The 55,666-nt window shown below is 71.0% G+C and carries 56 protein-coding genes and 1 pseudogene (1 of these 57 cut by a window edge); 39 read left to right on the top strand and 18 right to left on the bottom strand.

From position 1 onward, the window contains the following. The 3 genes from ACIQK6_RS23510 to ACIQK6_RS23500 all read right to left on the bottom strand — a co-directional run. On the bottom strand, positions 1–1,276 hold the 5' portion of the coding sequence (locus ACIQK6_RS23510; protein ID WP_329099242.1) for a fumarate reductase/succinate dehydrogenase flavoprotein subunit. It extends 638 nt beyond the left edge of the window; 1,276 of the gene's 1,914 nt are visible here — the first part of the coding sequence; it begins with the start codon at positions 1,274–1,276; its stop codon lies beyond the left edge, outside the window. Between the two features lies 1 nt (position 1,277). After that, positions 1,278–2,102 carry a hypothetical protein gene (locus ACIQK6_RS23505; RefSeq protein WP_329099241.1) on the bottom strand — a complete coding sequence of 275 codons (825 nt, stop codon included), beginning with the start codon at positions 2,100–2,102 and terminating at the stop codon, positions 1,278–1,280. 102 nt (positions 2,103–2,204) lie between these two features. Then, entirely contained in the window at positions 2,205–2,429 is a 225-nt protein-coding gene (locus ACIQK6_RS23500) for a hypothetical protein (RefSeq protein ID WP_329099240.1), read from the bottom strand. A gap of 345 nt (positions 2,430–2,774) precedes the next feature. Between ACIQK6_RS23500 and ACIQK6_RS23495 the strand changes: the two genes are divergently transcribed. From ACIQK6_RS23495 to ACIQK6_RS23395, 21 genes are all read left to right on the top strand, one after another. Continuing rightward, a complete protein-coding gene (locus ACIQK6_RS23495; protein WP_329099239.1) occupies positions 2,775–5,096 on the top strand; it encodes an ABC transporter family substrate-binding protein in 2,322 nt (773 codons plus the stop codon). Positions 5,097–5,431: 335 nt separating this feature from the next. Beyond that, on the top strand, positions 5,432–7,336 hold the full coding sequence (gene typA, locus ACIQK6_RS23490) for a translational GTPase TypA (RefSeq protein ID WP_329099237.1): 1,905 nt from the start codon (positions 5,432–5,434) through the stop codon (positions 7,334–7,336). Between the two features lie 480 nt (positions 7,337–7,816). Continuing rightward, positions 7,817–9,466 (top strand): ABC transporter substrate-binding protein, encoded by a 1,650-nt coding sequence (locus ACIQK6_RS23485; RefSeq protein ID WP_329099235.1) that lies wholly within the window; start codon positions 7,817–7,819, stop codon positions 9,464–9,466. 197 nt (positions 9,467–9,663) lie between these two features. Then, positions 9,664–10,590 carry an ABC transporter permease gene (locus ACIQK6_RS23480; RefSeq protein ID WP_030016617.1) on the top strand — a complete coding sequence of 309 codons (927 nt, stop codon included), beginning with the start codon at positions 9,664–9,666 and terminating at the stop codon, positions 10,588–10,590. 23 nt (positions 10,591–10,613) lie between these two features. Beyond that, positions 10,614–11,537: an ABC transporter permease gene (locus ACIQK6_RS23475; protein ID WP_329099234.1), complete on the top strand. Its 924-nt coding sequence runs from the start codon at positions 10,614–10,616 to the stop codon at positions 11,535–11,537. A gap of 9 nt (positions 11,538–11,546) precedes the next feature. After that, a complete protein-coding gene (locus tag ACIQK6_RS23470) occupies positions 11,547–12,638 on the top strand; it encodes an ABC transporter ATP-binding protein (RefSeq protein WP_402695372.1) in 1,092 nt (363 codons plus the stop codon). Next, a complete protein-coding gene (locus ACIQK6_RS23465; RefSeq protein WP_329099232.1) occupies positions 12,631–13,683 on the top strand; it encodes a dipeptide ABC transporter ATP-binding protein in 1,053 nt (350 codons plus the stop codon). The genes ACIQK6_RS23470 and ACIQK6_RS23465 overlap by 8 nt, the downstream gene beginning before the upstream one ends. Positions 13,684–13,812: 129 nt before the next feature. Further along, positions 13,813–14,739, top strand: a complete 927-nt coding sequence (locus tag ACIQK6_RS23460; RefSeq protein WP_329099231.1) for a GNAT family N-acetyltransferase — start codon at positions 13,813–13,815, stop codon at positions 14,737–14,739. 107 nt (positions 14,740–14,846) lie between these two features. Continuing rightward, positions 14,847–16,475, top strand: coding sequence for an ABC transporter substrate-binding protein (locus ACIQK6_RS23455; protein WP_402695371.1), 1,629 nt, complete (start codon positions 14,847–14,849; stop codon positions 16,473–16,475). A 31-nt stretch (positions 16,476–16,506) separates the two neighbouring features. Continuing rightward, positions 16,507–17,430, top strand: coding sequence for an ABC transporter permease (locus tag ACIQK6_RS23450; RefSeq protein WP_329099227.1), 924 nt, complete (start codon positions 16,507–16,509; stop codon positions 17,428–17,430). Next, positions 17,423–18,472 carry an ABC transporter permease gene (locus tag ACIQK6_RS23445; RefSeq protein WP_329099226.1) on the top strand — a complete coding sequence of 350 codons (1,050 nt, stop codon included), beginning with the start codon at positions 17,423–17,425 and terminating at the stop codon, positions 18,470–18,472. Before ACIQK6_RS23450 ends, ACIQK6_RS23445 begins: the two co-directional genes overlap by 8 nt. Positions 18,473–18,484: 12 nt before the next feature. Continuing rightward, entirely contained in the window at positions 18,485–19,468 is a 984-nt protein-coding gene (locus tag ACIQK6_RS23440; protein WP_329099225.1) for an ABC transporter ATP-binding protein, read from the top strand. Next, positions 19,461–20,555: a dipeptide ABC transporter ATP-binding protein gene (locus ACIQK6_RS23435; protein ID WP_329099223.1), complete on the top strand. Its 1,095-nt coding sequence runs from the start codon at positions 19,461–19,463 to the stop codon at positions 20,553–20,555. The genes ACIQK6_RS23440 and ACIQK6_RS23435 overlap by 8 nt, the downstream gene beginning before the upstream one ends. Before the next feature lie 351 nt (positions 20,556–20,906). After that, positions 20,907–21,101: a hypothetical protein gene (locus ACIQK6_RS23430; RefSeq protein WP_030012369.1), complete on the top strand. Its 195-nt coding sequence runs from the start codon at positions 20,907–20,909 to the stop codon at positions 21,099–21,101. A 24-nt stretch (positions 21,102–21,125) separates the two neighbouring features. Further along, a complete protein-coding gene (gene mshB / locus ACIQK6_RS23425) occupies positions 21,126–22,022 on the top strand; it encodes an N-acetyl-1-D-myo-inositol-2-amino-2-deoxy-alpha-D-glucopyranoside deacetylase (protein WP_402695370.1) in 897 nt (298 codons plus the stop codon). Continuing rightward, positions 22,019–22,402, top strand: coding sequence for a DUF6113 family protein (locus ACIQK6_RS23420; RefSeq protein ID WP_329099220.1), 384 nt, complete (start codon positions 22,019–22,021; stop codon positions 22,400–22,402). Before mshB ends, ACIQK6_RS23420 begins: the two co-directional genes overlap by 4 nt. A gap of 342 nt (positions 22,403–22,744) precedes the next feature. Further along, positions 22,745–24,622: a hypothetical protein gene (locus ACIQK6_RS23415; RefSeq protein ID WP_402695369.1), complete on the top strand. Its 1,878-nt coding sequence runs from the start codon at positions 22,745–22,747 to the stop codon at positions 24,620–24,622. A 164-nt stretch (positions 24,623–24,786) separates the two neighbouring features. Continuing rightward, positions 24,787–25,731, top strand: coding sequence for an ABC transporter ATP-binding protein (locus tag ACIQK6_RS23410; protein ID WP_329099218.1), 945 nt, complete (start codon positions 24,787–24,789; stop codon positions 25,729–25,731). Next, on the top strand, positions 25,728–26,468 hold the full coding sequence (locus ACIQK6_RS23405) for an ABC transporter permease (RefSeq protein WP_329099217.1): 741 nt from the start codon (positions 25,728–25,730) through the stop codon (positions 26,466–26,468). Before ACIQK6_RS23410 ends, ACIQK6_RS23405 begins: the two co-directional genes overlap by 4 nt. Next, positions 26,465–27,643: a sensor histidine kinase gene (locus ACIQK6_RS23400; RefSeq protein ID WP_329099216.1), complete on the top strand. Its 1,179-nt coding sequence runs from the start codon at positions 26,465–26,467 to the stop codon at positions 27,641–27,643. The genes ACIQK6_RS23405 and ACIQK6_RS23400 overlap by 4 nt, the downstream gene beginning before the upstream one ends. Next, positions 27,640–28,257, top strand: coding sequence for a DNA-binding response regulator (locus ACIQK6_RS23395; protein ID WP_301366865.1), 618 nt, complete (start codon positions 27,640–27,642; stop codon positions 28,255–28,257). The genes ACIQK6_RS23400 and ACIQK6_RS23395 overlap by 4 nt, the downstream gene beginning before the upstream one ends. Before the next feature lie 117 nt (positions 28,258–28,374). Here ACIQK6_RS23395 and ACIQK6_RS23390 read toward each other — a convergent pair whose 3' ends face one another. Both ACIQK6_RS23390 and ACIQK6_RS23385 read right to left on the bottom strand, forming a co-directional pair. Further along, a complete protein-coding gene (locus ACIQK6_RS23390; protein ID WP_329099213.1) occupies positions 28,375–29,169 on the bottom strand; it encodes a transglutaminase-like domain-containing protein in 795 nt (264 codons plus the stop codon). After that, the gene (locus ACIQK6_RS23385; RefSeq protein WP_329099212.1) at positions 29,166–30,152 is read right to left on the bottom strand and encodes a GNAT family N-acetyltransferase; all 987 of its coding nucleotides are present in this window, start codon (positions 30,150–30,152) and stop codon (positions 29,166–29,168) included. The genes ACIQK6_RS23390 and ACIQK6_RS23385 overlap by 4 nt, the downstream gene beginning before the upstream one ends. 117 nt (positions 30,153–30,269) lie before the next feature. On the opposite strand from ACIQK6_RS23385, the gene fdxA reads away from it, so the two are divergent. Together fdxA and dapC are read left to right on the top strand one after the other, a co-directional pair. Continuing rightward, positions 30,270–30,599 (top strand): ferredoxin, encoded by a 330-nt coding sequence (fdxA, locus tag ACIQK6_RS23380; protein WP_030011906.1) that lies wholly within the window; start codon positions 30,270–30,272, stop codon positions 30,597–30,599. Positions 30,600–30,707: 108 nt separating this feature from the next. Next, positions 30,708–31,826: a succinyldiaminopimelate transaminase gene (gene dapC / locus ACIQK6_RS23375; RefSeq protein ID WP_329099210.1), complete on the top strand. Its 1,119-nt coding sequence runs from the start codon at positions 30,708–30,710 to the stop codon at positions 31,824–31,826. Positions 31,827–31,903: 77 nt separating this feature from the next. Here the strand turns inward: dapC and ACIQK6_RS23370 are convergent, their stop codons facing one another. Further along, positions 31,904–32,245, bottom strand: coding sequence for an ATP-binding protein (locus ACIQK6_RS23370; protein ID WP_329099209.1), 342 nt, complete (start codon positions 32,243–32,245; stop codon positions 31,904–31,906). A gap of 253 nt (positions 32,246–32,498) precedes the next feature. Next, on the bottom strand, positions 32,499–33,476 hold the full coding sequence (locus ACIQK6_RS23365) for a hypothetical protein (RefSeq protein WP_329099207.1): 978 nt from the start codon (positions 33,474–33,476) through the stop codon (positions 32,499–32,501). Positions 33,477–33,563: 87 nt separating this feature from the next. On the opposite strand from ACIQK6_RS23365, the gene dapE reads away from it, so the two are divergent. Then, on the top strand, positions 33,564–34,643 hold the full coding sequence (dapE, locus tag ACIQK6_RS23360; RefSeq protein WP_329099205.1) for a succinyl-diaminopimelate desuccinylase: 1,080 nt from the start codon (positions 33,564–33,566) through the stop codon (positions 34,641–34,643). A gap of 64 nt (positions 34,644–34,707) precedes the next feature. Then, on the top strand, positions 34,708–35,475 hold the full coding sequence (locus tag ACIQK6_RS23355; RefSeq protein ID WP_329099204.1) for a TIGR00730 family Rossman fold protein: 768 nt from the start codon (positions 34,708–34,710) through the stop codon (positions 35,473–35,475). Positions 35,476–35,518: 43 nt separating this feature from the next. Here the strand turns inward: ACIQK6_RS23355 and folP are convergent, their stop codons facing one another. Continuing rightward, positions 35,519–36,379, bottom strand: coding sequence for a dihydropteroate synthase (gene folP, locus ACIQK6_RS23350; RefSeq protein ID WP_329099203.1), 861 nt, complete (start codon positions 36,377–36,379; stop codon positions 35,519–35,521). A 76-nt stretch (positions 36,380–36,455) separates the two neighbouring features. Between folP and ACIQK6_RS23345 the strand changes: the two genes are divergently transcribed. After that, positions 36,456–36,809 carry a DivIVA domain-containing protein gene (locus ACIQK6_RS23345; protein ID WP_329099202.1) on the top strand — a complete coding sequence of 118 codons (354 nt, stop codon included), beginning with the start codon at positions 36,456–36,458 and terminating at the stop codon, positions 36,807–36,809. Further along, positions 36,806–37,384 (top strand): DNA-3-methyladenine glycosylase I, encoded by a 579-nt coding sequence (locus ACIQK6_RS23340; RefSeq protein ID WP_329099201.1) that lies wholly within the window; start codon positions 36,806–36,808, stop codon positions 37,382–37,384. The genes ACIQK6_RS23345 and ACIQK6_RS23340 overlap by 4 nt, the downstream gene beginning before the upstream one ends. A 35-nt stretch (positions 37,385–37,419) precedes the next feature. Here the strand turns inward: ACIQK6_RS23340 and ACIQK6_RS23335 are convergent, their stop codons facing one another. After that, positions 37,420–38,223 (bottom strand): enoyl-CoA hydratase-related protein, encoded by an 804-nt coding sequence (locus ACIQK6_RS23335; RefSeq protein ID WP_329099200.1) that lies wholly within the window; start codon positions 38,221–38,223, stop codon positions 37,420–37,422. A gap of 333 nt (positions 38,224–38,556) precedes the next feature. Between ACIQK6_RS23335 and ACIQK6_RS23330 the strand changes: the two genes are divergently transcribed. Both ACIQK6_RS23330 and ACIQK6_RS23325 read left to right on the top strand, forming a co-directional pair. Next, a complete protein-coding gene (locus ACIQK6_RS23330; RefSeq protein WP_003966491.1) occupies positions 38,557–38,724 on the top strand; it encodes a DUF3117 domain-containing protein in 168 nt (55 codons plus the stop codon). A 130-nt stretch (positions 38,725–38,854) separates the two neighbouring features. Then, complete coding sequence (locus ACIQK6_RS23325) at positions 38,855–39,472, top strand: phosphatase PAP2 family protein (protein WP_329099199.1); 618 nt, start codon at positions 38,855–38,857, stop codon at positions 39,470–39,472. A gap of 68 nt (positions 39,473–39,540) precedes the next feature. Here ACIQK6_RS23325 and ACIQK6_RS23320 read toward each other — a convergent pair whose 3' ends face one another. Beyond that, entirely contained in the window at positions 39,541–40,203 is a 663-nt protein-coding gene (locus ACIQK6_RS23320; protein WP_329099198.1) for a class I SAM-dependent methyltransferase, read from the bottom strand. Between the two features lie 178 nt (positions 40,204–40,381). Between ACIQK6_RS23320 and sigE the strand changes: the two genes are divergently transcribed. The 5 genes from sigE (at position 40,382) to ACIQK6_RS23295 (ending at position 44,729) form a co-directional block, all read left to right on the top strand. Beyond that, entirely contained in the window at positions 40,382–41,161 is a 780-nt protein-coding gene (gene sigE / locus ACIQK6_RS23315; RefSeq protein ID WP_199810289.1) for an RNA polymerase sigma factor SigE, read from the top strand. Further along, the gene (locus ACIQK6_RS23310; protein WP_329099197.1) at positions 41,158–41,841 is read left to right on the top strand and encodes a zf-HC2 domain-containing protein; all 684 of its coding nucleotides are present in this window, start codon (positions 41,158–41,160) and stop codon (positions 41,839–41,841) included. Before sigE ends, ACIQK6_RS23310 begins: the two co-directional genes overlap by 4 nt. Before the next feature lie 54 nt (positions 41,842–41,895). Further along, positions 41,896–43,284, top strand: coding sequence for a S1C family serine protease (locus tag ACIQK6_RS23305; protein ID WP_402695368.1), 1,389 nt, complete (start codon positions 41,896–41,898; stop codon positions 43,282–43,284). 118 nt (positions 43,285–43,402) lie between these two features. Beyond that, entirely contained in the window at positions 43,403–43,858 is a 456-nt protein-coding gene (locus tag ACIQK6_RS23300) for a sec-independent translocase (RefSeq protein WP_329099194.1), read from the top strand. 139 nt (positions 43,859–43,997) lie between these two features. Next, positions 43,998–44,729, top strand: coding sequence for a hypothetical protein (locus ACIQK6_RS23295; protein WP_329099192.1), 732 nt, complete (start codon positions 43,998–44,000; stop codon positions 44,727–44,729). A gap of 74 nt (positions 44,730–44,803) precedes the next feature. Here the strand turns inward: ACIQK6_RS23295 and ACIQK6_RS23290 are convergent, their stop codons facing one another. The 3 genes from ACIQK6_RS23290 to ACIQK6_RS23280 form a co-directional block, all read right to left on the bottom strand. Further along, positions 44,804–45,964, bottom strand: a complete 1,161-nt coding sequence (locus tag ACIQK6_RS23290) for an Mrp/NBP35 family ATP-binding protein (protein WP_402695367.1) — start codon at positions 45,962–45,964, stop codon at positions 44,804–44,806. A gap of 42 nt (positions 45,965–46,006) precedes the next feature. Continuing rightward, positions 46,007–46,582, bottom strand: a complete 576-nt coding sequence (locus tag ACIQK6_RS23285) for a DUF1003 domain-containing protein (protein ID WP_402695471.1) — start codon at positions 46,580–46,582, stop codon at positions 46,007–46,009. A gap of 106 nt (positions 46,583–46,688) precedes the next feature. Next, on the bottom strand, positions 46,689–47,960 hold the full coding sequence (locus ACIQK6_RS23280) for a magnesium transporter MgtE N-terminal domain-containing protein (RefSeq protein ID WP_030764689.1): 1,272 nt from the start codon (positions 47,958–47,960) through the stop codon (positions 46,689–46,691). A gap of 163 nt (positions 47,961–48,123) precedes the next feature. On the opposite strand from ACIQK6_RS23280, the gene ACIQK6_RS23275 reads away from it, so the two are divergent. Continuing rightward, positions 48,124–48,939: a hypothetical protein gene (locus tag ACIQK6_RS23275; RefSeq protein WP_329099190.1), complete on the top strand. Its 816-nt coding sequence runs from the start codon at positions 48,124–48,126 to the stop codon at positions 48,937–48,939. A 103-nt stretch (positions 48,940–49,042) separates the two neighbouring features. On the opposite strand, the gene ACIQK6_RS23270 is transcribed toward ACIQK6_RS23275, so the two are convergent. Both ACIQK6_RS23270 and ACIQK6_RS23265 read right to left on the bottom strand, forming a co-directional pair. After that, positions 49,043–49,558, bottom strand: coding sequence for a hypothetical protein (locus ACIQK6_RS23270; protein WP_329099189.1), 516 nt, complete (start codon positions 49,556–49,558; stop codon positions 49,043–49,045). 73 nt (positions 49,559–49,631) lie between these two features. Continuing rightward, positions 49,632–50,747 carry a magnesium and cobalt transport protein CorA gene (locus ACIQK6_RS23265; RefSeq protein ID WP_402695366.1) on the bottom strand — a complete coding sequence of 372 codons (1,116 nt, stop codon included), beginning with the start codon at positions 50,745–50,747 and terminating at the stop codon, positions 49,632–49,634. Positions 50,748–51,141: 394 nt separating this feature from the next. Here ACIQK6_RS23265 and ACIQK6_RS23260 point away from each other — a divergent pair, with 394 nt between their 5' ends. The 4 genes from ACIQK6_RS23260 (at position 51,142) to ACIQK6_RS23245 (ending at position 54,045) form a co-directional block, all read left to right on the top strand. Beyond that, positions 51,142–51,726, top strand: coding sequence for a suppressor of fused domain protein (locus ACIQK6_RS23260; protein WP_329099188.1), 585 nt, complete (start codon positions 51,142–51,144; stop codon positions 51,724–51,726). Between the two features lie 60 nt (positions 51,727–51,786). Beyond that, positions 51,787–52,431 carry a DUF6758 family protein gene (locus ACIQK6_RS23255; RefSeq protein WP_327383410.1) on the top strand — a complete coding sequence of 215 codons (645 nt, stop codon included), beginning with the start codon at positions 51,787–51,789 and terminating at the stop codon, positions 52,429–52,431. A 69-nt stretch (positions 52,432–52,500) separates the two neighbouring features. Continuing rightward, a complete protein-coding gene (locus ACIQK6_RS23250) occupies positions 52,501–53,364 on the top strand; it encodes a PHP domain-containing protein (RefSeq protein WP_329099186.1) in 864 nt (287 codons plus the stop codon). 75 nt (positions 53,365–53,439) lie between these two features. After that, positions 53,440–54,045, top strand: coding sequence for a MarC family protein (locus ACIQK6_RS23245; RefSeq protein WP_327383408.1), 606 nt, complete (start codon positions 53,440–53,442; stop codon positions 54,043–54,045). Between the two features lie 102 nt (positions 54,046–54,147). Here the strand turns inward: ACIQK6_RS23245 and ACIQK6_RS23240 are convergent, their stop codons facing one another. The 3 genes and pseudogenes from ACIQK6_RS23240 to ACIQK6_RS23230 all read right to left on the bottom strand — a co-directional run. After that, the gene (locus tag ACIQK6_RS23240) at positions 54,148–54,300 is read right to left on the bottom strand and encodes a hypothetical protein (protein WP_266604630.1); all 153 of its coding nucleotides are present in this window, start codon (positions 54,298–54,300) and stop codon (positions 54,148–54,150) included. A gap of 96 nt (positions 54,301–54,396) precedes the next feature. Beyond that, entirely contained in the window at positions 54,397–55,254 is an 858-nt protein-coding gene (locus ACIQK6_RS23235) for an alpha/beta hydrolase (protein WP_329099183.1), read from the bottom strand. 107 nt (positions 55,255–55,361) lie between these two features. Further along, positions 55,362–55,666, bottom strand: a pseudogene (locus ACIQK6_RS23230) (DEAD/DEAH box helicase); the annotation flags it as partial.

Genomic DNA, 55,666 nt, shown 5'->3' with positions numbered 1-55,666 from the left:
CGTGCATCCCGCCCGCGACCTCGCCCGCCGCGAACAGCCCCGGCACCCCGACGGTGGCGGCGGACTCCGAGTCGACCGCGATCCCGCCCATCACGTAGTGGCAGGTCGGACCCACCTCCATCGGCTCCGCCGTGATGTCCACGTCCGCCAGCTCCTTGAACTGGTGGTACATCGACGGCAGCCGCCGCTTGATCCGCTCGGCCGGCATCCGGGTGGACACGTCGAGGAAGACCCCGCCGTGCGGTGAGCCGCGGCCCGCCTTCACCTCGGAGTTGATGGCCCGCGCCACCTCGTCGCGCGGCAGCAGCTCGGGCGGGCGCCGGTTGTGGTCCGGGTCCTCGTACCAGCGGTCGCCCTCCGCCTCCGACTCGGCGTACTTCTCCTTGAAGACGTCGGGGACGTAGTCGAACATGAACCGCTTGCCCTCGGAGTTGCGCAGCACTCCGCCGTCACCGCGCACGGACTCGGTGACGAGGATGCCCTTGACCGACGGCGGCCAGACCATGCCGGTCGGGTGGAACTGCACGAACTCCATGTTGAGCAGGGGCGCGCCCGCGAGCAGGGCCAGCGCGTGGCCGTCGCCCGTGTACTCCCAGGAGTTGGAGGTGGTCTTGAAGGACTTGCCGATCCCGCCCGTGGCCAGGACGACCGCCGGGGCCTCCAACACGAAGAACCGGCCGGACTCGCGCTCGTAGCAGAAGGCCCCCGAGACCCTCTCCCCGTCCTTCGGACCGTGATCCTTCAGAACCCTGGTGACCGTGCACTCCTGGAAGACCTTGAGCCGGGCCTCGTAGTCCCCGCACTCCTTGAAGTCCTCCTGCTGGAGGGCGACGATCTTCTGCTGGAGGGTGCGGATCAGTTCCAGGCCGGTACGGTCGCCGACGTGCGCGAGGCGCGGGTACTCGTGCCCGCCGAAGTTGCGCTGGGAGATCTTCCCGTCGGGCGTCCGGTCGAAGAGCGCGCCCCAGGTCTCCAGCTCCCAGACCCGGTCGGGGGCCTCCTTCGCGTGGAGTTCCGCCATCCGCCACTGGTTGAGGAACTTGCCCCCGCGCATGGTGTCGCGGAAGTGCACCTGCCAGTTGTCGCCCTCGTTGACGTTGCCCATGGAGGCAGCGATCCCGCCCTCCGCCATCACCGTATGGGCCTTGCCGAACAGGGACTTGCAGATCACGGCCGTACGGGCGCCGCGCTCACGGGCCTCGATCGCGGCCCGCAGCCCGGCGCCCCCGGCGCCGACCACGACCACGTCCCACTGCTGCCGTTCCACTTGAGCCATCTCAAAAGATCCTCGGGTCGGTGAAGGCGCCGCTGGCCAGCAGGTACACGTAGAAGTCGCACAGGGCCACGCTGATCAGGGAGGCCCACGCCAGTTGCATGTGGCGGGCGTTGAGCCGGCTGATCCAGCCCCAGAGCCGGTAGCGCACCGGGTGCTTCGAGAAGTGCTTGAGCCGGCCGCCCATGATGTGCCGGCAGGAGTGGCAGGACAGGGTGTAGGCCCAGATCAGCGTGATGTTGACCAGGAACAGCAGGGTCCCGAGGCCCATGTGGCCCCAGTCGTAGTGCTCGTCGCGGAAGGTCAGCACCGTGTCGTACGTGAGGATGCCCGCGACCGGGACCGCCGCGTAGAAGAAGTACCGGTGCGCGTTCTGGAGGATCAGCGGGAAGCGGGTTTCGCCGGTGTACCTCGTGTGCGGTTCGGCGACCGCACAGGCGGGCGGCGAGGCCCAGAAGCCCCGGTAGTAGGCCTTGCGGTAGTAGTAGCAGGTCAGCCGGAAGCCGAGCGGGAAGATCAGGATCAGCAGGGCGGGGGAGAGGCCCCACCAGCTGCCGAAGACCTCCCAGTTGGGCCCGCCCTTCATCGGGACGCAGTTCTCCGCGAGACACGGGGAGTAGAAGGGGGAGACGTACGGGGCCGCGTAGTAGTCGGCGTTCGCGAAGGCCCGCCAGGTCGAATAGACGATGAAGGCGAACAGCCCGGCCGCGGTGCCGGCGGGGGCCAGCCACCACCGGTCGGTCCGCAGGTGCCGGGCCGCGATCGCGGCCCGTGAGGCGTCGTGGACGCCGCCGGGCCGCTGCTGGGGTCGTTCCGTGCCTGTGGCCAAAGAAGACTCCGGGAGGAGTGGTGAAGGGTGCCCCGTCCGGCCCGGACGCGAACGGCCGGACCGGACGGGGCGCGGGTGGATGCGGGTCCGGGACAGGCTGCCTCAGGGGGCGCGGCGGTCGCGGGCGCCCAGGCCCTCGTCGTCGGAGTCCGTCCACAGGGAGCTGTCGTACGGGGTGTCCGGGACCGTCACCATCCGGGACGGGTCCGGACCCGTCGCCGTCGTCGACGGCTTCTGCCGGGCGGCCTGCTGCTCCAGCCGCTCGACCTTGCGCGTCAGCTCGTCCAGGTTGCGCCGTACGGCACTCAGATCGTCTTGCAGGGACATGACTTGCCCTCACTTCCGCCAGGTGCGGTGGCAACGCTCATGTGCGCCTGCGAGTGTCGCGCTTCCCGTCCCCCGTTGTGAAGGGACGTGCAGCGATTGCGGGCGCGCAGGCGTGAACCGTGCGCCCCTCCCTGCCCCCATTCTCATCCCTCTCCCGGGGGAACGCCTCCTGCGGCGCAAGCGGGATTGGTCCGCACGGGTGGGGTTCGCGGCGTGGCGAGAGGCGGCTGCGAGGGGTGCGGCGGACCGTCTATTTCAGTGGGTTCCGGCAACCGGTGTGATCAGCTCCATATACCGCCGAACGTGATCATGCTTCCCCCACGCCCCGCCCCGGAGGTACCACCCATGTCCCAGAGAAGGCGCAGGTCCTTGGCGCTCCTGACCTCGGGAGTCCTCGCACTGCCGCTGCTCACGGGCTGCGGCGCGGGTGACGACGAGGGCGGCCAGGCCGCCGCGGAACAGGACATCGCCACGACCACCCGCGACAAGGTCGCGGACGGGGGCGTGTTGCGCTGGGCGGTCGACGCGCTGCCGGACACCTTCAACACCTTCCAGGCCGACGCGGACGCCACCACCAACAGGATCGCCGGCGCCGTGCTGCCGCAGCTGTTCGTGCTGGACGCCAAGGGGCGGCCGGTGGTCAACCCGGACTACCTGGAGAAGGCCGAGGTCATCGAGCGGGAGCCGAAGCAGGTCGTCCAGTACAAGCTGAACCAGAAGGCGGTGTGGAGCGACGGGCGCGAGATCGGCGCCGCCGACTTCGTGGCGCAGTGGCGGGCCCTGAACGGCAAGGACTCGGCGTACTGGACGGCGCGCAACGCCGGCTACGACCGGATCGAGAAGATCGAGAAGGGCAAGACCGACCTGGAGGTCAGGGTCACCTTCAACAAGCCGTACGCCGACTGGCGCTCCCTCTTCACCCCGCTCTACCCCAAGCAGGTCACCGGCACCCCGGAGGCCTTCAACGAGGGCGTCCGCGGCGCCCTGAAGATCACCGCCGGACCCTTCGGGCTGAGCACGATCGACAAGAAGGCCGGGACCGCCGCCCTGACCCGCAACGCGCGCTGGTGGGGCCGTCCGGCCAAGCTGGACACGCTGGTCCTGACGGCGGTCCCGCGGGCCGAGCGCCCGGCGGCGCTGGCCGCCGGGAAGCTCGATCTGGCGGAGATCGACCGGGCCGGGGCCGACCGGATCGCACTGGCCCGCCGGGACGCGGCCGCCAAGAACGGCCCGGGCACGGGCGGCGCCCCGGCCCACGGCCCGGAGGCCGCGCTGACGCCGGCGCAGGCCACGCTGTCCTGGGCGACCGCCTTCGGGGCGGACGAGGACAAGGCCGCGGCGGAGACGGAGAGCCGCCAGAAGCACCTCGCCTCGGTCAAGCAGTACGCGGCCGAGCAGACGGCGCTGAAGGCCTTCACCGTGCGGAAGTCCCTGGAGCCGGCCTACACGCAGCTCGCGATGAACGGGGCCTCCGGCCCGTTGGCGGACGAGCGGGTGCGCCGGGCGGTGGCCCGGGCCCTGGACCGCAAGGCGCTGGCCGAAGTCGTGCTGGCGCCGCTCGGCCTGCCCGCGAAGCCGGTCGGCAGCCACCTGGCCCTGGCGGGGCAACGGGCGTACGCCGACAACAGCGACGCGCTCGGCGGCCTGGACCCCCGGGCGGCCCAGGCCCTGTTCGCGGACGCGGGCTGGCGCAAGGGCGGCAAGATCACCGAGCCCGCGGGCGCCAAGGCCGGCCCGGAGAGCGCGCCGCAGGACGACTCGAAGACCCCGTCGGGCCCGGGCACCGGGAACGACGGGCTCTACATCGTGGGCCAGGACGACGGGGCGGGCGGCGAGCCGCGGCCGGCGACCGCCGACCGCCCGAAGAGCGACACCGGTCCGGCGCAGGCCCAGGACGGGCCGTCCCCGGTGCTCGCCCCCGCCCCCTTCGGGGCCCAGCAGCAGGCGTCCCTGCTCGCCCAGGCGGCCCGGGTCGCCCGCACCGCCCGGGCGGAGGACGCCGACGACGGCAAGGGGGCCCCGGCCCGCGACGGAGACGGGGCCGACCCCGCCAAGGCCTCCCCGGCCCCGGCCCCCGCCAAGCAGCCCGTCCGCACCTCCGGCAACATGCTCGCCAAGGACGGCAAGGCGCTCAGCCTGCGCTTCGTCCTCCCGGCGGGCCCCGGCTCGGAGTCCTTGCGCGCGGTCGGCGAGCGGATCGCCGGGATGCTCCGCAAGGTCGGCGTGAACACCGAGACGATCAAGGTGGCCGACGCCAGCTTCTTCAAGGACCACATCGCCTCCGGCCAGTACGACCTGGCCCTGTACTCCTGGCCCGCGACGGCCTACCCGGCCACCGACGCCCGGCCCATCTTCGCCAAGCCGGAGCCGGCCGCGGACGGCTCGCTCCTCGTCGAACAGAACTACACGCGGGTCGGCACCGACCACATCGACCAGCTCTTCGACCAGGCGGTCGGTGAACTGGACGAGGAGCAGTCCCGTGAGCTGATGCGCAAGGCGGACGCCCGGATCTGGGCCGCCGCCGGCTCCATCCCCCTCTTCCAGCGCCCGGAGCTGGTGGCGGTCAAGCCGAGCCTCGCCAACGCCGGCGCCTTCGGCCTCGGCGCCCCCCGCTACCAGGACATCGGCTGGAAGAAGGCCCTGACCGCGAAGGACAAGAAGAAGTAGCGCGGGAGAAGAAGTGGTGAAAAAGCGGTGCCTGTCTGGTTGACCGCGGGGTCACAAGCTCAGATGTGACTCAAGTCCCTTGCCCGCCGGATCCCCCGGCGGGCAAGGTCGTGCGTACCCGTTGACCCGTGTGTTCACCAGCAGGAACGGCGGTCGAGGCACCCCACGCAGCGCTCGGCCGCACTCATTCATCCGGCCTCTTGACAGACCCCCCGGCGGGCGGTTCCCGCCGCGCGACGTACCATGGGGTAAGGCCGTGGCAGGTTTTCGCCCGGCCGAGGCGCGCGTGCCGGACCGTACGCGACGCCATCCACGATCCCGGGAGAAGCGCCGAAGTGCCCACGCGCCACGACATCCGTAACGTCGCCATCGTCGCCCACGTCGACCATGGCAAGACGACCATCGTCGATGCCATGCTCAAGCAGGCCGGTGCCTTCGCCGCCCACCAGCAGCTCGACGACCGCATGATGGACTCGAACGACCTGGAGCGTGAGAAGGGCATCACGATCCTCGCCAAGAACACGGCGGTGAAGTATCACCCCAAGGACGGCGGGGCCCCGATCACGATCAACATCATCGACACCCCCGGCCACGCCGACTTCGGTGGTGAGGTCGAGCGCGGTCTGTCGATGGTGGACGCCGTCGTTCTGCTGGTGGACGCCTCCGAGGGTCCGCTGCCCCAGACCCGCTTCGTCCTGCGCAAGGCCCTGCAGGCGAACATGCCGGTCATCCTCTGCATCAACAAGACGGACCGCCCGGACTCCCGGATCGACGAGGTCGTCAACGACACCTACGACCTGTTCCTGGACCTGGACGCCACCGAGGACCAGATCGAGTTCCCGATCGTCTACGCCTGCGGCCGTGACGGCATCGCCTCGCTGACCAAGCCGGAGGACGGCACCGTCCCCGCGGACAGCGACAGCCTGGAGCCGTTCTTCTCCACGATCCTGGAGCACGTCCCGGCCCCGACGTTCGACGAAGAGGCCCCGCTGCAGGCCCACGTCACCAACCTCGACGCCGACAACTTCCTCGGCCGCATCGCGCTGCTCCGCGTCGAGCAGGGCGAGCTGCGCAAGGGCCAGACGGTCGCGTGGATCAAGCGCGACGGCTCGATCTCCAACGTGCGCATCACCGAGCTGATGATGACCGAGGCGCTCACCCGCAAGCCGGCCGAGGTGGCGGGCCCGGGTGACATCTGCGCGGTCGCCGGTATCCCCGACATCATGATCGGTGAGACCCTGGCCGACCCGGAGAACCCGATCGCGCTCCCGCTGATCTCGGTCGACGAGCCGGCGATCTCCATGACCATCGGTACGAACACCTCCCCGATGGTCGGCCGCGGCGGCACCGGCAAGGGCGCGGACGCCAAGTCCGCGGTCAAGGACCGCAAGGTCACCGCCCGCCAGGTCAAGGACCGCCTGGACCGCGAGCTGATCGGTAACGTCTCGCTCCGCGTCCTCGAGACCGAGCGTCCGGACGCCTGGGAGGTCCAGGGCCGCGGTGAGCTCGCGCTCGCCATTCTGGTCGAGCAGATGCGCCGCGAGGGCTTCGAGCTCACCATCGGCAAGCCGCAGGTCGTCACGCAGGAGATCGACGGCAAGGTGCACGAGCCGGTCGAGCGCATGACGGTCGACGTCCCCGAGGAGCACATGGGCGCGGTCACGCAGCTCATGGGCGTCCGCAAGGGCCGCATGGACAACATGTCGAACCACGGCTCCGGCTGGGTCCGCATGGAGTTCGTCGTCCCGTCGCGCGGCCTCATCGGCTTCCGTACGGAGTTCCTGACGAACACCCGCGGTACGGGCATCGCCCACTCGATCCACGAGGGCCACGAGCCGTGGTTCGGCCAGCTGGTGACCCGTAACAACGGCTCCCTGGTCGCCGACCGCTCCGGTGCGGTCACGCCGTTCGCCATGATCAACCTGCAGGAGCGCGGCGTCCTGTTCACCGAGCCCGGTACCGAGGTGTACGAGGGCATGATCGTCGGCGAGAACTCGCGCTCCGACGACATGGACGTGAACATCACCAAGGAGAAGAAGCTCACCAACATGCGTGCGGCTTCCGCGGACAACACGGAGAACGTGATCCCGCCGCGCAAGCTGTCGCTGGAGCAGTCCCTGGAGTTCTGCCGCGACGACGAGTGCGTCGAGGTGACCCCCGAGGCCGTCCGCATCCGCAAGGTCGTCCTGGACCAGAAGGAGCGCTCGCGCACCGCGTCGCGCGCCAAGTCCGCCAAGTAGGCCAAGTAGCAACAGCCGTACGGCCGTTCGCCCGGGTTTGCTCGGGCCGCGGCCACGGCGGGCACAGCCGGCCGCAGGGCCCTGGTCGTGCAACAGCCCCTCCCTTCACGGAGTCCGTGAAGGGAGGGGCTGTTCGCTTGTGTCAAGCGGATTTTTGCGTTCAGGTGTCCGCATACCGACCGTGACGCTCCGGAAGATGAGCCAACCGTCCGTTTCGCACGTGTCTGTCTCCTATCCGTTTGTCCGGATTTCGGGTTTCTGACGCGGATCGATGTTGTGAAAACGAGACCACTTAAGTGTGGTTTACGGCCTGACCGTCCCTGAGGATGGCTCCATTGAGCTCGGGTCAATGGGTCACGCGATGTGGGGATCGCGCCGACTCACGAGCACACTATGGGCACGGAAATGCTCGCCGTCAGGGGTGTCGGCGAGGTTTTTTTGCCCCTCAAGTCGATCAGTGGACTCATGAGGAGGAAACCCATGCGCGGTGCCAAGAGCGCCAAGTGGGTCGTGGGCGCGGTTGTCGTCGCCCTGGCCGCTACCGCCTGTGGCGGCGGTGACGGTGACAAGGACAAGGGCAGCGCCGACGGTGGCGTGTTCCGGCTCGGTAGCACGGAGCCGGACACCATCGACCCGGGGCGTGCCCACGAGTCCACCGGCGTCCTGCTGGCCAACGCCCTGTTCACCGGCCTGTACGGCAACACGCCGGACGGCCTGGCCGAGCCCGCGCTCGCCGAGTCGGCGACGTCGGACGAGGGTTGCCTGTCCTGGACCTTCAAGATCAAGCCGGACACCAAGTTCTCCAACGGCGAGGTCGTCGACGCCGAGTCGTTCGCCCGTGGTTGGGCCCGTGCCGCGCACAAGGCCGCCGCGTCCGACGTGGCGTACCACTTCGCCGGCATCAAGGGTTACGAGCAGCTGCAGGACGGCTCCGCCAAGACCTTCTCCGGTGTCACCACGCCGGACCCGACCACCATCAAGGTGGACCTGGCCAAGGCGGACTGCGAGTTCGTCCTGAAGACGGCGCACAACGCCTACAGCCCGGTCCCGAAGGTCGCCAAGGTCGGCGAAGAGGACAAGGCGTTCGGCGAGGCCCCCATCGGTAACGGTCCGTTCAAGATGGACGGCACGTGGGAGCACAACAAGGCGATCAACCTCGTCCGTAACGACACCTACGGGCTGGAGAAGGCGTCCCTGGGCAAGGTCCAGGTCACCCTCCTCAACGACAAGACCGCGCACCAGCTCGAGTACGACGGCTTCCAGGCCGGCACCTTCGACTACGCGCACATCCCGACGCCGATGCTGAAGACGGCCGAGGCGAAGTACAAGGCGCAGAACAAGTGGTTCGCCAAGGACACCAACGGCATGAACTTCGTTCTGCCGATCGGTGACAACGGGCCGACGAACAACAAGGACGCCCGTCTGGCGATCTCCTACGCGATCGACCGTCAGGCCATCGCCAAGGGTGTCTTCCAGGGCTTCCAGACCCCGTCGACCACCATCGTGCCGCCGTCGTTCCCGAAGGCGTACCAGAAGGACCTGTGCACCTCCTGCATCAAGCAGGACGTCGCCAAGGCCAAGGAGCACGCCGAAAAGGGCGGCCTGAAGCCGGGTACCGAGATCAAGTTCAGCTTCAACACCGGTGCGGGCCACGAAGAGTGGGTCCAGGCCATCGCGAAGCAGCTCGAGGACGTCCTCGGCGTCAAGGTCAAGCTGGACGGCAAGGACTTCCCGGGCATGCTCAAGGAGCAGCAGGGCACCGGCGCCACGGGCATCTACCGCTTCGCGTGGGGCGCGGACTACCCGACCCCGGAGAACTTCCTGTTCCCGCTGCTGCACTCGGCCTCGATGAACAAGGACGCCGAGGGCAACGTGGCCGGTGACAACCGCGTCCGTTACAACAACCCCGAGTTCGACAAGCTGATCGACACGGCCCGCGCCACCAAGGACGAGGCCGCTCGCATCGCGATGTACAAGCAGGCCGAGAAGATGGCCATGGAGGACATGGCCCTCATCCCGACCTTCAACCGTTCCCAGTTCCGCCTGATGGCGACGGACAAGTTCAACGGTCTGGACGACATCAACTTCAACGAGGACCCGATCCTCGAGAAGATCTCGCTCAAGAAGTAATCGGTTCGGACGGTATATCCGTCAGGAGCGAACGCGCCGCGGCCCCCGGGTGACCGGTGGGCCGCGGCCTCGCTCGGCAGGCCGTTCTTACTTCGGCACCCCTCACATCCGCGGGCAATCCCCGCAGGCCGAGAGCCGACCCGTTCCTTGGGTCGGAGGCCGCTGCTCCCAGAAGCGGCCAGGTAGAGAGGCAAAACATGGGAAGGTACGTCGCCCGTCGCCTCGGGCAGATGGTCATAGTCCTCATCGGCGCGACCATGGTTCTGTTCGCGTGTCTGTTCGTTCTCCCCGGTGATCCCGTGGGTTCGATCGCGGGCAGCGACAAGGCACGTGACCCTGCAGTGGTCGCGGAACTCAAGGAGCGTTACGGGCTCGACAAGTCGCTGCCCGAGCAGTACGTGAACTATGTCGCGAAGGTCGCGACCGGAGACCTCGGTGAGGACTTCATCCAGCGGCGCGAGGTTTCCGAAATCCTCGGCCCGAAGCTGCAGAACACCGCGAAGCTGGCCCTGCTGGCCATCGTTCTCGTCACGGCGTTCGGTATGGGCGTGGGCATCATCTCCGCGCTCTACAGATACAGCATGCTGGACATGACCACGACATTTTTTACGACGATGGCGGTCGGTTTCCCGACCTTCGTCATCGGCATGCTGCTCAAGAAGTACTTTGCCGTGGAACTCCAGTGGTTCCCGCCGATCGGCGGTGACCAGCTCAACGGCATGATCCTTCCTGCAGTGACCCTCGCCATCACCGACATCGCCTTCGTCGCCCGCCTGACCCGCGGCACGATGCTCGAGGTGCTGCGCGCGGACTACGTGAAGACGGCCGTGGCCAAGGGCCTTCCGCGCCGGCGCGTGCTGTTCAAGCACGTCCTGCGCAACTCGTCCATCCCCGTGGTCACCTACCTGGGCATCTCCTTCGGCGGACTCCTCGGCGGTGCGCTCATCACCGAGGCGATCTTCAACTGGGACGGTGTCGGTCTGGCACTGGTTCAGGCGATTCAGCAGCAGAACAACCCGATCGTGATCGGCGTCGTGACGTACAGCGTCGCCATCTTCGTCGTCCTCAGCCTCATCGTGGACCTGCTGTACGCGGCCCTCGACCCGCGTATCCGCCTCAGCTGACCGCCCCCAAGGAGGATTTCCTCATGTCTGAGCTCGCAACGAGCCCGGCGATCGGGGACGAGAACCCCGTGTCGTCCGCTTCGGCCAAGGCCGAACCCGCCCCCAAACAACTGAGCCAGTGGGGCGAGATCCGCCACCGCTTCGTTCAGAACAAGCTGGCCGTCGTCGGCCTCGTGATCATTTGCCTGCTGTTCCTGACCGCCATCTTCGGGGACATGCTCGCCCCGTTCGACCCCGGCGCGCAGGACCTGGAGAACACCCTCGCGGCGCCCAACGGAACCCACTGGATGGGTACCGACGCCCTGGGCCGCGACCAGTTCTCGCGCCTCATAGCCGGTACCCGCGTGGCCATGTTCGTCGGCCTCGCCTCGATCTTCTTCGCGGTGCTGATCGGTGTCATCCTCGGCGCCATCGCCGGCTACTTCCCCGGCTTCGCCGACACCCTGGTCATGCGCATCGCGGACGTCTTCCTCGCGTTCCCGCTGATGATCGGTGCCATCGTCATCATCCTGGTCACCGGACGCGGCATCACCCCGGTGATCATCTCGCTCGCCATCTTCTCGTGGGCCACCGTGGCCAGGCTCCTGCGCAGCTCGATCCTGTCCGTGCGCGAGATGGACTACGTCCATGCGGCCAAGGCGCTGGGCGCCAGCGGCTGGCGCGTCGTCCGCACGCACATCCTGCCCAACTCGCTGACCGCCGTGCTGGTCTACGCGACCTTCAACGTCGGCACCACGATCGTCGGCGTAGCGGCGCTCTCCTTCCTCGGCGCCGGCGTTCCCGTCGACGTCCCCGAGTGGGGCAACATGCTCGCGGCCGGCCAGGGCTTCATCGGCGTCAGCGACTACCTGTGGTACTTCCCCAGCCTCTTCGTCGTCGTCACCGTGCTCGGCTTCGCCTTCGTCGGCGACGGCCTGCGCGACGCGCTCGACCCGAAGCTCCGGTAGGGCCGCCCGATGCCCCGAGACAACATCAGCAAGCAGGACGAAGGTGGCGGCGTGACCACGTCGGAGATTCTCAGCGTTGCGGAGACGGGCGGCGGATCCGCCGTGCCGCTGCTGGAGGTGGACAACCTCCAGGTCGAGTTCAAGACGCGTGACGGGGTCGCCAAGGCCGTCAACGGCGTGAGCTACAGCGTCAGCGCCGGCGAGACCCTCGCCGTGCTCGGCGAGTCCGGCTCCGGCAAGTCCGTCACCGCGCAGGCGATCATGGGCATTCTCGACAGCCCGCCCGGACGGGTCGCCGGTGGCGAGGTGCGCTTCCACGGCAAGGACATCCTCAAGATGTCCGACGAGGAGCGCCGCAAGCTCCGCGGCGACAAGATGGCGATGATCTTCCAGGACGCGCTGTCCTCCCTGAACCCGGTCTACTCGGTGGGCGACCAGCTCGGCGAGATGTTCCGGGTCCACCGGGGCATGTCCAAGAAGGACTCGAAGCGCAAGGCCGTCGAGCTCATGGATCGCGTGAAGATCCCCGCCGCCAAGGCGCGCGTGGGTGACTACCCGCACCAGTTCTCCGGCGGCATGCGCCAGCGCATCATGATCGCCATGGCGCTGGCCCTGGAGCCCGACCTGATCATCGCGGACGAGCCGACCACGGCCCTCGACGTGACGGTCCAGGCACAGGTCATGGACCTGCTCGCGGAGCTCCAGAGCGAGATGAACATGGGCCTGATCCTGATCACCCACGACCTCGGCGTCGTCGCCGACGTCGCGGACAAGATCGCGGTCATGTACGCGGGCCGGATCGTCGAGACCGCTCCGGTCCACGAGATCTACAAGCGCCCCTCCCACCCGTACACCCGCGGCCTGCTGGACTCGATCCCGCGCCTGGACCAGAAGGGCCAGGAGCTCTACGCGATCAAGGGTCTGCCGCCCAACCTGCTCCGCATCCCGACGGGTTGCGCCTTCAGCCCCCGCTGCCCCAAGGCGCAGGACATCTGCCGCACCGAGATCCCGGTGCTGCACCCGGTCACCGAGCAGGACGGCACCGAACTGCCCGGCCGCGGCAGCGCGTGCCACTTCTGGAAGGACCAGATCCATGGCTGAGCTCACCAAGAACGCCACCGAGCGCGAGCCGATCCTCCAGGTCCGTAACCTGGTCAAGCACTTCCCGCTGACCCAGGGAATCCTGTTCAAGAAGCAGGTCGGCGCGGTCAAGGCGGTCGACGGGGTCTCCTTCGACCTCTACCAGGGCGAGACCCTCGGCATCGTCGGCGAGTCCGGCTGTGGCAAGTCCACGGTCGCCAAGCTCCTGATGAACCTGGAGCGGGCGACCGCCGGCGAGGTCTTCTACAAGGGCCAGGACATCAGCAAGCTGTCCGGCCGTGCCCTGAAGGCCGTGCGCCGCAACATCCAGATGGTCTTCCAGGACCCGTACACGTCGCTGAACCCGCGCATGACGGTCGGCGACATCATCGGGGAGCCCTTCGAGATCCACCCCGAGGTGGCTCCCAAGGGCAACCGCCGGCAGAAGGTCCAGGAGCTCCTGGACGTCGTCGGTCTGAACCCGGAGTACATCAACCGGTACCCGCACCAGTTCTCCGGCGGCCAGCGCCAGCGCATCGGCATCGCCCGCGGCCTCGCCCTGCAACCGGAGATCATCATCTGCGACGAGCCGGTCTCCGCGCTCGACGTGTCGGTGCAGGCCCAGGTCATCAACCTGATGGAGAAGCTGCAGGACGAGTTCAACCTCTCCTACCTCTTCATCGCGCACGACCTCTCGATCGTCCGGCACATCTCGGACCGCGTGGGCGTCATGTACCTGGGCAAGATGGCCGAGATCGGCTCCGACGCCGAGATCTACGAGCACCCGACCCACCCGTACACCCAGGCGCTGCTCTCCGCCGTCCCGGTCCCGGACCCGGACGCGCGCGAGGGCCGCGAGCGGATCATCCTTACCGGCGACGTCCCGTCCCCGGCCAACCCGCCGTCGGGCTGCCGCTTCCGCACCCGCTGCTGGAAGGCCCAGGACAAGTGCTCCACCGAGGAGCCGCTGCTGGCGATCCCGGAGCGCTTCAAGGGCGTGAACACCCTGGCCGCGCACGAGTCCGCGTGCCACTTCGCCGAGGAGAAGGCCATCCTGGCCGTCTGACCGACGCGTTGCTCGCGAACGGCTGGTCCCCGGTGCCCCACGGCGCCGGCGACCAGCCGTTTTCGTCGCCGGTCCGGGGTCCTCGGGAAACCGCTTGCGCCCCCGGAGCCGTGGACGGAGAGTGACGGCATGATCCTCACCGTACGGCCCGCCGGGCCCGGGGACGCGTCCGACATCTGCGCCCTGCTCAATGCCGTCGACCTGATCGAGATCGGTCGCCCGGAGACCGATCTGGGCACCGTCGAGTCCGACCTCAACGCCCCCGACGTGGACCTGTCCACCGATTCCTGGCTCGCCTTCCAGGACGGAAGGCTCGTCGCCTACGCCCTGGTCTGGGCGGACTCCGGCCCGGGGCGCGTCGACGGTGACCACTACGTGCTGCCCGGGCACCACGAGGCGGCCGACCTGCTGCTCCAGCGCATGGAGGCCCGGGCCCGGGAGCTGACCGGCGGTCAGGGAGTCCTGAGGCTCCAGCTCAACGTGGAGCCCACCCTCGACCTGGCCCTCCTCGCCGGGCGCGGCTACCGCACCATCCGCCGCTACCAGGTCATGACCCGCTCCCTGTCCCCGGCAGCCGACCCGGCGCCGCCCCCGCCGGCCGGACTCACCCTGCGGCACTGCGCCGACGACGAGGGCGACCGCCACCGGGCCCACGCCCTGATCGAGCGGACCTTCGCCGCGCACTTCGGCCATGTGGACCGCCCGTACGAGACCTGGCTGGACCACATGGACGGCCGGGGGCTCGACTGGTCGCTGGTGTGGATCGCGAGCCTGCCCGGCCACGGCGACGCGGCCGTGCTGCTCACCCGGGACGACCGTACGAGCATGGCCTGGGTCAGCCACATCGGCGTGGCCGAGGAGGTGCGCGGCCGGGGCGTCGGCGGTTTCCTGCTCCGCCACTGCTTCGCCGTCTACGCGGAGCGCGGCCGGGACTGCGTGGGCCTCGGCGTGGACACCCGCAACGAGACCGGCGCGCTCGCGCTGTACGAGGCGCACGGCATGGGCCTGCACTACGCGGTCGACTCGTGGGAGCTTTCCTTGCACCCCCAGGGGTGACAGGGGCGTGACGCGCGGGTGCAATCGGTCCAACCGGGAGTGTGCAGGGCTCCACATAGGGTGACATAGGCCCCTAAGCGAGTCTTGGGACCCCTAGGAGGCACTCCATGCGCGGAGCCACCCACGCCAAGTGGGCCGCTGGTGCGGTGGCCGTCGCCCTCGTGGCGACGGCCTGCGGCGGCGGTAGCGACAGCGGCGGAGGCGGCGAGGCGGGAATCGTCAGCTCCTCCTGGGGCGACCCGCAGAACCCGCTGGAGCCCGCCAACACCAACGAGGTGCAGGGCGGCAAGGTGCTCGACATGCTCTTCCGGGGCCTCAAGCGCTACGACCCGAAGACGGGCGAGGCCCTCGACATGGTCGCCGAGAAGATCGAGACGACGGACAGTCAGAACTTCACCATCACGCTGAAGGACGGCTGGAAGTTCAGCAACGACGAGCCGGTCACCGCGCAGTCCTTCGTCGACGCCTGGAACTACGGCGCGGACGTGCGCAACAAGCAGAACAACTCGCCGTTCTTCTCCGACATCGTCGGATACGCGGACGTCCACCCCGCCTCCGGCGAGCCCAAGGCCAAGACGATGTCCGGACTGGTCGTCAAGGACGACAAGACCTTCACCGTCGCCTTGAAGAACAAGTTCTCCACCTGGCCCGAGACCCTCGGCTACCAGGCCTTCTCCCCGCTGCCCAAGGCCTTCTTCACCGACCACGCCGGCTGGCTGGACAAGCCGATCGGCAACGGCCCGTACACGGTGGACTCGTACACCAAGGGCACCGGCATGAAGCTCCGCAAGTGGGACACCTACCCCGGTCCGGACAAGGCGCAGAACGGCGGTGTGGACCTGAAGGTCTACACCGACAACAACACCGCCTACACCGACCTGATCTCCGGCAACCTCGACCTCGTCGACGACATCCCGGCGCAGCAACTCAAGAACGTCAAGAACGACCTGGGGGACCGGTACATCAACCAGCCGGCCCTCATCATCCAGACGCTCACCTTCCCGCTGTACGACCCGCAGTGGAGCAAGGAGGGCATGGAGAACGTCCGGATCGGCATCTCCCGGGCCATCAACCGCGACGAGATCACCAAGCAGATCTTCCGGGAGACCCGCACCCCGGCCAAGGACTGGACCTCCCCGGCCCTCGGCGAGAAGGGCGGCTTCTCCTCCACCGTCTGCGGCGACGCCTGCGTCTACGACCCGGTCGCGGCCAAGAAGCTGATCACGGACGCCGGCGGGCTCCCCGGCGGCAAGGTCACGCTGACCTCCAACGTGGACACCGGCTCGCACCGCGACTGGATGGACGCCGTCTGCAACAGCATCAACAACGCACTGGGCGAGGGCCCGGTGTGCACGGTCAACCCGATCGGCACCTTCGCCGACTTCCGCAACCAGCAGAGCAGCTTCAAGCTGACCGGCCCCTTCCGCTCGGGCTGGCAGGCCGACTACCCCCTGATCCAGAACTTCCTCCAGCCCCTCTACTACACCGGAGCCTCCTCCAACTACGGGAAGTTCAGCAACGCGGACTTCGACAAGCTCGTCGACGAGGCCAACCAGGAGAGCGACCCGACCAAGGCCATCGCGAAGTTCCAGGACTCCGAGAAGATCCTTGCCGCGCAGATGCCGGCCATCCCGCTCTGGTACCAGAACGGCAGCGCGGGCTACGCCGAGCGGCTCTCGGACGTGTCGTTCAACCAGTTCAGCGTCCCCGTGTACGACCAGATCAAGGTCGGCTGACCCGCGTTTCGGATCGATCCTGGAGCAGTCCATGGGACGTTATGTGATCCGGCGGCTGCTCCAGATGATCCCGGTGTTCATCGGCAGCACGTTCCTGATCTTCTTCATGGTGTACGCGCTCGGTGACCCGGTCGCGGCCCTCTTCGGCGACAAGGCGCCCGACCCCGCCACCGCCGCGCGCATCCGCAAGGACCTCTACCTCGACCGCCCCCTGTGGGAGCAGTACGTCCACTACATGGGCCAGATCTTCAAGGGCGACTTCGGCACGGCCTTCAACGGCCAGCCGGTCACCGAGCTGATGGCCAGCGCCTTCCCCGTCACCCTGCGCCTGACCCTGGTCGCGATCTTCTTCGAGATCGTCATCGGCATCACCCTCGGCGTGATCAGCGGCCTGCGCCGCGGCAAGTCCGTCGACACCACCGTGCTGGTGCTCACCCTCGTCGTCATCTCCGTACCGACGTTCGTGACGGGCTATCTGCTCCAGTACCTCTTCGGCGTCAAATGGGGCTGGGTGCGGCCCACCGTCTCCCCGGACGCCCCCCTGAACGAGCTGATCCTGCCCGGCATCGTGCTCGCGCTGGTCTCCCTCGCCTACGTCACCCGGCTCTCGCGCACCTCCATCGCCGAGAACGTCAAGGCCGACTACGTGCGCACCGCCGTCGCCAAGGGCCTGCCGCGCCGTCGGGTCGTCACCCGCCACCTGCTGCGCAACTCGCTCATCCCCGTCGTCACCTTCATCGGCACCGACATCGGCGCCCTGATGGGCGGCGCCATCGTCACCGAGCGGATCTTCAACATCCACGGCGTCGGATACCAGCTCTACCAGGGGATCCTGCGCAACAACTCCCCGACGGTGGTCGGCTTCGTGACCATCCTCGTCATCGTCTTCCTGCTGGCGAACCTGCTCGTCGACCTGCTCTACGCGGTCCTGGACCCGAGGATCCGTTATGCCTGACCCCGAGCGTCCCGAAGGGCCCGGCGGCTACGACCCCGTCGGTCCCCGCCCGCACGAGGCGGTCTCGCCGACGGGTCAGGGGGGACCCATAGATCTTGCCATCGAGGCGGCCGAGAGCGTCGAGGGCATCGAGTGGACCGGCCCGCCGGGCGGGACCGGCCCCGGCGAGCTGTACCCGTCAGCCGCCTCCGGCGGACGGGCCCGCTCGCTGTGGTCCGACGCCTGGCACCAGTTGCGTCGCAACCCCGTCTTCATCATCTCCTCGCTGATGATCCTCTTCCTCGTGATCATCTCGATCTGGCCGCAGCTCATCGCGAGCGGCGACCCGCTGCAGTGCGACCTGTCCAAGTCGCAGCAGGGCTCCTCCCCGGGCCACCCGTTCGGATACGACACCCAGGGCTGCGACGTGTACACCCGTACCGTCTACGGGGCCCGCGCCTCCATCACCGTGGGCGTCTGCGCCACCCTCGGAGCCGCCCTGCTCGGCTCGCTGCTCGGCGGGCTCGCCGGGTTCTTCGGCGGCTGGGGCGACGCGCTGCTCTCCCGGGTCGCCGACATCTTCTTCGGCATCCCCGTCGTCCTCGGCGGCCTGGTCTTCCTGTCCGTGGTCACCAGCACCACCGTCTGGCCGGTGGTCGGCTTCATCGTGCTCCTCGGCTGGCCGCAGATCGCCCGCATCGGCCGCGGCTCCGTCATCACCGCCAAACAGAACGACTACGTCCAGGCCGCCCGGGCCCTCGGCGCAGGCAACGGCCGGATGATGCTCCGGCACGTGGCGCCCAACGCCATCGCCCCCGTCATCGTCGTCGCCACCATCGCGCTCGGCACCTACATCGCCCTGGAGGCCACCCTGTCCTTCCTCGGCGTCGGCCTGCGCCCGCCCACCGTCTCCTGGGGCATCGACATCTCCAACGCGGCCTCGCAGATCCGCAACGCCCCGCACATGCTGCTCTGGCCGGCCGGCGCGCTGAGCCTGACCGTGCTCGCCTTCATCATGCTCGGCGACGCGGTGCGCGACGCCCTCGACCCCAAGCTGCGCTGAGGAGCCCCGCACATGCTGCTCGAAGTCCGCGACCTGCACGTGGAATTCAAGACGCGCGACGGAGTCGCCAAGGCCGTCAACGGCGTCAACTACTCGGTGGCCGAGGGCGAGACGCTCGCCGTGCTCGGCGAGTCGGGTTCCGGCAAGTCGGTCACCGCACAGGCCGTGATGGGCATCCTCGACATGCCGCCGGGCCGGATCGCGGGCGGCGAGATCCTCTTCAAGGGCAAGGACCTGCTCACGATGAAGGAGGAGGAACGGAGGAGGATCCGGGGCGCCGAGATGGCGATGATCTTCCAGGACGCCCTGTCCTCCCTGAACCCCGTCCTGAGCGTGGGCGCGCAGCTCGGCGAGATGTACGAGGTGCACCGCGGGATGTCCCGCAAGGACGCCAAGGGCAAGGCCGTCGAGCTGATGGACCGGGTCAGGATCCCGGCGGCGAAGGAGCGGGTGGGGGACTACCCGCACCAGTTCTCGGGCGGCATGCGCCAGCGCATCATGATCGCGATGGCGCTGGCCCTGGAGCCCTCACTGATCATCGCGGACGAGCCGACGACGGCCCTCGACGTCACCGTCCAGGCCCAAGTGATGGACCTGCTGGCCGAGCTCCAGCGCGAGCTGAACATGGGCCTGATCCTGATCACCCACGACCTGGGGGTGGTCGCCGACGTGGCCGACAAGATCGCGGTCATGTACGCGGGCCGGATCGTCGAGGCGGCTCCGGTCCACGAGATCTACAAAGCGCCCGCGCACCCGTACACGCGCGGCCTGCTGGACTCCATCCCGCGCCTGGACCAGAAGGGCCAGGAGCTGTACGCCATCAAGGGCCTGCCGCCGAACCTTGTGGCCATCCCGCCCGGCTGCGCCTTCAATCCGCGCTGCCCGATGGCGCAGGCGGTGTGCCGCACCGACGTCCCGCCGCTGTACCGGGTGACCGAGTCCCCGGTGGAGCGCACCAGCGCCTGCCACTTCTGGAAGGAATGCCTCCATGGCTGAGTCCCTGCTGGAAGTGAAGGGCCTGGTCAAGCACTACCCGCTGACCCGGGGCATCGTCTTCCGCAAGCAGGTCGGCGCGGTCAAGGCGGTCGACGGGGTCTCCTTCGACCTGCGCGCCGGTGAGACGCTCGGCATCGTGGGCGAGTCCGGCTGCGGGAAGTCCACCGTGGCCAAGATGCTGGTCCACCTGGAGCGGCCGACGGCCGGCGCGATCTCGTACAAGGGCGAGGACATCACCAAGCTGTCGGGGCGTGCCCTGAAGGCCGTGCGCCGCAACATCCAGATGGTCTTCCAGGACCCGTACACGTCGCTGAACCCGCGCATGACGGTCGGCGACATCATCGGGGAGCCCTTCGAGATCCACCCCGAGGTGGCTCCCAAGGGCAACCGCCGGCAGAAGGTCCAGGAGCTCCTGGACGTCGTCGGTCTGAACCCGGAGTACATCAACCGGTACCCGCACCAGTTCTCCGGCGGCCAGCGCCAGCGCATCGGCATCGCCCGCGGCCTCGCCCTGCAACCGGAGATCATCGTCGCCGACGAGCCCGTCTCCGCGCTGGACGTCTCCGTCCAGGCCCAGGTGATCAACCTGTTGGACCGGCTGCAGAGCGACTTCGACCTGTCCTACGTCTTCATCGCGCACGACCTCTCGATCGTCCGGCACATCTCCGACCGGGTCGGCGTCATGTACCTGGGCCGGATCGTCGAGATCGGCACCGACAGCCAGATCTACGACCACCCGACCCACCCGTACACCCAGGCGCTGCTCTCCGCCGTCCCGGTCCCGGATCCGGAGGCCCGCGCCCACCGCGAGCGGATCATCCTCACCGGCGACGTCCCGTCCCCGGCCAACCCGCCCTCGGGCTGCCCCTTCCGCACCCGCTGCTGGAAGGCCGAGCCGCGCTGTACGGCGGAGGTCCCGCTGCTCGCGGTCCCGCAGGTCTTCCCCTCGGGCCCGGCGGCACACCCGTCGGCCTGCCACTTCGCGGCGGAGAAACGGGTGGTCCCGCCGGCGGACACGCCGCCCCCGTCAGCGCCGCCACCTCCTGCGTCATCCCCGCCGCCGACGGATCCGCTGACGAAGGAGTAGGCGCTGACCGATCATTTCCGGCCACCCCTGTACGCCAGGTGGGGAAACGGCTGGCGCTACGGCAACTCCGTTTACGTGGGGGCAACTTGACCGTTTCTGCCCCGAGATCTGGGGCATGCAACCTGGATGTCGTGCGGCCGTGCGGGTGCCGACAGCCGGCCGGGGAGGCGTACGGCCTCGCCGGCCGGCCTCCCCGTGACCCCACTCATGCGCGGCATGCGCCCCTCGTGCTGCCGGATTTCGATCGATGCGCTGGTACGGATAGTTATGATCCGTAGCGCACGGTGGGTATGAGTCCTGCCGAGCACGAATACGCGTACCGATGTCCGCTCGACGTGGAGGTGAAACGCCGTGGCACTCTCGATCTCCGCCGTGGTGCTGCTGGCGATCATCGTCTTCCTGCTGGTCCGAAGGGCGGGCCTGAAGGCGGGACATGCGGTGGTCTGCGTACTGCTCGGCTTCTACCTGGCGAGTTCCACCATCGCCCCGACCCTCAGCCAGCTCACCTCGAACGTGGCGAGCATGATCAGTGGCCTCAAGTTCTAGGTCCTGCCTCGTAGGCTAGGCCCCATGAACGGTCTTCCCGCCCGTCGTCTGCTCCTCGTGCACGCGCACCCCGACGACGAGTCGATCAACAACGGTGTCACCATGGCCAAGTACGCGGCCGAGGGCGCCCACGTCGCGTTGGTGACCTGCACCCTGGGCGAGGAGGGTGAGGTCATCCCGCCCGGGCTCGCCCACCTGGCGGCCGACCGCGACGACACCCTCGGCGCGCACCGCGTTGGCGAGCTCGCCGCGGCCATGGCGGAACTGGGCGTCCACGACCACCGGTTCCTCGGCGGCCCCGGCCGCTTCCGGGACTCCGGGATGATGGGCGCCCCGCAGAACCACCGCCCGGAGGCCTTCTGGGTGGCCGACGTGGACGAGGCCGCCGCGTACCTCGTGGAGGTCATCCGGGAGCTGCGGCCACAGGTGCTCGTCACCTACGACCCGGACGGCGGATACGGGCACCCCGACCACATCCAGGCCCACCGGGTGGCCATGCGCGCAGCCGAACTGGCCGCGGAGACCGCGTACCGGCGCGACCTCGGCGAGCCCCACGCGGTCGGGAAGATCTACTGGAACCGCGTCCCGCGCTCGGTGGTCGAGGAGGGCTTCGCCCTGCTGCGCGCCGCCGGGGGCGAACTGCCCTTCCCCGCGGTGGGCTCGCCCGGTGACGTGCCCGGGGTCGTCGCCGACGAGCGGATCACCGCCGAGATCGACGCCAAGGACACCCTCGTGGCGGCGAAGGCGGCCGCCATGCGGGCCCACGCCACCCAGATCGCCGTGGACGGGCCCTTCTTCGCCCTCTCCAACGACCTGGCACAGCCGCTGTTCACCCGCGAGTACTACGAACTCGTCGCAGGCCAGCCGGGCGCCCCGGCGGGCGAGCGCGAACACGACCTCTTCGCGGGGGTGGAGGCATGAGCGGCACGGTCACGGCCGGCCGGATCGCCGGCTGCCTGGGCATGGTGATCGCGGGCGCGCTGACCGGCGCGGCCGGCTGGCTGGTGGTCGACCTCTGGTTCCCCGGCGGTCTGCTGCTCGCCCTGCTGGCCGTCTTCGGGCTGTTCCTCGGGGGGCGGATCGCCCTCGGGACCGGCTACGGGCTGGGCGGCGCCGTGGTCGGCTGGTTCCTCTCGTACGTGATGCTCAGCCTTCCGCGCCCCGAGGGGGACTTCCTCCTCGGTTCGTCCGGAATCGGCGTGTACGTCTATCTTTTGGGTGGAACCGTTCTCGCTGTGATGTGTGCCACGATGCGCGGTTCGCTGGATCGGCCGGTTTCGGCCGCCCGGCCTGCCAAGTGACGTGGTGTCGGACCTCGTAGGGAGGTTCGCCGCGGGGCGCGCGCGGATGCTCCCGGGCACTTCAGAGGGGTTTGACGGGCGCTATCAGGAACCCCTGATTCCCGCCAGTCAGTTGCGTGCGGGCGGCGGCCAGTATGGTGGACGGGCCGCCGAGCTGCCCGCGCACGGTACGACGGGCGGCGGAGCCAACCGGGAGAACCTGCCTTGAGTCGTGAAACCGACAGTTCGTCCTCCGGGCCCAAGGGGCACGGTGGAGCCGCCTACCCCTCGGGTACACCGCCGTACGGAACCGGCCAGTACCCGTCCACGGACGCTGCGGCGACCGCTCCGGAGGAGAACGCTGTGACCTCGAAGCCGTCCACGCCCGATTCCGACGGGCCCAAGACCGAGACCACCCTGACGACCCGGATCCGGATCAACATCCCGGGTTCGCGGCCGATCCCGCCGGTGGTCGTGCGCAAGGCGATGGGCCCCGGCTCCGGCTCGGCCGGCGCCGGCGAGCAGACCGGGCCGGAGGCGAAGCCCGAGCAGGCCTCCCCGCCGCCGCTCGCGCAGCGGCGCGGGCCGCAGCCGACCCGCATCGAGGCCGCCCCGGAGCCGGCCGGCGCCCCGGCGCCCGCGCCCGCCCCGGCGTCAGCCGACGCCGAGGAGCCGGCCAGCAACTGGTTCGCCCCCCGCAAGCCGGCCGCCCCGGGCCCGGCACCCGCACCGGCCCCCGCCGCGGCCCAGATGCCGCCGGCCGCCGCCGCCCCGCCGCTCGCGCAGCGGCCGCTGCCCACCCGGACGCCGTCCCCGACGCCGACCCCGACGCCCACTCCGCCGGTCATGCCGGGCGGGGGCTTCCCGCCGCCGCAGCGCACCCAGGCCCCACCGGTGCCCGGACCGGACGCCGCCTTCGCGCCGCCGCGCACCCCGCCGCCGCCCGTGACGGACTACAGCCAGGGCTTCGCCCAGGCCTCTGCGCCCCCGGCCCCGATGCCCGGCGGCCCGGGCGTCGGGACGACCCAGGGCTTCCCCGCGTACGGGGACGGCCAGGGCGACACCGGCCCCGTCACCGAGGCGTTCCCGGCCTACGGCAGCGGCCCCGCCGGACCCACCGGCGGCCCCGGCTTCGGCAGCGGCCCCGTCGGCGGTCCGGCCGCCGCGGCCGCCTTCGACGACGCTCCGCAGTGGCCCGGCCCCGACCTGGACGGCCCGCTGCCGACCCCGGTACCGGCCCCCGCGCCGGCCACCCCCCGCCCCGCGGCCGCGCAGCCCAAGGCCACCGACAAGCCCGCCAAGAAGGGCCGCTCCAAGCTGGTCCTGCTCGGCGGCGGTGTCATCGCCCTCATCGGCGTGGCCTACGGCGCCGGGCTGCTCCTGAACCACTCCGACGTCCCCAAGGGCACCACCGTCCTCCGCGTCGACATCAGCGGCAGCCGCGACGAGGCCGTCTCCAAGCTCCAGACCGCCTTCGGCAGCCGTGCAACGGCCCCGATCCAGCTCAGCGTCGGCGGCAAGACGGTCGAGCTGAAGCCCGAGAAGGCCGGTCTGACGCTCGACGCCCAGACCACCGTCCGCAACGCCGCCGGCAGCGACTACAACCCGATCACGGTCATCGGCTCGCTCCTCGGCAACGAGCGGGTCGCCGACCCCGTGATGCCGACCGACGAGGAGAAGCTCCGGGTCGCGCTGCAGGAACTCGCGGGCACCTCCGGTACGGCCACCGAGGGCACGATCAAGTTCGACACCGGCAAGGCCGTCGCCGTCCCCGGCACCCCCGGCACCACCCTCGACGTGGACGCCTCCGTCCAGCTGGTGGTCAAGACCTTCAAGGAGCAGGTCGCCACCGGCAAGGCGGCCGTGGCGGAACTGCCTACCACCACCAAGGCGCCGGCCATCGGCCAGGCCGAACTGGACCGGGCCATGAAGGAGTTCGCCGAGCCCGCGATGTCCGCGAACGCCACCGTCAAGGTGGGCACCAAGTCCATCGCCTTCGGAGCCAGGTCCCTGCCCAAGATCCTCAGCATGCAGCCCGTCGACGGCCGCCTGGTCGAGAAGTTCGACCTGGAGGCGCTCAAGGCGACCTACGGGAACACCTTCGACGGCATCCTGATCACCCGCGGCACCGGCGAGAAGACGGCCGTCACCCCGCAGGACATCGCCGGCGCCCTCGGCAAGGCGCTGCGCGGCAAGACCGCGGCCGAACGCACCACGGTCGTCGACACCAACCCGAACTAGCCGTCCCTCCGGACCTTGCCGGGTCCCTTGCGGATCGGCCGACCGGTGCCCCCGCCCGCATCACGGGCGGGGGCACCGTCACGTCCACCGCATGACATCTGTCATCCGGCACGCACGACGCCCGACACTGCCGCGCGGGACCCCGTACGGGCGAACCTCTTTCCATGACGACGACGACCGCGACACGCATCGCGAAGCCCACCACCGACAGCGCGGTCAGCTTCGAGAACGTGACCAAGAACTACGGCACGGTCCGGGCGGTCGACGGCCTCACCCTCACGCTCCACCCGGGCGAGACCGTCGCGCTCCTCGGCCCCAACGGCGCCGGCAAGTCCTCCACCCTCGACCTCCTCCTCGGCCTGCGCCCCGCCGACTCCGGCTCCGTCCGGATCTTCGGCACCACCCCGCGCGAGGCCGTCGCCGCCGGCCGGGTCGGCGCGATGCTGCAGAGCGGCGGCCTGATGGAGGAGGTGACCGTGCGGGAGGTCGTCGCCCTCGGCTGCGCCCTGCACCCGCGGCCGCACCCGGTCGACCAGGTGCTCTCCCGGGCCGGCATCGACAAGATCGCCGACCGCCGGGTCGACAAGCTCTCCGGCGGCCAGGAGCAGCGCGTGCGCTTCGCGCTCGCCACGGCCGGCCACAACGACCTGATCGTGCTCGACGAGCCGACCACCGGCATGGACGTCACCGCCCGCCAGGCCTTCTGGGCCACCATGCGGGAACAGGCCGACCAGGGCCGCACCGTCCTCTTCGCCACCCACTACCTGGAAGAGGCCGACGCGATCGCCGACCGGGTCCTGGTGCTCAGCAAGGGCCGGCTGCTCGCGGACGGCACCGCCGCCGAGATCAAGGCCAAGGCCGGGGCCCGGAAGATCTCCTTCGACCTGCCCGGCGCCGCCGGCACCGACATCGAGCGCCTGCGCGCCCTGCCCTTCCTGACGGCCTTCGAGCACCACGGCGACACCGTACGCATCCAGTCCCGCGACGCCGATGCCACCGTCCACGCCGTCTACGCGCTCGGGCTGTACCCCCGCAATCTGGAGGTCGCGGGCCTCGGCCTGGAACAGGCCTTCATCGCCCTCACCGAGGCCGAGGAGGCCACCCAGTGAACGCCCTCATCAAGCTGGAGATCGTCCGCGCCCTGCGGAACAAGAAGTACCTCTTCTTCACGATCCTTTACCCGGCCGCCCTGTTCCTGATGCTCGGCGGCACCCTCGACGGCACCACCAAGGTCATGGGCACCGAACTGACCATGCCCGCCTTCTACATGGTCGCCATGGCCTCCTTCGGCGCCCTGACCGCCGTCCTGATGGGCAACAGCGAACGCATCGCCAAGGAACGGGAGAAGGGCTGGGTCCGCCAGCTGCGCCTCACCGCCCTCCCCGGCCGCGGCTACGTCCTCGCCAAGACGGCGGGCGCCGGAGTGCTCTCGCTCCCCGCCATCCTGGTCGTCTTCGCGGTGGCGGCCGCCGTGAAGGGCGTACGGTTCGACGCCTGGCAGTGGCTCGCCCTCACCGGCTCGATCTGGGCCGGCAGTCTGGTCTTCGCCGCCCTCGGCGTCGCCCTCGGCTACCTGGCCAGCGGGGACAACGTCCGCCCCATCACGATGCTCGTCTACTTCGCCCTGTCGATCCTCGGCGGCCTGTGGATGCCCACCGCGAACTTCCCGCAGTGGCTCCAGAACATCTGCGAGTGGCTCCCCACCCACGCCTACGCGGGCCTGGGCCAGGCCATCGAGCTCGGCGGCGCGCCCCGGGCCGGGGACGTGGTGCTCCTCGCGGTGTACTTCGTACTGTTCACCGGTGCGGCCGCCTGGTTGTACCGCAAGGACTCACTGAAGGCATGAAACCCGTGGCGCTGACGAAGGAAGACGACGACCGGGACTTCTCGGAACTCGCCAAGCGGCCCGAGAACCGCCACCAGAAGATGGTGAAGGTGCTCTGGATCAGCGTCTGGCTGTTCTACCTGAGCGCCCCCGTCGCCGACCTGGCCGGCGGCGGGCACAGCCCCGGGGCCCGGGTGCTCGGCGGCCTGGGCCTCGCCGTCTTCGTCGTCTGGTACCTGGTGCTGGTCTTCCACACCGTCCCCCCGCTGCCGGTCCGCCGGGTGCTGTTCTCCCTGACGGTGCTCTCCGCCGTGGCCGTGGTCCTGTCGCTGGCGCTGGGCCGCGAATGGCTCGTCCTCTTCGTCTACGTGTCCATCTCCTCCGGAGCCGCGCTGCCGGCCCAGTACTCCCGCTGGACCGTCCTCGGCACCACCGCCCTGCTGGCGATCACGGCGAACGCGGTCCCGGACGGCACCGCCTACCTGGCGGGCCTGCTCATCCCCGCCCTCATGGGCGGCTACGCGATGGTCGGGATCCGGGCGATGATCCGCACCACGCTGGAGCTGCGCGCGGCCCGGGCCACCGTGGCCCAGCTCGCGGCCAACGAGGAACGGCTGCGGATGGCCCGCGACCTGCACGACCTGCTGGGGCACTCGCTGTCGCTGATCACGCTCAAGAGCGAGCTGGCGGGCCGGATGCTGCCCGGGCAGCCGGAGGCGGCCGCCCAGCAGGTCGCCGACATCGAGCAGGTCAGCCGGCAGGCGCTGGTCGACGTGCGCGAAGCGGTGAGCGGCTACCGGCGGCCCACCCTGCCCGGCGAACTCGCCGGCGCGCGCACGGCCCTGGCCGCGGCGGGCGTCCTGGCCGACCTCCCGCCGCCGCCGGCCGACGACCTCCCGGAGGCGGCGGAAGCGGCCCTGGCCTGGTCCCTGCGCGAAGCGGTGACGAACGTGGTGCGGCACAGCGGAGCCAAGCGCTGCCGGGTCACGCTGGAGACCAGCCAGACCCTCGACGGGCCGGTCCTGCAGCTGACCGTCACGGACGACGGCACGAGCGGCGGCCAGTGCAGCCCCGGAAACGGCCTGACCGGCCTGACGGAACGTCTGGAGGCGCTCGGCGGCACCCTGTCGGCGGGCCCCACCGGCCGGACCGGCTTCGCCCTCACCGCCCGAGTCCCCCTAGGATCGCGACCATGACCTCACGTCCCATCCGCATCCTCCTGGCGGAGGACCAGTCGATGGTCCGCGAGGCCCTCGCCGCGCTGCTCGGCCTGGAACCCGACATCGAGGTACGGGTCCAGGTGGCCCGCGGTGACGAGGTGTTGGCAGCGGCCCGCGCGCACGACGTGAACGTGGCCCTGCTGGACATCGAGATGCCGGGCATGACGGGCATCGAGGCGGCCGCCGCCCTGCACGCCGAACTCCCCGCCCTGCGGATCGTCATCCTCACCACCTTCGGCCGCCCCGGCTACCTCCGCGGCGCAATGGAGGCGGGCGCCTCCGCCTTCCTGGTCAAGGACGCCCCGGCCGCGCAGCTGGCGGCCGCCGTGCGCAAGGTCCTCCAGGGGGAGCGCGTCATCGACCCCACCCTGGCCGCGGCCGCCCTCGCGGAGGGCGCGAACCCGCTGACGGACCGCGAACGGGAGGTCCTGCGGGAGGCGGAGAGCGGCGCGACCAACGCGGAACTCGCGGCGCGGCTCCACCTGTCCCAGGGCACGGTCCGCAACTACCTCTCGACGGCGATCCAGAAACTGGCGGCGCGCAACCGCGCCGAAGCCGTGCGCGTGGCCCGCGAAAAGGGCTGGCTCTAGCCCCCGCAGCCCCGCCGGCTACCCGGCCCCGCCACCTCATCCGGCTGCTCCGGGGCCAACTTCAGCCACGCCGGCGAGGCTGGAACCAGCGCCGGCGAGGCGAGGGGCGGAGCCCGGTCAGTTCAGGAGGGCGCGGGCGGAGGCGGCCTCCGCGTGGATCCGGGCCGCCGCGTCGGCGTCCACCGCCGAGACCACCCCGGCGTACGCGTCGAGCTCGGCCGCCCCCTCCTGGAAGGAGCCCCGCTCCACCAGCAGCCGCGCCCGCTCGTACCGCAGCGCCGCCGGATGCGACGGCAGCAGCAGCGACAGCTCCACCGCCCACAGGGCCACCCCCGACTGCTCCGGGCGGGCCGAGGCCCAGGCCCGGACGTTCCCCAGGATCCGCTGCACGATGTCCAGCGTCCGGGCGGGCTCGCGCGGCCCCGACGCCAGCTCCGCCGCCCCCGTGCCCAGGGACGCGCCGCCCGCGAACGGGTCCACCACCACGCCCTCCTCCGGGTCCCCGAAGCCCACCACGAAGTGCCCCGGCAGACCCAGCCCGTACACCGGCGCCCCGGCCCGCCGGGCCACCTCCAGCCACACCACCGACAGGAGGATCGGCAGCCCGCGCCGCCGCCTCAGTACCTCGTGCAGCAGCGAGGACGACAGCCGGTCGTAGTCCGCCGGGGTGCCGTGGAACCCGAGGCGCCCACCCAGCAGTTCCGTCACCGCGTTCGCCCACGCCCGCCCGCCGCGCAGCCCGTACGGCAGCATCCCGGCCAGCCGGTCCAGCTCGATCTGCGCCCAGTCCATGGCGCGTTCGTCCAGCGCCGGATCCCCCTCGGTGGCCAGCAGCAGGCACAGCAGCGCCAGGTCCGGCCGCTCCGCCCGGGCCTCGGCCGCGAACTGCTCCCGCCAGCCCGCCGCACTCACGAGGCCGCCCGGTAGTGGTGGTACGCGTGGTGCCTCGCGAAGCCCAGCCCGTCGTACAGCGCCAGCGCCCCCGGATTGTCCGTCTCGACCTGGAGCCACGCCGCCGACGCGCCCTCCTCCAGCGCCCGCCGGGCCAGCGCGGCCATCACCGCCGTCGCCAGGCCCTCCCGCCGGTGCGCGGGATCCACGGTCACCGCAGCGAAGCCGGCCCACCGCCCGTCCACCACGCAGCGCCCGATGGCCCGGCCCCCGGGCAGCGCCGCGAACCACACCGACGGCCCTTCCACCAGCATCCGCCGGGCCAGGTCCGGGTCGCTGACCTTCCCGTAGCGCCCGAGCCACTCCTCGTCCGGGACGCGGGTCAGGCGCAGGTCCCCGGCCGCGGGCGCGTCCACGTCGGCCACCGGGGCCAGCGCCCCGATCCGGACCTCCGCCGACACCTCGGACGCCCACCCGCGCCGTTCCAGCTCCGCGCCGAGCATCTCCTGGGTGCCCGCGGCCCCCGTCGCGACCTGCACGTACGCCGGAAGCGACCGCTGCGCGTACCAGGAGGTCACCCGCGCGAGTGCATCGTCCAGCGGTATCCCCGGGTCGCCGAGCGGCAGCACCGAATTGGCCCGCCGGGTGAATCCGGCGGCCGCCCGCAGCGTCCACCCGCCCAGCTGCTCGCTCTCCAGCGGCTGCCAGGCCCGCGCGGCGACCCGCGAGAGCTCCTCGAAGGAGGCCGCGGGACCCCGCCGCCGGGCCGGCGCCGGAGGCACGATCTTGCCCGCGACCAGCGAAGATTCCGAGATGCGGACGGATCGTCCGTCCTTCTTTGTGATCAGCAGCACACCCTGGTCCCAGGATGTGAGAACCCCGACCGTGTCCGTGAACTCGGGTGATCCGCTCACTACGGCCTCCACCCGTCGTACAGAGACTCGTTTACCCACGTCAGCCGGGGTGATACGGACCTCCAGCAGTCCACCGGCAGTGATTTCCACAGCTCTGTCCGCCCCTCCTGTTCGGATCGTGCCCGGGAACGGAGATACTAGGTGCGGGCATCGACGACGCCGCGCTCCCGCGCGATATGGACAGCCCTACCGAGGAGGAACGAGAGCGTGACCTACGTCATCGCGGAGCCTTGTGTCGACGTCAAGGACAAGGCATGCATCGAAGAGTGCCCCGTCGACTGCATCTACGAGGGCCAGCGGTCCTTGTACATCCACCCGGACGAGTGCGTCGACTGTGGTGCGTGTGAGCCGGTCTGCCCGGTCGAGGCCATCTTCTACGAGGACGACACCCCGGAGGAGTGGAAGGACTACTACAAGGCGAACGTCGAGTTCTTCGACGAGCTCGGTTCGCCCGGTGGTGCCTCCAAGCTGGGCCTGATCGAGCGCGACCACCCCTTCGTCGCGGCGCTGCCCGCCGGTATCAACGGCGAGCACTGACCTTCCAGGCAGATGCGCCCCTCGGTCCCGTACGGCCTTCCCGCCGCACGGGACCGACGTGTTTCCGGCACCCGTACACACCAGCACTCAGAGAGAGCAGAGACCACCGTGGCCGCAGTATCCGACCGTCTTCCCGCCTTCCCCTGGGACAAGCTGGAGCCCTACAAGGCCACGGCGGCGGCCCACGCGGACGGCATCGTCGACCTGTCGGTCGGCACGCCCGTGGACCCGGTCCCGCAGCTGATCCAGCGCGCCCTGATCGAGGCCGCCGACTCCCCGGGCTACCCGACCGTGTGGGGCACCGTCGCCCTGCGCGACGCGATCACCGGCTGGGTCCGCGGCCGCCTCGGCGCGAGCGCCGCCGAACACCGCAACGTCCTGCCGGTCGTCGGCTCCAAGGAACTGGTGGCCTGGCTGCCGACCCAGCTGGGGCTGGGCGCCGGGGACAAGGTCGCCTACCCCCGGCTCGCCTACCCCACCTACGAGGTCGGCGCGCGGCTGTGCGGCGCCGAGCCGGTCGTCTACGACGCTGAGACATTTGCGAGTGACCCCGCGGGCACCGAGCTCGACCCGGCCGGTGTGAAGCTGCTCTGGCTCAACTCCCCGTCCAACCCCACCGGCAAGGTCCTCGCCAAGGAGGACCTCGTCCGGATCGTGGCCTGGGCGCGCGAACACGGGATCCTGCTCTTCAGCGACGAGTGCTACCTGGAGCTGGGTTGGGAGGCCGAGCCCGTCTCCGTCCTCCACGACGAGGTCTGCGGCGGCTCGTACGAGGGCATCGTCGCCGTCCACTCCCTCTCCAAGCGCTCCAACCTGGCGGGCTACCGGGCGGCCTTCGTCGCCGGTGACGCGGACGTGCTCGGTGAGCTGCTGCAGATCCGCAAGCACGGCGGCATGATGACCTCCGCCCCGGTGCAGGCGGCCACGGTCGCCGCGCTCGGCGACGACGCGCACGTCGAGGAGCAGCGCGAGCGCTACGCGGCCCGACGCACGGCCCTGCGCACGGCCCTGGAGGCGCACGGCTTCCGGGTCGAGCACAGCGAGGCGAGCCTGTACCTGTGGGTGACCCGTGACGAGCCCTGCTGGGACACCGTCGCCCACCTCGCGGGCCTGGGCATCCTGGTCGCGCCGGGCGACTTCTACGGCGAGGCGGGCGCACGGTTCGTGCGCGTCGCCTTCACCGCCACCGACGAGCGGGTCGAGGCGGCGGTCAAGCGCCTCGGCTGACCGCCGGGCGCCATGACGCAGACGCCCGAGGGGGCCGGGGGTGCGCACTCCCGGCCCCCTCGGCGGTTCCTACGGCGTCAGCCGCCCAGCGGCAGGCCGCCCGGCAGCCCTGCCGGCAGGCCGCCGGACGTCGGCAGCGAGGACACCGGCAGCGAGGACACCGGCAGGTCCTGCGCCGCGGGCAGTCCGCCGAGCAGGCCCTGCGCCGTACCGGCCACGTCGGCGGCGGGGGCCGGCAGGGCCTTGGTGGCGCTGCCGACGGCGTCCGTGGCGGCGTCGGGGGCGGTGAGCTGGCCCAGCTGCGGCACGGACTCCAGACCGGCGGCGTTGGCCGCGCCGGCCGCACCGACCACGGGCGCTGCCCCGGCTGCGACGAGCAGCGCGGCACGGGCGATCCGACGGGTCAGGGGGAGAGACATGTTGCTCCTAAGCGGTAGCGGCTGAGTACGCCGTGCTAACCGTTCCCGGGGCGGGTGGAGTTGCGGTGCCGGTGGGTAAAGGATCGGTAACGCATCGTTTAATCGGCTTCCGCGAAAAGCGCATTGGATGCGCGCCGACCAGGGGTTCCGTCCGATTCCGGGATCCGTGACCCGCTACACGGATCCCCCCGTGGGAGTGATCGCTCGCACGTGAGCCCGGGCGCCCCCGGCTGGTGCCCCGCACCGAAGCGGATCAGCGGGCCATGAAGATCCGCACCTCGCCCGGACCCGCGTAGTGGGGGTCCTTGGCGCCGTCCTTCGTCCCCGTGCCGGTCTTCTCCTGCCACCGTCCGCGGTCCTTGCCCGCGATCCAGCCGTGCCGGCCGTACGACACCCGGGAGATGCCCATCGCCTTCGAGTTGGCCACCGCCCAGTGGGCCATCGCCCGGCTGCGGCGCGTCGCGTCCTCGCCGCCGTTCTTCTTCTCCGTCAGGGTGACCTCGGCCTCCGGGGCGACCTGCCCGCCGCCGGTGTTCCGCCCGGCCTGGCCGCCCTGCGGGGACATGGTGTGCATCCCGTCCTTGCCGAAGATCCGGGTCAGGTCGGCCCGTACCTTCTCCGGGTCGCCCGGCCCGGTGGGTGCGGGCCCGCCGCAGTTCAGGGTGCCCCCGCCGGCGAAGGCCGCCGTCAGCACGGTCGCGTCGGGCTCGTGCTTCGCGTACGCCTGCGGGAACCCGCTGCGCTGCACCTTCTGCGCGGCCACCGTCAGCGGCAGGCGCGAGTACCCCGGCACGTCGACGAGGTGGTCGTAGAAGATCCCGGCCGAGTACACCGGGTCCGTGATCTGCGCCGGACTTCCCCAGCCCATCGACGGCCGCTGCTGGAAGAGGCCGAGCGAGTCCCGGTCGCCGTGATCGAGATTGCGCAGCGCGGACTCCTGCATGGCGGTCGCCAGCGCGATGGTCACCGCCCGGTCCGGCAGGCCCTTGGCGACGCCGACGGCGGCTATCGTCGCCGCGTTCGCCGCTTGCTCCGGCGACATTTCGTACGTTTCAGAGGTTTCGTCCGCCCCGACCGGATCCGCGCTCGCCACGCAGAACGGGGCACCGCCACCACCGTTCGAATCGTGCTGCACGGCGAAGTACCCGATCACCGCGAGGAGAACGAGCAGGCCGACGGCCGCCCGGACCAGCCGGCGGCGACGAGGACGGGGTTCACGGGTCTCGGACACGCGGCCCACCGTACTTGAGGCGTATGACGCGTCCACCGGCCGGACGAGGGACGCTTCGCCACACCCCGGGGCGTTAGGGTCAGTTCCATGTCCGAATCCGAGCTGGACCTCACCCTGGACGCCGCCGAGCTGACCGCCCGGCTCGTCGACATCCCTTCCGTGAGCGGCGACGAGAAGGTACTCGCCGACCTCGTGGAACACGCGTTGCGCGGCCTGGCGCACCTCACCGTGGACCGCTTCGGCAACAACGTCGTCGCCCGCACGGACCTCGGCCGCGCCGAGCGCGTCGTACTGGCCGGCCACCTCGACACCGTGCCGATCGCCGACAACGTCCCCTCCCGCCTCGACGAGAACGACGTGCTGTGGGGCTGCGGCACCACCGACATGAAGTCCGGTGTCGCCGTGCAGCTGCGCATCGCCGCGACCGTGCCCGAGCCGAACCGGGACCTCACCTTCGTCTTCTACGACCAGGAAGAGGTCGCCGCCGACCTCAACGGCCTCGGCAAGGTCGCCGCGGCCCACCCCGACTGGCTGACGGGCGACTTCGCGGTCCTGCTGGAGCCCTCGAACGCCGAGGTCGAGGGCGGCTGCCAGGGCACCCTGCGCGTCCTGCTCCGCACCGCCGGCGAGCGCGCGCACTCCGCCCGCAGCTGGATGGGTTCCAACGCCATCCACGCGGCGGGCCCGATCCTCGCCCGACTCGCGGCCTACGAGCCCCGCAAGCCGGTCATCGACGGCCTGGAGTACCACGAGGGCCTCAACGCGGTCCGCATCGAGGGCGGCGTCGCCAACAACGTCATCCCCGACGCGTGCACGGTGACCGTCAACTTCCGCTACGCCCCGGACCGCACCGAGGCCGACGCACTGGCCCACGTGCGGGAGGTCTTCGCGGACTGCGACATTGCCGAGTTCGTGGTCGACGACTCCTCGCCCGGCGCCCTCCCCGGCCTCTCCCACCCGGCCGCCGAGGCCTTCATGGAGGCGGTCGGCGGCCGAGCGATGCCCAAGTTCGGCTGGACGGACGTCTCCCGCTTCAGCGCCCTCGGGGTCCCGGCGGTCAACTACGGCCCGGGCGACGCCCTGCTGGCGCACAAGGTCGACGAACGCGTCGAGACGAAGGCGATCCTGCACTGCGAGGAACGACTCCGCGCCTGGCTGACCTCCTGAATTCCGCTTCTCGTCACCTTTGTGCGCCTACCCTGATCCAACGATCAGCAGGAGGGAGCACAGCATGGGCAACCACGGCAGTCCCGAGGGTTCCGCTCGTCGTCGGCCCGAGGAGCAGCAGCTCGGGCCGGTGCTGAGGAGGCGGAGCCAGGTGCAGGCGGGCAGTACGACGGACCAGCGGCTGCTGGACTCGGCCGGGCCCTCCGAGTGGGTGCACACCGATCCCTGGCGGGTCCTGCGCATCCAGTCGGAGTTCATCGAGGGCTTCGGCACGCTCGCCGAGCTGCCGCCCGCGATCAGCGTGTTCGGATCGGCCCGTACGCCGGAGGGCTCGCCCGAGTACGACGCGGGCGTGCGGATCGGCAGCGCGCTGGTCGAGGCCGGCTTCGCGGTGATCACCGGCGGTGGTCCGGGAGCCATGGAGGCCGCCAACAAGGGCGCCCGCGAGGCGAACGGCGTCTCGGTCGGCCTCGGCATCGAGCTCCCCTTCGAGCAGGGGCTCAACCAGCACGTCGATCTCGGCCTGAACTTCCGGTACTTCTTCGTCCGCAAGACGATGTTCGTGAAGTACAGCCAGGGCTTCGTCGTCCTGCCGGGCGGCCTGGGCACGCTGGACGAGCTGTTCGAGGCGCTGACCCTGGTCCAGACACAGAAGATCACCCGCTTCCCGATCGTGCTGTTCGGCACGGAGTACTGGAAGGGTCTGATCGACTGGCTGCGGGGCACCGTCATCGCCCAGGGCAAGGCCTCGGAGAAGGACCTCTACCTGTTCCACGTCACCGACGACGTGGACGAGGCGATCGCACTGGTGACGAAGGAAGTCGGCAAGTAGCCCCCCGGGCCCGGGCCGGTCCGGCCCGGGCCCGTACCGGGCCTCAGGCGAGGCCGCGGCGGGCGACGGCCGGCGGGCGGTGGCCCTGGATGGAGCGGACCATGTCCAAGATCTGCCGGGTCTCCGCGACCTCGTGGACGCGGTAGACCTGTGCGCCCAGCCAGGCCGAGACGGCCGTCGTGGCCAAGGTGCCCAGCAGGCGTTCCTTGACCGGCTTGTCGAGGGTCTCGCCGACGAAGTCCTTGTTGGACAGGGAGACCAGGACCGGCCAGCCCGTCGCCGTCATCTCGTCCAACCGGCGCGTGGCCTCCAGCGAGTGCCGGGTGTTCTTCCCGAAGTCGTGTCCCGGGTCGATCATGATCGCGTCCCGGCGGACGCCCAGCGCCGCCGCCCGCTCCGCCAGCCCGACCGTCACGCGCAGCACGTCCTCCATGACGTCCTCGTACGCGATCCGGTGCGGCCGGGTGCGCGGCTGCACACCGCCGGCGTGGGTGCAGACCAGGCCCGCGCCGTAGCGCGCGGCGACCTCCGCGAGCTTGGGGTCCACCCCGCCCCAGGCGTCGTTGAGGACATCGGCCCCGGCCTCGCACACGGCCTCGCCGACCTCGTGCCGCCAGGTGTCCACGCTGATCACCACGTCCGGGTGGCGGCGCCGGACCTCGGCCACGAAGCCGACCGTGCGCCGTGCCTCCTCGGCCGCGTCCACGTGCTCGCCCGGGCCCGCCTTGACCCCGCCGATGTCGATGATCGCGGCGCCCTCGGCGATCGCGTAGTCGACCCGGTCCAGCGCCGGCTCGTCGCGGAACGTCGCGCCCTGGTCGTAGAAGGAGTCCGGCGTCCGGTTCACGATGGCCATGATCACCGGCTCGTGGGTGTCGAACTCGCGCCTGCCCAGTCGCAGCATCCTGCTCTTTCCTCCTTCGGCGGCCCTCGCGCCTCGCCTGCGACCTTAACCTGGTGGCCGGAGTCTCTCAGGGGAGTTGATCGTGTTCTTCTTCTTGATGATCGCGCTGGTCGTGGTCGTGGCAGCGGTCACCCTGGCGGTGATCGGCGGCGGCTCGGAGGCCGTCCTGCCGGAAGCGGAGCCGGACCGGGTCGCGGACGGGCTGCCGGAGACCCGGCCCGTCGTACGGGCCGACATCGACGCGCTGCGGCTGCCGGTCGCCCCGCGCGGATACCGGATGGCCGAGGTGGACGACGTACTGGAGCGGCTCGCGGCCGAACTGGCCGAGCGGGACGCGCGGATCGCGCAGCTGACGGCCGCGGCGGCGCCCGCCGCGGCCCCGTCGGACGCGCCCGGACCCGTCGACCTCAACAAGGGCGGCGAGCGGTGAGCGGTTCGGTGGCGGGTGCGGACGGGCTGCTGCGCTGCCCGTGGGGGCTGTCCACACCGGACTACGTCGACTACCACGACACCGAGTGGGGCCGTGCGGTGCACGGCGATGACGCCCTCTACGAGCGGCTGTGCCTGGAGGCGTTCCAGTCGGGGCTGTCCTGGATCACGATCCTGCGGCGCCGCGAGGGGTTCCGCAAGGCGTTCGCGGACTTCTCGATCGCGGCGGTCGCGGAGTTCGACGACCGTGACGCGGAGCGGCTGCTGAACGACGAGGGGATCATCCGCAACCGGGCCAAGATCGAGGCGACCCTGGCCAACGCGAAGGTCCTCGCCGGGTGGGAGCCGGGCGAGTTGGACACCCTGATCTGGTCCCACGCCCCCGAGGAGCCGGGACCGGCCCCGCTGACGGTCACCGAGGTCCCGGCGGTCACACCGGAGTCCACAGCCCTCGCCAAGGCCCTGAAGAAGGCCGGCATCCGCTTCGTCGGCCCCACGACGGCCTACGCCCTGATGCAGGCCTGCGGGCTGGTCAACGACCACCTGGCCGACTGCGTCTCCCGCGACCCGGCCTGAGTCCGGTCCGGCCCGGCCGGATCGCGGGAGGGGCCTCAGCGGCCCAGGTACTTCGGCGGCTGCTTCGCGAGGAAGGCCTGGACGGCGATGGCGTGGTCCTCGGAGGCCCCCGCACGGGTCTGGAGGGCGTCCTCGTGGGTCAGGGCCTCGGCGAGCGTGTGGGAGGCCCCGTAGGCCAGGGACTCCTTCAGCGCCGCGTACGCGACCGTCGGACCGGCGGCCAGCGTGCGGGCCACCGCCTCCGCCTCGGAGCGCAGGGAGTCCGCGGGAACGAGGCGGTTGACGATGCCGAGCTCGTACGCCTCCTGGGCCTTGATCGAACGCGGGAACAGCAGCAGGTCCGAGGCGCGGGAGGCGCCGATCAGGCGGGGGAGGGTCCAGGAGACCCCGGAGTCGGCGGTCAGTGCCACCCCGGCGAACGAGGTGTTGAAGGAGGCGGTGTCGGAGACGACCCGGAAGTCCGCCGCCAGCGCGAAGCCGAAGCCCGCCCCGGCCGCGACGCCGTTCACGCCGGCCACCACGGGCTTCGGCATCTCGGTGAGCGCCCGCACGATGGGGTTGTAGTGGTCGGCCACCGTGGTCATGGTCAGCGAGGTGCCGGTCTCGCGGTCCGAGGCGAGGTTCCCGATGTGCTCCTTGAGGTCCTGGCCCACGCAGAAGGCCCGGTCACCCGCCGCGGTGAGCAGCACGGCCCGTACGGCGGTGTCGGCGGCCGCCGCCCGGACCGCGTCGCGCAGGGCGACCTTGGCCTCGGTGTTCATCGCGTTCATCGCGTCCGGACGGTTGATCGTGATGGTCGCGAGTCCGTCGGTCACTTCGTAGAGCACGCTGTCGGCCATGGCAGGGGGTCCCCCTTCGTCGCGGGCTTGGCTACCGGTCGGTACTGTCCGGTGCAAAGGTCAGCATGGCGGACCGGACGTGGCGCGCACATGTGATGTGCGTCAAAGAAAGCCGATGCCGCTTCCCGGGTGCGGCGGCGAAGTATCGCAGGCGGATCCCCGAAATGAGTGGTTTTGGTCGAGCGCGTTGCCCAAGCGTTCCCTTGCGATGTTGGTCATCGGGTCCTGACATGCGGGATAATGGCTGGGAAGCAATGTGTTCGATGCCGGGTATTAGGCGCCTGAACGGGGCCGTCGGCTGACGATGAGCTGGTTTCAGGAAGGGGAACGAGCATGGCGGCCATGAAGCCGCGGACGGGCGACGGCCCGCTCGAGGTCACCAAGGAGGGGCGGGGCATCGTCATGCGCGTACCGCTCGAGGGCGGCGGTCGGCTAGTCGTCGAGCTGACCCCTGATGAGGCGGACGCCCTGGGTGACGCCCTGAAGAAGGTCGTCGGCTGACCCCACGGGGACACCGGCAGCACTTCCACCTTCTGCTTTTCCGCATTCTCTGCACTGCCCCGACCGCGATCCCGCGGCCGGGGCAGTGTTGTGTCGTCATCCCTGGACCCGAGCCTTCCGGAGCCGCGCCGTGACCTTCGCCCCGCCCGCACCGCCCGCCTTCGCCGACTGCACGCCCCGCCAGAAGGCCGCCCGCGTCCTCTCCGACGTGCTGGCCCCGGCCCATCTGGTGGTCGCGCTGCTCCTGTTCGTCGGATGGCACGGCAGCACGGCGTGGACCGGGCTCGGCTGGGGTCTGCTCGCCGCCTGCTTCTGCGGGGTGGTCCCGATCGGGATCATCGCCCTCGGCGTCCGCCGGGGCGCGCTGACCGACCAGCACATCCGGGTGCGGCGCCAGCGGCTCGTCCCGATGGCCCTGAGCCTGGTCTCCGTCGTCGCCGGGGTCACCCTCCTGCACCTGCTGGGCGCCCCCCGGCAGGTGTTCGCGCTCGTCGTCGCGATGCTGGTGGGCCTCGTGTCCTCGCTGCTGGTCACGGTGGTCTGGCAGATATCGATCCACATGTCGGTGGCCGGCGGCACCGTGATGATCCTGCTGCTCGTCCTCGGCCCCCGGGCGCTCCCCGCGGTGCTGGTCGCCGCCGCCGTCGCCTGGTCGCGACTGGTGCTGAAGGCGCACACCCCGGTGCAGCTCCTCGCCGGTACGGCGCTGGGCGGTACGGCGGCCCTCACCTTCGCGCTCCTCGGCTGAACCCGCGGGGCCGATGTCCCGCGGGCCGGCAGTCCTTGCTCGTGCGCGCCGAGGGCGGACCCGGTGGCTCAGCGGCGCACGGCGCACAGCAGCCCGTCGCCCACCGGGAGCAGGGCGGCCTCCAGCGCGGGGCTCTCGCGGACGCTGCGCAGCAGCTCGCGGACGCGCAGCACCTCCACCGCCTGGGCCGTGGAGTCGACCGTGCGGCCGTCGGAGAAGACCCCCTCGAAGCACACCAACCCTCCGGGGCGCAGCAGCCGCAACGATTCGGCGAGGTAGTCGAGGGACTCGGAGGGGTCCCCGTCGCAGAAGACGAGGTCGTATCCGCCGTCGGCGAGCCGCGGGAGCACGTCGAGGGCGCGGCCGGGGATGAAGCGGGCCCGGTTGCCGGCGAAGCCGGCGGCGCGGAAGGCCTGGCGGGCGAAAGCCTGCCGGTCCGCTTCGGGATCCACCGTGGTCAGCACCCCGTCGGGGCGCATGCCGTGCAGCAGGTGGATGCCGGAGACGCCGGTTCCGGTGCCGATCTCGGCGACCGCCTTGGCGTCCGCGGTGGCGGCCAGCAGGCGCAGCGTGGCCCCGGTGCCGGGAGAGACGGAGCGCAGGCCCGCTTCCCTGGACCGGTCGCGGGCCCATCGCAGAGCGTCGTCCTCGGCGACAAACGCGTCGGCGAACGCCCAGCTCGTCTGCCGGTTGCCGGTAATGACCCTCTCCTGTCCCCATAGTTGGCGCAACGGTGACTGTATCCGTTGACGTCGGGAACCCGCAGATGGGACCGGGCGTTGTGAGGGGTGGAGGCGGGATAAGAAGGGACGGTGCCGGGCAGATCGACGGCCGGGGCCGCTCCCACGCTTAAGTCTCGCGTAAAGATACTGCAAAAACACTTATCCGGAGCTGACAGAGGGGGTGGCTATGGTAGGGACTCCACTGGACACCACCAGAGCCGATAGGGGAGGTGCGGCTGCGCCTGTGGATCGTGGAGGCGTACTGAGACGCCTCTTCTGGTCGGCGGGTGAGCCGAAATCCGTGACCTACATTGCTGACCGCTTCCACACCGCCGACGCCGCGACCACCGCGACCTTTGCCGCCGATGCGGGCTCCCAGGCGTGGACCCCTCCTTCATGGGAGGAGATCGTCAGCACGCACAGCGCGCGGGTCTACCGCCTTGCCTACCGTCTGACGGGTAACCAGCACGACGCCGAGGACCTGACGCAGGAAGTCTTCGTCCGGGTCTTCCGCTCGCTGTCCACGTACACCCCCGGCACCTTCGAGGGCTGGCTGCACCGCATCACGACCAACCTGTTCCTGGACATGGTGCGCCGCAAGCAGCGGATCCGCTTCGACGCGCTCGGCGACGACGCCGCCGACCGGCTGCCCAGCCGTGAGCCGTCCCCGCAGCAGGTCCTGCACGACACCCACTTCGACGCGGACGTGCAGCAGGCACTGGACACCCTCGCCCCCGAGTTTCGCGCGGCCGTGGTGCTGTGCGACATCGAGGGCCTGTCGTACGAGGAGATCGCCGCGACGCTCGGCGTGAAGCTCGGCACCGTGCGCAGCCGGATCCACCGGGGCCGTTCGCACCTGCGCAAGGCACTCAAGCACCGGTCCCCGCAGGCCCGTGCCGAGCAGCGCGCACTGGCGGGAGTGGCGATGGGCGCCCCCGGCGCCGGGGGAGAGGGCGGAGCCGAGTGAGCGAAGTCAGTCCGTCACCCGCCGAACAGCACCTGGGCGACCGGCTAGCCGCCCTGGTGGACGGGGAGCTGAAACATGACGTGCGCGATCGGGTCCTGGCCCACCTGGCGACCTGTGCCCGGTGCAAGGCCGAGGCCGATGCCCAGCGACGTCTGAAGACCATGTTCGTGGAGAGCGCGCCGCCGCCGCTGTCAGCGGGGCTGCTGGCACGGCTGCAGGGGCTGCCGGGCGGCGGCCTCGACGATCCGGCGGGGCCCGTGGGCCCCGCCGGTCCCGGCCGTTCCGGCGACCCCTCTGGTCCCGCGGGGGCCGACCCCTTCGACACGTTCGCGTACGGGCTGCCGGTCGCCGCCCGGCCGCGGCCCCAGGAGGGCTTCCACATCCACGAGGTGGGCCGTCCGCGCCGCAGGTTCGCCTTCGTCGCCGCCGGGGCCGTTTCGCTGGCCGCGCTCGCGCTCGGCGGTGCCCTGCCGTTGGAGGTGGACCCGAACCTGCGGGGTGATACCCCGGCCCCGGCCTCCCGGCCCGGGCCCGCCCTGCCCGTGGCCGATCCGGGGGCCCGTGACCGCCTGCCCACGCCCGAGGCCGTCCCGACCCTCCTGTCGGCCGTGGCGACCCCGCTGCCGCCGCTCCAGCCCTCCCCGCCGTACCCGGCACGACCGGTCTCCCTGCTGCGCTGACGCGGGACCTGGTTGAATCTGCGGCACAAGCGCATAGGTACGCGGGGAGCGCCCATGGCCGACAGGCAGCAGACCGACCCGGCTCCACAGTGGTGGAGCCGGCCCGAAGGGACGGCCGAGGCCGGTCGGGGCAACGGGGTTCCCGCCCCGCGGCCCGACACCGGGGGCGAGAGCCACGTACAGGACGCGGCCCAGGACGTGCCGGCCCGGGACGTGTCCGCCCAAGACGTGCCCGCCCCGGGCGTGTCGGACCCGGCCCCGGACGTGGCGGCTGCTGTCCCCGCGGTGCGGTACGACCCCTGGGGGGCCGAGCCGTTGCAGGTCGTGGACCGGGGCCGGACGCCGCGCGGGATCGGGCTGTGGCAGGTGGTGGCCCTCAGCCTCGGAACGGCCCTGCTCGCCGGCGGGACGGGCGGCTATCTCGGCGTGCTCGCCGAGCGGCAGAGCAGCACCCGGCTGGAGCTCCCCCAGGCCGCCGGCGCCGCCGACCGGGGCCGGGCCCCCGAGAGCGTGGCCGGGATCGCGGCCACCGCACTGCCCGGCGTGGTGACCCTGCACGTGCGGGGTACGAAGGGCAGCGGGACGGGCACCGGCTTCGTGCTCGACCAGCAGGGACACATCCTCACCAACAGCCACGTGGTGGCCGACTCCCAGGAGATAACGGTCACCTTCAGCACCGGCGAGAGCGTCACCGCCCAGCTGGTCGGCCGCGACTCCGGCTACGACCTGGCCGTGGTCAAGGTCAACGGGGTGCGCGGGCTCCATCCGTTGAGCCTGGGGAACTCCGAGAACGTGCAGGTCGGCGACCCGGTGGTGGCCATCGGTGCGCCCTTCGACCTGTCGAACACCGTCACCGCCGGCATCATCAGCGCGACCGGCCGGCCCGTCACCGCGGGCGGCGACAAGGGCGACGGCAGCGACATCAGCTACGTCGACGCACTGCAGACCGACGCCCCCATCAACCCGGGGAACTCCGGCGGCCCGCTCCTTGACGCGAAGGCCCACGTGGTCGGCATCAACAGCGCGATCCGCAGGGCCGACAAGGAGGATCCCACCCGGCAGGGCGGCTCCATCGGGCTCGGCTTCGCCATCCCCGTCAACCAGGGCAAGCGCGTCGCCGAGGAGCTCATCCGCACCGGCCGTGCCACGCACCCGGTCATCGGGGTGACCCTCGACATGGACTACGCGGGTGACGGGGCCCGGGTCGGGGACAAGGGCGAGGACGGCAAGCCGTCCGTCGTCGCCGACGGGCCGGGCGCGCGCGCCGGGATCCGGGCCGGGGACGTGATCACCAAGGTGGACGGCCAGCGGGTCCGCGGCGGCGACGAGCTGATCATCAAGATCCGGGCCCACCGCCCGGGCGACCCGCTGACCCTCACCGTGCTCCGCGGCGGCCGCGAAAGCACACTGAAAGTGGTCCTCGGGTCGGCGAACGGCTCATGAGCACGAGGTGACGGCGGGGTGAAACCGCCGCGGAAGCGGCATGCAGGTATGGGTGCGTGGACAACGACGGGTACCGTGTGTCGGGGCCCGAAGTGATAGAGAGCCGAGGAGCGGCAAGGTGTTCAACGACATAGGCGCACTCGAACTCGTCACGATCGTGGTGCTCGGCATCCTCGTCTTCGGACCGGACAAGCTGCCCAAGGTCATTCAGGACGTCACGGGCTTCATCCGGAAGGTCCGGGCGTTCTCGGACAGCGCCAAGCAGGACATCCGCTCCGAACTCGGCCCGGACTTCAAGGACTTCGAGTTCGAGGACCTGAACCCGAAAACCTTCATCCGCAAGCAGCTGACGGAGAACGAGGACCTCAAGGAGATCCGCACCAGCTTCGATCTCCGCAAGGAGCTCAGCGACGTCTCCGACGCGGTGAAGAGCTCGGAGGCGGGCGCCGCCCCGACCTCCTCGGCCACGCCCGCCGGCTCCGCCACGCCCGCCGTGACCGGCCCGGACCTGCTGAAGAAGCCCGCCGCCCCGGCCCCGGACGAGCGCTCGCGCTTCGACGCCGACGCCACCTGACGCGCGGCCTTCCCGGCGAACCGCGGTCGGATGGCTATCCTCCATCTGTCCGGATCGCAGGACGCCCGAGGGAGGGGGTCCCCCCAGCACAGCGAGGGGGAGGGCCGTTCCGGACCCCACGGAACGAGAGGCCGCCCAGATGGAGACGACGAGCAGCAGCCGGGTAGGGGCGCAGACCGCGGAGGCCCCCGCCGCCGCAGGCGCACCCGCCCAGGAGCCGGATACCGGCCCGCACAGCGATACACAGCCACAGGAGGCCGCCGCGCCCGTACCGGCGGCCCGCCGGACGGCCGAGGGCTTCCTGGCGGCCGACTTCCCCTGGTACGGGCTGGACGGGGCCTTCATCGGCCCCCGCTGGCTCATGCAGGTCGCCGTGGCCACCGACGGCACGGTGGAGCATGGATCCACCGGTCACGGCGACGAGCCCTCCGCCCGGGGCGAGCTCGCCACCGGTGAGAAGGAGCGCTTCGCCGTGGTGATCACCGTGGCGAGCAACCCGCTGCGCCGCACCGGCGACGGCACCGGCGTCCTGGAGGCCACCTCGGTCGCCTCGGCGGCCTGGCTGGCCGGCTCCGGGCTGCTGGCGTACAGCTGGCCCGGGCAGATGGACCACTCGCTGCGCGACGACTGGCTGGACCAGCAGACCGAGGCGGCGTGGGAGCTGGCGGACGACCTGGCCGGTGAGGACTGGTCCACGCTGTCGCTGCCGGTGGACGGGGAACCGACGCCGTTCCACTACCGCGAGTCGGAGTTCGGGTGGGTGCTGGCCGGCTCCACGGGGAGCGGCGTCCACCTGGGTGCGTACGGCCGCGGGATGAGCGCGTACGGACTCGGCTTCTCCGCGATCGCGGACCTCGGCTCGTACCAGTAGCCGGCGGGCGACGGGTCACGGCACGGCGAAGGGCGCCGCTCGGCGAGCGGCGCCCTTCCCCGTGGTACGGACGATCAGAACTTGTTGCGCGGGGTGATGCCCAGGGACATGCCCGACAGGCCGCGCGCACGGCCGCCCAGCTTGCCCGCGATCGCGCGCAGGGCCGCGCCGGCCGGGGAGTCCGGGTCGGACAGGACGACGGGCTTGCCCTCGTCGCCGCCCTCGCGCAGCCGGACGTCGATCGGGATCGAGCCCAGCACCGGCACCGTCGCACCGACCGTCTTGGTCAGGCCGTCGGCGACCTTCTGGCCGCCGCCCGAGCCGAAGACGTCCACCATCTCGTCGCAGTGCGGGCACGGCAGGCCCGACATGTTCTCGACCACGCCGACGATCTTCTGGTGGGTCTGCACGGCGATGGAGCCGGCCCGCTCGGCGACCTCGGCCGCGGCCTGCTGGGGGGTGGTGACGACGAGGATCTCCGCGTTCGGCACCAGCTGGGCCACGGAGATCGCGATGTCACCCGTACCCGGCGGCAGGTCCAGCAGCAGCACGTCCAGGTCACCCCAGAACACGTCGGCCAGGAACTGCTGGAGCGCGCGGTGCAGCATGGGCCCGCGCCACACCACCGGGGCGTTGCCCGGGGTGAACATGCCGATGGAGATGACCTTCACGCCGTTCGCCGACGGCGGCATGATCATGTTTTCGACCTGGGTCGGACGGCCGTCCACGCCCAGCATGCGCGGCACGCTGTGGCCGTAGATGTCCGCGTCGACCACGCCGACCTTCAGGCCGTCCGCCGCCATCGCCGCGGCCAGGTTCACCGTGACGGAGGACTTGCCGACACCGCCCTTGCCGGACGCGACCGCGTACACCCGGGTCAGCGAGCCCGGCTTGGCGAAGGGCACCTCGCGCTCGGCGGTGCCGCCGCGCAGCGTGGCCGCCAGGTCCTTGCGCTGCTCGTCGCTCATCACGTCGAGGGAGACGGCGACGGAGGTGACGCCCGCGACTTTCTCGACGGCCTCGGTGACGTTCTTCGTGATGGTCTCGCGCATGGGACAGCCCGACACCGTGAGGTAGACCGTGACGGCGACCTGGCCGCCCTCACCGATCTCCACCGATTTGACCATGCCGAGCTCGGTGATCGGCCGGTGGATCTCGGGGTCGTTCACCGTCGCCAGTGCGTCCAGGATCGCGTCCTGCTCAGGCACGGCGGCGGAGCTTGTGTCGGTAGCCATGCCCCGATGGTACGGCTCGGTAGCAGGCCGCAGGAAAGCCCGTCAGCGGTCGCCTTCATCACGTTCGGCGGGGAATAGACGCCGCTCGTCCATCTCCTTGATCAGGTCCTGGAACTCCGACCTGATCCAGTCGCGGGTGGCGACCTCGCCCAGGCCCATGCGCAGGGCGGCGATCTCCCGGGTCAGGTACTCGGTGTCGGCGATGGACCGCTCGTTCTGCTTGCGGTCCTGCTCGTGGGTGACCCGGTCGCGGTCGTCCTGCCGGTTCTGCGCGAGCAGGATCAGCGGAGCCGCGTAGGAGGCCTGGAGCGACAGCATCAGCGTCAGGAAGATGAACGGGTACGGGTCGAACCGCAGGTCGTCCGGCGCGAAGATGTTCCACAGCACCCAGACGATGATGACCAGGGTCATCCAGACGATGAACCGGCCGGTGCCCAGGAACCGCGCCACCCGTTCCGACAGCCGCCCGAAGGCCTCCGGGTCGTACTCGGGCAGCAGCGACCGGCGCGGCGCGCGCGGCAGGTCCAGACGCACCCGCGAGCGCGTCAGCGCGCTCGACCCGGTCCCCGAGGACTTCCCCGAACGTTCGCCGGAACGTTCCGTCGCGTCCGCCGCCAGCCCGTGCTCGCGCGCCTGCGTCCGCGCCTGCTCGCGCCGCTCCCGGATCTGCTCGCGGCGCCGCTCGCGCGCCTGCTCGCCCCGCCCCCGTTCGAAGCGTCCTCGTTCAGCGGCCACCGACGGCCTCCTCGGAATGGAAGTCCGTCTCCCGCCAGTCGTCTGGCAGCAGGTGGTCCAGCACGTCGTCCACGGTCACCGCGCCCAGCAGCGAGCCGCTCTCGTCGACCACCGGCACCGCCACCATGTTGTAGGCGGCGAGGTGCGTGGTCACCGCGGGCAGCGAGGCGTTCGGTCGCAGCGGCGGCAGGTCCGTGTCCACGATCGAGCTGACCAGCGTGAACGGAGGGTCCCGCAGCAGCCGCTGGAAGTGCACCGTGCCCAGGTACTTGCCCGTCGGCGTCTCGTCCGGCGGCCGGCACACGTACACCTGCGCCGCCAGTGCCGGCGACAGGTCCGCCTGCCGTACGCGGGCCAGCGCGTCCGCGACCGTCGCGTCCGGACGCAGCACGATCGGCTCGGTGGTCATCAGACCGCCCGCGGTGTTCTCCTCGTAGGACAGCAGGCGGCGCACGTCGGCCGCGTCGTCCGGCTGCATCAGCGTCAGCAGCCGCTCCTTGTCGTCCTCCGGCAGCTCCGAGAGCAGGTCGGCCGCGTCGTCCGGATCCATCGCCTCCAGGACGTCGGCGGCGCGCTCCTCCTTCAGCTTGCCGAGGATCTCCACCTGCTCGTCCTCGGGCAGCTCCTCCAGCACGTCCGCGAGCCGGTCGTCGTCGAGGGCGTTGGCCACCTCGGCGCGTCGCTTGGGCGTCAGGTGGTGCAGCACGTTCGCCACGTCGGCCGGGCGCATCTGCTCGAAGGTGGCGACCAGGTTCTCGGCGCCCTGCCCGTGCTCCTCCAGCGAGAAGCCCGTCACCGCCGACCACTCCACCGTCAGGGCCTCGCCGCGCCGGCGCAGCGCCCCCGACTTGCCCTTCCGTACGAAGATCCGGTCGATCTCCCAGTCCCGGCGGGCCGGCAGCTGCTGGATGGCCACGTCCAGGACGGTGACCTCCTCGCCGCTCGCGACCAGCGTCACCCGCCGGTCCAGCAGCTCGCCCAGGACCAGGCGTTCGGTCGGGCGCTGCTCGAACCGCCGCATGTTGATCACACCGGTGGTGATGACCTGGCCGGACTCCACACCGGTGACCCGGGTCATCGGCAGGAAGATCCGCCGCCGGCTGACGACCTCGACCACCAGGCCCAGCAGCCGCGGCGGCCGCCCGCCGACCCGGAGCATCGCCACGAGGTCGCGGACCCGGCCGACCTGGTCGCCGTTGGGATCGAAGACGGGCACACCCGACAGATGCGAGACGAAGATCCGCGGGGCGCCTGCAGCCATCCGAGCGCCTCCTAGTGCGTCGATCAAGAGTCGTGCCGCCCCTCAGGCTAGCCCGTGCCGCCCGAAAGCGTCCTGGTGGGGCGGTCCGGCCGGGGGCGGGCGAACACCGGGGCGCGGTCGTGGGGCGCGAGGTACGGGCGGGTACGCTGCCTGCTGCTCGCAGATGACCGACGAGAGGCACCCGCCCGTGACCGCCTACTTCCCTGCCGCGCGGCTGCGCCGGGCCGCCTTCATCGGTGTGCTGTGCGCCGGCCTCGCCGTCACCGGTACGGGCTGCGGGGAGGACCCCGACGAGGGCACGAACGGCGTCGGCAAACTGTCCGCCGACAAGATCGAGGCGAAGGCGAAGGCGGCCGCGACGGAGGCCGACGCGGTGCACCTGTCCGGCACGCTGGTGAGCGGCGGCAAGTCCTTCACCCTCGACATGCGGCTGAAGGCGGACGGCGGCTCCGGCGAGGTGAAGTCCAACGAGGACACCTTCCAGCTGCTGCGCGTGGGCGAGCAGCTGTACCTGAAGGCGAGCGCGGCGTTCTGGGGCCAGTCCGACTCGGCCGGCAAGCTCGGCGACAAGTTCGTGAAGGTGCCCGAGGGCGACCCCTCGTACAAGCAGTTCCGCGGCTTCACCGACATGGACGTGCTGCTGGACGGGCTGCTCGGGCTGGAGGGCAAGCTCGCCAAGGGCTCGTACACCAAGGTCGGGCACACCCGCGCGGTCCAGGTCACGGCGAACGAGGGCAAGGGCGGCAAGCTGTCGGTCTCGCTGGAGGGCACCCCGTACCCGTTGATGATGGAGCGGGCGGGCGGCGCCGGGCGGCTGGAACTCGCCGAGTGGGGCAAGACGTTCCCGCTGGAGGCACCCGCGCAGGACCAGACGGTCGACTACGGGTCCCAGCTGCCGACGACCAAGGACCAGGGCGGCGCACCCGCCCCGGCCCCCTCCAAGGGCTCCGGCCAGGGCGCGAACCCGACGAAGCCGTAACGTTCCACGGGTCGGCGGATCCGGCGGCGGCCGCGGGAACGGCACCCGGCGCCTTGGGGGAGCGCCCCGGCACGCACCCGTCCCCGTACCTCCTGCGACGGGGTCAGCCCCGGGCGGCCTTCTTGCGCTTCAGCAGCAGCTTCGGCAGGCCCGCCGGGACGGCCCGGCGGGTGGTCGCCGGGGACGGCAGCGGTACCGCGACGAGCGAGCCGTCCGGGAGCTGCGACCGGACCGATTCCGGCTCCAGCCGCAGCAGCCGGCACTGCCGTGCCCACCGCTCGGTCATGTCCTCGGAGTCGGGCGCGTTCAGCCGCTTGCCCTTGAGCTCGGCGACCGCCGCCGCCCACTCCTCGCCGCGGGGCGCCAGTTCCCGCACCGTAGCCGTCCAGGCCACCAGTCGGCCGCCCTTGTCCTTGCTCCGTACGGTCACCTCGGCACTCGCGCCGTCCGCCAGCCCCGGGAACGGCTGCTCGCCCGGCCCGTCGCCCAGTACATGGGCCGCGCCGTCCACCCAGGCGTGCCACAGGGCGCGATCGGCCCCGTCGCCGCGCACCCAGATCAGGCCGGACTTCTTGGTGGCCTCCTCGACGAGGGCCAGGTCGAGCGTGCTGAGAGTCATGCCGACAGAGTAGGTGGTCGGCCCCCGCTCGCGAGCGGGCGTCCCGGCCCGCGGGACCCGGGGCGGGCCCGGTTCAGAGCCAGCCGTTGCGGCGCAGCGCGCGGTGGATGGTGAAGCAGGAGGCGACGATCGCGACCATCACCATCGGATAGCCGTACCGCCAATGGAGTTCCGGCATGTGATCGAAGTTCATCCCGTACACGCCGCAGATCATCGTCGGCACGGCGATGATCGCCGCCCAGGAGGTGATCTTGCGCATGTCCTCGTTCTGGGCGACCGTCGCCTGCGCGAGATTGGCCTGCAGGATCGAGTTCAGCAGCTCGTCGAAGCCCACCACCTGCTCGTGCACCCGCGCCAGGTGGTCGGCGACGTCGCGGAAGTACTTCTGGATGTCCGGGTCCACCAGCCGCATCGGCCGCTCGCTCAGCAGCTCCATCGGACGCAGCAGCGGCGAGACCGCCCGCTTGAACTCCAGCACCTCGCGCTTGAGCTGGTAGATGCGGCCCGCGTCGCCGCCGCGCGCACTGCCCTTGGCGGGGGCGGCGAAGACCTCGCTCTCCACCTCGTCGATGTCGTCCTGCACCGCCGCCGCGACCGCGATGTAGCCGTCGACCACGTGGTCGGCGATGGAGTGCAGGACCGACGAGGGGCCCTTGGCGAGCAGGTCCGGGTCGTCCTGGAGGCGGTGGCGCAGCCCCTTGAGGGAGCCCTGCCCGCCGTGCCGGACGGTGATGACGAAGTCGGGGCCGGTGAAGCACATCACCTCGCCGGTCTCCACCACCTCGCTGGTGGCGGTCAGTTCGGCGTGGTCGATGTAGTGGATCGTCTTGAAGACGGTGAAAAGGGTGTCGTCGTAGCGCTCCAGCTTCGGCCGCTGGTGCGCGTGCACGGCGTCCTCCACGGCCAGCGGGTGCAGCCCGAAGGTCGCGGCGATCCCCGCGAACTCGGCCTCCGTCGGCTCGTGCAGGCCGATCCAGGCGAACCCGCCGTCCTCGCGGACCCGGCGCATCGCCTCACGGGGCGTCAGACACGCCGGACCCAGCATCCGCCTCCCGTCGCGGTACACGGCGCAGTCCACCACCGCGCTGCTCGCCGACGGGTCGCGGGTGGTGTCGTAGCCGGGCTGTACGGGGTTGGCCCTGCGCAGGGCCGGGCGAACGGCCGCACGCAGGTAGGGCAGCATCGACATGGCAGGCTCCTTCTCGCGCACGGCTGCGGACCGTACGGGTGGGAGGCCCTCCTCCGCAGGCGGGCGGGCAGGCCCGGGCAGGGGAGGGAACAGGACGGGAGGACAAACGTTCTGCCGTCGCTCTTCTACTGATCAGCGGATCAGACGGATCGAGCAGATCAAAGGGGGCGGGATGCGCCCGTCACAGAAGTGGAAGAGCGATTGGTACTGCACGATCGACTTCGGTCCACCGCAGCCCCACCTCCTCCGGCCGGTCCCCCGTGAGGGACGTCCTGTTGCCGGGGCGCTGAAACACCGCTTCTGCGTGCGGCCCCGAACAGCTGTCAACACTATCAGCCGACGGATGGTCAAGACCCGCCCTTTACCCGCCTGATACGAGTTCTATGCTCGCTTCATGGCAGAAATTCTGGCTCTCGTGGAGGCCCGGCTGCGCACGGCGCTCGGTGAACCCGACGCACGCGCCGCCGTCACCTTCCTGGGCACCGACCGCATCGAGGTACTCCGTTTCACCGAGGGCGACCTCGTGCGGTACGCGACCCTCGGGATGTCCGCGCACCCGATGACCGATCCGACCGCCGTGGTCGCCGACCCCGTACGGGGCCCGCGCGCCGAGCTCGTACTGACCGTACGGGCGGGCCTTGCGGCCACCGACAAACTCCTGCGACCGCTCGCGGTGCTGGCCGCGTCCCCCCAGGTCGAGGGGCTGATCGTGGCGCCGGGGGCCTCGCTCGACGTGGGCGAACCGCTGTGGGACGGGGCCCCCTTCAGTTCCGTCCTCGTGGCGGAACCGGGCGGTCTGGTCGAGGACCTGGAGCTCGACGAGCCCATGGACCCGGTCCACTTCCTCCCCTTGCTGCCGATGACGGCGAACGAGGCCGCCTGGAAGCGCGTGCACGGAGCGCCCGCCCTCCAGGAACGCTGGCTCGCGCGCGGGACGGACCTGCGGGACCCTTTGCGTAGCGCCGTCGCACTCGACTGAGGGCCCGGACGGGTGAGCGTGCCTTGACTGGGGGCCGGGCGGGGAGGAGCGTGGCTTCTTATGAGGGGTGAACCAAGTTGCCCGAAGTGCGGTGGCCGGGTCAGGGCGCCCGGACTCTTCTCCGACTCCTGGCAGTGCACGGTGCACGGCGCCGTCCACCCCCTGCAACCCGTCATCCCGCCGAGCGTCGAAGGCCTGAGCGTGGTGGTGCACCGGGCGCGGGTGCCGGTGTGGATGCCGTGGCCGCTGCCGGTGGGGTGGCTGTTCACCGGGGTGGCGTCCGCCGGTGACGACCGGGGCGGTGGCCGGGCGACGGCGGTGGCCTGTTCCGGCCCCGGCCCACTGGGCGGGATCGGTGAGCTCTTGCTGATCGCGGAGGAGCTGGGCGTGGGCCTCGGTGCGCGGTACGCGGGCATCGACGGCGTCGACCCCGGGTCGGCCATCAACGTATCGGCGCCGCCCCACGCCAAGGTGGTCGCGGCCGGCCGCCCGACACCGCTGTGGCACGTGGGCGGCGGCCCCGACGACCGGGCGGTCTTCGCCGGCGAGGCGCGCGGCCTGTGGCTCTGGGCGATCGTCTGGCCGGAGCAGTCCGGCCTGCTGATGTACGACGAGCTCGTCCTCACCGACCTGCGCGACGCGGGAGCCGAGGTCGAGCTCGTTCCGTGCGGGGCCCTGAGCCCCCGCATCCTGGGCCCTGCCTGAGGCCGAGGGGGGTCAGCGGCCCGGTTATCCTGGGGTGTCCCCCGTACGTACGACCCATGGAGTCAGGCTGTGCGCATCGACCTGCACGCCCACTCCACGGCCTCCGACGGTACGGACACTCCCGCCGAGCTGGTGCGCAATGCGGCCGGCGCAGGGCTGGACGTGGTGGCGCTGACCGACCACGACACCGTGCGCGGATACGGCGAGGCCCTCGCGGCCCTGCCCGCCGGACTGACGCTGGTGACCGGGGCCGAGCTGTCCTGCCGGCTCGACGGGGTCGGCGTGCACATGCTCGCGTACCTCTTCGACCCCGAGGAACCCGAGCTGGCCCGGGAGCGGGAGCTCGTCCGCGACGACCGCACCCCGCGCGCCCGCACCATGATCGGCAAGCTCCAGGACCTCGGCGTCGACGTCACTTGGGAGCAGGTGGCCAGGATCGCCGGTGACGGCTCGGTCGGGCGGCCGCACATCGCCACCGCCCTCGTCGAGCTGGGCGTCGTCCCCACCGTCTCGGACGCCTTCACGCCCGAGTGGCTCGCCGACGGCGGCCGCGCGTACGCCGAGAAGCACGAGCTCGATCCGTTCGAGGCCGTGCGCCTGGTCAAGGCGGCCGGCGGGGTCACCGTCCTCGCGCACCCCGCCGCCGTCAAGCGCGGCCGGTGCCTCTCGGAGTCCGCGATGGCCGAGCTGGCGAGCGCGGGCCTGGACGGCATCGAGGTGGACCACATGGACCACGACGCCGACACCCGCGCGCGGCTGCGCGGCCTGGCGGGCGACCTCGGCCTGCTGACCACGGGCTCCAGCGACTACCACGGCAGCCGCAAGACCTGTCGCCTCGGGGAGTACACGACCGACCCCGAGATCTACGGCGAGATCACGCGCCGTGCGACGGGGGCCTTCCCGGTGCCGGGCGCCGGCGGACGCGAGCGCTGACCGGCCGGATCCGGCCCGCTCCACCCGTCCCACACTTCTTCTTCGCGACACCCCTCTCTTCTGCAAGGCATCACTGTGTTTGATTTCGCCGTCTTCGGATCCCTTTTTCTCACCCTTTTTGTGATCATGGACCCTCCGGGGATCACGCCGATCTTCCTGGCCCTCACCTCCGGCCGCCCCGTCAAGGTGCAGCGCCGCATGGCCTGGCAGGCCGTATGCGTGGCCTTCGGTGTCATCGCGGTCTTCGGCATCTGCGGCCAGCAGATCCTGGACTACCTGCACGTCTCCGTTCCGGCGCTGATGATCGCCGGTGGTCTGCTGCTCCTGCTCATCGCGCTGGACCTGCTCACCGGCAAGAACGACGAGCCCAAGCAGACCAAGGACGTGAACGTGGCCCTGGTCCCGCTGGGCATGCCGCTGCTGGCCGGGCCCGGCGCGATCGTGTCCGTGATCCTGGCCGTCCAGAAGGTCGACGGCGCCGCCGGACAGGTCTCGGTCTGGGCCGCGATCGTGGCCATGCACGTCGTGCTGTGGATCACCATGCGCTACTCGCTGGTGATCATCCGGGTCATCAAGGACGGCGGCGTCGTCCTCGTCACCCGACTCGCCGGCATGATGCTCTCGGCGATCGCCGTCCAGCAGATCATCAACGGCGTGCTCCAGGTGGTCAGTGGGGCCTGAGGTCCCGCCCGCCCCGCCCCGTAGCTGCCGCACGCGGCCGCTCAAGCGAACGCCCCCGCACCGGGACCGGTGCGGGGGCGTGAACGTTCTTCATGCGATGCGTCAGCAGGACGCACTCTCGGCCGGTCGGATCAGGATGCGCTGGCCGACGGCTGCGGCCTGCTGCACGATCCGGTTGACGGAGGCCGCGTCGACGACGGTGCGGTCCACGGCGGATCCGTCGACGTCGTCCAGGCGCAGAATCTCGAAGCGCACGGGCTTCTCCCTTCGTCAGTGTTTCTCCTTGCACTGGTCCAACGAAGTGTAGGCCGCAATCATTCCCTACGCTAAGGAAATTTTTTCACTAGCTAACTACGCGCCGGCGCAGGAGTCCCAGAACGCGGCCAGCTCGCGCGCCGTCGTGGCCGGGTCCTCGGCGTTCGGGGAGTGGTCCGTCCCGGGCACGACCACCCGCCGCGCGGCCAGGCGCCGGGCCGTCTCGTCCAGCAGCGGCACCGGCCAGGCCTGGTCCACGGCCCCGGACAGAACCAGCTTCGGGAGGTCGACGCGGCTCAGCTCCGCCACCCGGTCCGGCTCGGAGATCAGCGTCCGGCCGGTGACGATCAGCTGCTCGGGGACGGTCGCCAGCCACCGCTCGCGCAGGAAGTGCGCGAGCTCGGGGGAGTCCGCGGCCGCGTCCTCGGGATCGTGGGCCCGCATCGCCGCCCAGATCCCGGGCATGTCGTCGCCCATCGCCTCCAACGCGGCGACCAGCAGCTTCGTCCGGGCCTGCTGCTCCTCGGAGATCGCGGCCGGCCCGCTGCTCATCAGGGTGAGGGAGGCGAAGGGCGAGGGGTCGCGGAGCACGGCGGCGCGGGAGACCAGACCGCCGAGCGAGTGGCCGACCAGGTGCACGCGGTCCGCGCCCAGTGCGCGGACCTGCGCGAGCACGTCCCGCGCCAGCTCCTCCTGGGCGTACGGGGCCTCCTCGCGCGGGCCCGGGGTCTCGTACTGGCCGCGGCCGTCCACGGCGACGACCCGGTACCCGGCGGCCGCCAGCGGCTCCAGGAGGCCGATGAAGTCCTCCTTGCTGCCCGTGAAGCCGGGGACCAGCAGGGCGGTGCCGTGCACGGGCTCACCGGCTTCGTGCACGGCGAAGGAGCCGCGGTCGGTGGTGAGGGGGTACGCGCGGGCGGCGGCGGGCAGGGTCAGGCGCGGCGGCTTGCTCATGGCCCGAGGTTACCGGCCCGTACGGATTCCCGGCAGGCCCGGGCAAGCCGATGGCCCCGGCCCCCTCGGAAGGGGAACGGGGCCATCGGCGGGGTACTGCGCGAGGCTCAGGCCTCCGGCGCGGCCGCGACCTTGCGGGTGCGGGTCCGCTTCGGCTTGGCCGGAGCTTCCTCGGCCACGGCGGCCTCGGTGGCGACCGGAGCGGCCTCCGCGACCTTGCGGGTGCGGGTGCGCTTCGGCTTGGCCGGGGCCTCCTCGGCCACGGCGGCCTCGGTGGCGACCGGAGCGGCCTCCGCGACCTTGCGGGTGCGGGTGCGCTTCGGCTTGGCCGGAGCTTCCTCGGCCACGGCGGCCTCGGTGGCGACCGGAGCGGCCTCCGCGACCTTGCGGGTGCGGGTGCGCTTCGGCTTGG

Source organism: Streptomyces sp. NPDC091682 (assembly GCF_044756625.1).
Lineage (GTDB): Bacteria > Actinomycetota > Actinomycetes > Streptomycetales > Streptomycetaceae > Streptomyces.
The sequence above is the reverse complement of the archived record's forward strand: the minus strand, read 5'-3'. Positions and strand labels throughout refer to the sequence as shown.

Bases quoted from the DNA above. Each gene is read 5' to 3' on its own strand.
- ACIQK6_RS23500 (WP_329099240.1), bottom strand. From the start codon at position 2,429: ATGTCCCTGCAAGACGATCTGAGTGCCGTACGGCGCAACCTGGACGAG.
- ACIQK6_RS23495 (WP_329099239.1), top strand. From the start codon at position 2,775: ATGTCCCAGAGAAGGCGCAGGTCCTTGGCGCTCCTGACCTCGGGAGTC.
- ACIQK6_RS23485 (WP_329099235.1), top strand. From the start codon at position 7,817: ATGCGCGGTGCCAAGAGCGCCAAGTGGGTCGTGGGCGCGGTTGTCGTC.
- ACIQK6_RS23480 (WP_030016617.1), top strand. From the start codon at position 9,664: ATGGGAAGGTACGTCGCCCGTCGCCTCGGGCAGATGGTCATAGTCCTC.
- ACIQK6_RS23475 (WP_329099234.1), top strand. From the start codon at position 10,614: ATGTCTGAGCTCGCAACGAGCCCGGCGATCGGGGACGAGAACCCCGTG.
- ACIQK6_RS23470 (WP_402695372.1), top strand. From the start codon at position 11,547: ATGCCCCGAGACAACATCAGCAAGCAGGACGAAGGTGGCGGCGTGACC.
- ACIQK6_RS23465 (WP_329099232.1), top strand. From the start codon at position 12,631: ATGGCTGAGCTCACCAAGAACGCCACCGAGCGCGAGCCGATCCTCCAG.
- ACIQK6_RS23460 (WP_329099231.1), top strand. From the start codon at position 13,813: ATGATCCTCACCGTACGGCCCGCCGGGCCCGGGGACGCGTCCGACATC.
- ACIQK6_RS23455 (WP_402695371.1), top strand. From the start codon at position 14,847: ATGCGCGGAGCCACCCACGCCAAGTGGGCCGCTGGTGCGGTGGCCGTC.
- ACIQK6_RS23450 (WP_329099227.1), top strand. From the start codon at position 16,507: ATGGGACGTTATGTGATCCGGCGGCTGCTCCAGATGATCCCGGTGTTC.
- ACIQK6_RS23445 (WP_329099226.1), top strand. From the start codon at position 17,423: ATGCCTGACCCCGAGCGTCCCGAAGGGCCCGGCGGCTACGACCCCGTC.
- ACIQK6_RS23440 (WP_329099225.1), top strand. From the start codon at position 18,485: ATGCTGCTCGAAGTCCGCGACCTGCACGTGGAATTCAAGACGCGCGAC.
- ACIQK6_RS23435 (WP_329099223.1), top strand. From the start codon at position 19,461: ATGGCTGAGTCCCTGCTGGAAGTGAAGGGCCTGGTCAAGCACTACCCG.
- mshB (WP_402695370.1), top strand. From the start codon at position 21,126: ATGAACGGTCTTCCCGCCCGTCGTCTGCTCCTCGTGCACGCGCACCCC.
- ACIQK6_RS23420 (WP_329099220.1), top strand. From the start codon at position 22,019: ATGAGCGGCACGGTCACGGCCGGCCGGATCGCCGGCTGCCTGGGCATG.
- ACIQK6_RS23410 (WP_329099218.1), top strand. From the start codon at position 24,787: ATGACGACGACGACCGCGACACGCATCGCGAAGCCCACCACCGACAGC.
- ACIQK6_RS23400 (WP_329099216.1), top strand. From the start codon at position 26,465: ATGAAACCCGTGGCGCTGACGAAGGAAGACGACGACCGGGACTTCTCG.
- ACIQK6_RS23395 (WP_301366865.1), top strand. From the start codon at position 27,640: ATGACCTCACGTCCCATCCGCATCCTCCTGGCGGAGGACCAGTCGATG.
- ACIQK6_RS23370 (WP_329099209.1), bottom strand. From the start codon at position 32,245: ATGTCTCTCCCCCTGACCCGTCGGATCGCCCGTGCCGCGCTGCTCGTC.
- dapE (WP_329099205.1), top strand. From the start codon at position 33,564: ATGTCCGAATCCGAGCTGGACCTCACCCTGGACGCCGCCGAGCTGACC.
- ACIQK6_RS23355 (WP_329099204.1), top strand. From the start codon at position 34,708: ATGGGCAACCACGGCAGTCCCGAGGGTTCCGCTCGTCGTCGGCCCGAG.
- folP (WP_329099203.1), bottom strand. From the start codon at position 36,379: ATGCTGCGACTGGGCAGGCGCGAGTTCGACACCCACGAGCCGGTGATC.
- ACIQK6_RS23335 (WP_329099200.1), bottom strand. From the start codon at position 38,223: ATGGCCGACAGCGTGCTCTACGAAGTGACCGACGGACTCGCGACCATC.
- ACIQK6_RS23330 (WP_003966491.1), top strand. From the start codon at position 38,557: ATGGCGGCCATGAAGCCGCGGACGGGCGACGGCCCGCTCGAGGTCACC.
- sigE (WP_199810289.1), top strand. From the start codon at position 40,382: ATGGTAGGGACTCCACTGGACACCACCAGAGCCGATAGGGGAGGTGCG.
- ACIQK6_RS23305 (WP_402695368.1), top strand. From the start codon at position 41,896: ATGGCCGACAGGCAGCAGACCGACCCGGCTCCACAGTGGTGGAGCCGG.
- ACIQK6_RS23295 (WP_329099192.1), top strand. From the start codon at position 43,998: ATGGAGACGACGAGCAGCAGCCGGGTAGGGGCGCAGACCGCGGAGGCC.
- ACIQK6_RS23290 (WP_402695367.1), bottom strand. From the start codon at position 45,964: ATGGCTACCGACACAAGCTCCGCCGCCGTGCCTGAGCAGGACGCGATC.
- ACIQK6_RS23280 (WP_030764689.1), bottom strand. From the start codon at position 47,960: ATGGCTGCAGGCGCCCCGCGGATCTTCGTCTCGCATCTGTCGGGTGTG.
- ACIQK6_RS23275 (WP_329099190.1), top strand. From the start codon at position 48,124: ATGACCGACGAGAGGCACCCGCCCGTGACCGCCTACTTCCCTGCCGCG.
- ACIQK6_RS23270 (WP_329099189.1), bottom strand. From the start codon at position 49,558: ATGACTCTCAGCACGCTCGACCTGGCCCTCGTCGAGGAGGCCACCAAG.
- ACIQK6_RS23265 (WP_402695366.1), bottom strand. From the start codon at position 50,747: ATGTCGATGCTGCCCTACCTGCGTGCGGCCGTTCGCCCGGCCCTGCGC.
- ACIQK6_RS23260 (WP_329099188.1), top strand. From the start codon at position 51,142: ATGGCAGAAATTCTGGCTCTCGTGGAGGCCCGGCTGCGCACGGCGCTC.
- ACIQK6_RS23255 (WP_327383410.1), top strand. From the start codon at position 51,787: ATGAGGGGTGAACCAAGTTGCCCGAAGTGCGGTGGCCGGGTCAGGGCG.
- ACIQK6_RS23235 (WP_329099183.1), bottom strand. From the start codon at position 55,254: ATGAGCAAGCCGCCGCGCCTGACCCTGCCCGCCGCCGCCCGCGCGTAC.